40 protein-coding genes (2 of these 40 running past the window's edge) are annotated in these 57,671 nt (G+C 49.0%); 18 read left to right on the top strand and 22 right to left on the bottom strand.

The window, feature by feature from the left end:
- The 3 genes in view from METBU_RS0108045 to METBU_RS0108055 are tightly spaced (at most 44 nt apart) and all read right to left on the bottom strand, a layout consistent with a single transcriptional unit that may run on beyond the window.
- On the bottom strand, nt 1-295 hold the 5' portion of the coding sequence (locus tag METBU_RS0108045) for a sulfurtransferase (RefSeq protein WP_017840125.1). It extends 557 nt beyond the left edge of the window; 295 of the gene's 852 nt are visible here — the first part of the coding sequence; its start codon is at nt 293-295; the stop codon falls past the left edge of the window.
- A 6-nt stretch (nt 296-301) separates the two neighbouring features.
- On the bottom strand, nt 302-1,282 hold the full coding sequence (locus METBU_RS0108050) for an NAD(P)H-quinone oxidoreductase (protein ID WP_017840126.1): 981 nt from the start codon (nt 1,280-1,282) through the stop codon (nt 302-304).
- Nucleotides 1,283-1,326: 44 nt separating this feature from the next.
- Nucleotides 1,327-4,662, bottom strand: a complete 3,336-nt coding sequence (locus METBU_RS0108055) for an EAL domain-containing protein (RefSeq protein ID WP_235726393.1) — start codon at nt 4,660-4,662, stop codon at nt 1,327-1,329.
- 590 nt (nt 4,663-5,252) lie between these two features.
- On the opposite strand from METBU_RS0108055, the gene METBU_RS0108060 reads away from it, so the two are divergent.
- Nucleotides 5,253-6,074, top strand: a complete 822-nt coding sequence (locus METBU_RS0108060) for a hypothetical protein (protein WP_017840128.1) — start codon at nt 5,253-5,255, stop codon at nt 6,072-6,074.
- A gap of 1,015 nt (nt 6,075-7,089) precedes the next feature.
- Here the strand turns inward: METBU_RS0108060 and METBU_RS0108065 are convergent.
- Entirely contained in the window at nt 7,090-8,136 is a 1,047-nt protein-coding gene (locus METBU_RS0108065) for a sterol desaturase family protein (RefSeq protein WP_017840129.1), read from the bottom strand.
- A 1,323-nt stretch (nt 8,137-9,459) separates the two neighbouring features.
- Here METBU_RS0108065 and METBU_RS25225 point away from each other — a divergent pair.
- The 8 genes from METBU_RS25225 (at nt 9,460) to METBU_RS0108105 (ending at nt 25,513) form a co-directional block, all read left to right on the top strand.
- Nucleotides 9,460-12,618: a GAF domain-containing protein gene (locus METBU_RS25225; RefSeq protein ID WP_017840130.1), complete on the top strand. Its 3,159-nt coding sequence runs from the start codon at nt 9,460-9,462 to the stop codon at nt 12,616-12,618.
- Entirely contained in the window at nt 12,615-14,819 is a 2,205-nt protein-coding gene (locus METBU_RS25230; protein WP_017840131.1) for a PAS domain S-box protein, read from the top strand. Before METBU_RS25225 ends, METBU_RS25230 begins: the two co-directional genes overlap by 4 nt.
- A 15-nt stretch (nt 14,820-14,834) precedes the next feature.
- Entirely contained in the window at nt 14,835-15,308 is a 474-nt protein-coding gene (locus tag METBU_RS23695) for a response regulator (protein WP_017840132.1), read from the top strand.
- Complete coding sequence (locus METBU_RS0108085) at nt 15,301-17,409, top strand: EAL domain-containing response regulator (RefSeq protein WP_017840133.1); 2,109 nt, start codon at nt 15,301-15,303, stop codon at nt 17,407-17,409. Before METBU_RS23695 ends, METBU_RS0108085 begins: the two co-directional genes overlap by 8 nt.
- 607 nt (nt 17,410-18,016) lie before the next feature.
- Nucleotides 18,017-18,667, top strand: a complete 651-nt coding sequence (locus METBU_RS0108090) for a hypothetical protein (protein ID WP_017840134.1) — start codon at nt 18,017-18,019, stop codon at nt 18,665-18,667.
- Between the two features lie 117 nt (nt 18,668-18,784).
- Nucleotides 18,785-19,879: an efflux RND transporter periplasmic adaptor subunit gene (locus METBU_RS0108095; protein ID WP_017840135.1), complete on the top strand. Its 1,095-nt coding sequence runs from the start codon at nt 18,785-18,787 to the stop codon at nt 19,877-19,879.
- The gene (locus tag METBU_RS0108100) at nt 19,876-22,944 is read left to right on the top strand and encodes an efflux RND transporter permease subunit (protein ID WP_017840136.1); all 3,069 of its coding nucleotides are present in this window, start codon (nt 19,876-19,878) and stop codon (nt 22,942-22,944) included. Before METBU_RS0108095 ends, METBU_RS0108100 begins: the two co-directional genes overlap by 4 nt.
- A 664-nt stretch (nt 22,945-23,608) precedes the next feature.
- Nucleotides 23,609-25,513, top strand: a complete 1,905-nt coding sequence (locus METBU_RS0108105; protein ID WP_017840137.1) for a transketolase C-terminal domain-containing protein — start codon at nt 23,609-23,611, stop codon at nt 25,511-25,513.
- 127 nt (nt 25,514-25,640) lie between these two features.
- Here the strand turns inward: METBU_RS0108105 and ntrC are convergent, their stop codons facing one another.
- The 3 genes from ntrC to glnA form a co-directional block, all read right to left on the bottom strand.
- Nucleotides 25,641-27,050: a nitrogen regulation protein NR(I) gene (gene ntrC, locus METBU_RS0108110; RefSeq protein WP_017840138.1), complete on the bottom strand. Its 1,410-nt coding sequence runs from the start codon at nt 27,048-27,050 to the stop codon at nt 25,641-25,643.
- A complete protein-coding gene (glnL, locus tag METBU_RS0108115; RefSeq protein ID WP_017840139.1) occupies nt 27,043-28,092 on the bottom strand; it encodes a nitrogen regulation protein NR(II) in 1,050 nt (349 codons plus the stop codon). The genes ntrC and glnL overlap by 8 nt, the downstream gene beginning before the upstream one ends.
- A gap of 654 nt (nt 28,093-28,746) precedes the next feature.
- On the bottom strand, nt 28,747-30,156 hold the full coding sequence (glnA, locus tag METBU_RS0108125; RefSeq protein ID WP_017840141.1) for a glutamate--ammonia ligase: 1,410 nt from the start codon (nt 30,154-30,156) through the stop codon (nt 28,747-28,749).
- Between the two features lie 505 nt (nt 30,157-30,661).
- On the opposite strand from glnA, the gene glnK reads away from it, so the two are divergent.
- The 4 genes from glnK (at nt 30,662) to METBU_RS0108145 (ending at nt 34,370) form a co-directional block, all read left to right on the top strand.
- Nucleotides 30,662-31,000 carry a P-II family nitrogen regulator gene (glnK, locus tag METBU_RS0108130; RefSeq protein ID WP_014147354.1) on the top strand — a complete coding sequence of 113 codons (339 nt, stop codon included), beginning with the start codon at nt 30,662-30,664 and terminating at the stop codon, nt 30,998-31,000.
- Between the two features lie 23 nt (nt 31,001-31,023).
- Nucleotides 31,024-32,280 carry an ammonium transporter gene (locus METBU_RS0108135; protein WP_017840142.1) on the top strand — a complete coding sequence of 419 codons (1,257 nt, stop codon included), beginning with the start codon at nt 31,024-31,026 and terminating at the stop codon, nt 32,278-32,280.
- A 176-nt stretch (nt 32,281-32,456) separates the two neighbouring features.
- The gene (locus tag METBU_RS0108140; RefSeq protein WP_014147352.1) at nt 32,457-32,795 is read left to right on the top strand and encodes a P-II family nitrogen regulator; all 339 of its coding nucleotides are present in this window, start codon (nt 32,457-32,459) and stop codon (nt 32,793-32,795) included.
- A gap of 282 nt (nt 32,796-33,077) precedes the next feature.
- Entirely contained in the window at nt 33,078-34,370 is a 1,293-nt protein-coding gene (locus tag METBU_RS0108145) for an ammonium transporter (protein WP_017840143.1), read from the top strand.
- Between the two features lie 261 nt (nt 34,371-34,631).
- On the opposite strand, the gene METBU_RS0108150 is transcribed toward METBU_RS0108145, so the two are convergent.
- Together METBU_RS0108150 and METBU_RS0108155 are read right to left on the bottom strand one after the other, a co-directional pair.
- On the bottom strand, nt 34,632-35,225 hold the full coding sequence (locus METBU_RS0108150; protein WP_138767119.1) for a CDP-alcohol phosphatidyltransferase family protein: 594 nt from the start codon (nt 35,223-35,225) through the stop codon (nt 34,632-34,634).
- 5 nt (nt 35,226-35,230) lie between these two features.
- Nucleotides 35,231-35,989 (bottom strand): endonuclease/exonuclease/phosphatase family protein, encoded by a 759-nt coding sequence (locus METBU_RS0108155; RefSeq protein WP_017840145.1) that lies wholly within the window; start codon nt 35,987-35,989, stop codon nt 35,231-35,233.
- A gap of 357 nt (nt 35,990-36,346) precedes the next feature.
- Here METBU_RS0108155 and METBU_RS0108160 point away from each other — a divergent pair, with 357 nt between their 5' ends.
- The gene (locus METBU_RS0108160; RefSeq protein ID WP_017840146.1) at nt 36,347-36,784 is read left to right on the top strand and encodes an NUDIX domain-containing protein; all 438 of its coding nucleotides are present in this window, start codon (nt 36,347-36,349) and stop codon (nt 36,782-36,784) included.
- A 46-nt stretch (nt 36,785-36,830) separates the two neighbouring features.
- Here METBU_RS0108160 and efpL read toward each other — a convergent pair whose 3' ends face one another.
- The 3 genes from efpL to METBU_RS28720 all read right to left on the bottom strand — a co-directional run bounded on the left by efpL (nt 36,831) and on the right by METBU_RS28720 (nt 40,553).
- Nucleotides 36,831-37,397 (bottom strand): elongation factor P-like protein EfpL, encoded by a 567-nt coding sequence (gene efpL / locus METBU_RS0108165; protein ID WP_026130105.1) that lies wholly within the window; start codon nt 37,395-37,397, stop codon nt 36,831-36,833.
- A gap of 260 nt (nt 37,398-37,657) precedes the next feature.
- Nucleotides 37,658-39,793 (bottom strand): DNA helicase RecQ, encoded by a 2,136-nt coding sequence (recQ, locus tag METBU_RS0108170; RefSeq protein ID WP_017840148.1) that lies wholly within the window; start codon nt 39,791-39,793, stop codon nt 37,658-37,660.
- On the bottom strand, nt 39,783-40,553 hold the full coding sequence (locus METBU_RS28720) for a hypothetical protein (protein ID WP_235726394.1): 771 nt from the start codon (nt 40,551-40,553) through the stop codon (nt 39,783-39,785). The genes recQ and METBU_RS28720 overlap by 11 nt, the downstream gene beginning before the upstream one ends.
- Nucleotides 40,554-40,616: 63 nt before the next feature.
- Here METBU_RS28720 and gshA point away from each other — a divergent pair, with 63 nt between their 5' ends.
- Nucleotides 40,617-42,203 carry a glutamate--cysteine ligase gene (gshA, locus tag METBU_RS0108180; protein ID WP_017840150.1) on the top strand — a complete coding sequence of 529 codons (1,587 nt, stop codon included), beginning with the start codon at nt 40,617-40,619 and terminating at the stop codon, nt 42,201-42,203.
- Between the two features lie 26 nt (nt 42,204-42,229).
- The gene (locus METBU_RS0108185; protein ID WP_017840151.1) at nt 42,230-42,958 is read left to right on the top strand and encodes a phosphoadenylyl-sulfate reductase; all 729 of its coding nucleotides are present in this window, start codon (nt 42,230-42,232) and stop codon (nt 42,956-42,958) included.
- 337 nt (nt 42,959-43,295) lie between these two features.
- Here the strand turns inward: METBU_RS0108185 and METBU_RS0108190 are convergent, their stop codons facing one another.
- On the bottom strand, nt 43,296-44,072 hold the full coding sequence (locus tag METBU_RS0108190; protein ID WP_017840152.1) for a hypothetical protein: 777 nt from the start codon (nt 44,070-44,072) through the stop codon (nt 43,296-43,298).
- Nucleotides 44,072-44,941 (bottom strand): Hsp33 family molecular chaperone HslO, encoded by an 870-nt coding sequence (hslO, locus tag METBU_RS0108195; RefSeq protein ID WP_017840153.1) that lies wholly within the window; start codon nt 44,939-44,941, stop codon nt 44,072-44,074. Before hslO ends, METBU_RS0108190 begins: the two co-directional genes overlap by 1 nt.
- A gap of 89 nt (nt 44,942-45,030) precedes the next feature.
- On the opposite strand from hslO, the gene msrA reads away from it, so the two are divergent.
- Complete coding sequence (gene msrA / locus METBU_RS0108200; protein ID WP_017840154.1) at nt 45,031-45,663, top strand: peptide-methionine (S)-S-oxide reductase MsrA; 633 nt, start codon at nt 45,031-45,033, stop codon at nt 45,661-45,663.
- An 873-nt stretch (nt 45,664-46,536) separates the two neighbouring features.
- Here msrA and METBU_RS0108205 read toward each other — a convergent pair.
- The 5 genes from METBU_RS0108205 to METBU_RS0108230 all read right to left on the bottom strand — a co-directional run bounded on the left by METBU_RS0108205 (nt 46,537) and on the right by METBU_RS0108230 (nt 51,919).
- Nucleotides 46,537-47,205 (bottom strand): alpha-ketoglutarate-dependent dioxygenase AlkB family protein, encoded by a 669-nt coding sequence (locus METBU_RS0108205; protein WP_017840155.1) that lies wholly within the window; start codon nt 47,203-47,205, stop codon nt 46,537-46,539.
- 34 nt (nt 47,206-47,239) lie between these two features.
- Nucleotides 47,240-49,618, bottom strand: a complete 2,379-nt coding sequence (locus METBU_RS0108210; RefSeq protein ID WP_040575305.1) for an EAL domain-containing protein — start codon at nt 49,616-49,618, stop codon at nt 47,240-47,242.
- Between the two features lie 92 nt (nt 49,619-49,710).
- Complete coding sequence (locus METBU_RS0108220; RefSeq protein WP_017840158.1) at nt 49,711-51,012, bottom strand: M18 family aminopeptidase; 1,302 nt, start codon at nt 51,010-51,012, stop codon at nt 49,711-49,713.
- A complete protein-coding gene (msrB, locus tag METBU_RS0108225; protein ID WP_017840159.1) occupies nt 51,009-51,398 on the bottom strand; it encodes a peptide-methionine (R)-S-oxide reductase MsrB in 390 nt (129 codons plus the stop codon). The genes METBU_RS0108220 and msrB overlap by 4 nt, the downstream gene beginning before the upstream one ends.
- Nucleotides 51,395-51,919: an O-acetyl-ADP-ribose deacetylase gene (locus METBU_RS0108230; protein WP_017840160.1), complete on the bottom strand. Its 525-nt coding sequence runs from the start codon at nt 51,917-51,919 to the stop codon at nt 51,395-51,397. Before METBU_RS0108230 ends, msrB begins: the two co-directional genes overlap by 4 nt.
- 276 nt (nt 51,920-52,195) lie before the next feature.
- Here METBU_RS0108230 and METBU_RS0108235 point away from each other — a divergent pair, with 276 nt between their 5' ends.
- The gene (locus METBU_RS0108235; protein ID WP_026130107.1) at nt 52,196-52,459 is read left to right on the top strand and encodes an OadG family protein; all 264 of its coding nucleotides are present in this window, start codon (nt 52,196-52,198) and stop codon (nt 52,457-52,459) included.
- Between the two features lie 503 nt (nt 52,460-52,962).
- Here the strand turns inward: METBU_RS0108235 and METBU_RS0108240 are convergent.
- The 3 genes from METBU_RS0108240 to glnE form a co-directional block, all read right to left on the bottom strand.
- Nucleotides 52,963-54,234: an O-antigen ligase family protein gene (locus METBU_RS0108240; RefSeq protein WP_017840162.1), complete on the bottom strand. Its 1,272-nt coding sequence runs from the start codon at nt 54,232-54,234 to the stop codon at nt 52,963-52,965.
- A gap of 1,233 nt (nt 54,235-55,467) precedes the next feature.
- Nucleotides 55,468-56,388, bottom strand: a complete 921-nt coding sequence (locus METBU_RS0108245) for a branched-chain amino acid transaminase (protein ID WP_017840163.1) — start codon at nt 56,386-56,388, stop codon at nt 55,468-55,470.
- A 37-nt stretch (nt 56,389-56,425) separates the two neighbouring features.
- Nucleotides 56,426-57,671: the 3' end of a bifunctional [glutamate--ammonia ligase]-adenylyl-L-tyrosine phosphorylase/[glutamate--ammonia-ligase] adenylyltransferase gene (gene glnE, locus METBU_RS0108250; protein ID WP_017840164.1), read on the bottom strand. The gene runs 1,625 nt beyond the window's last position; the window shows 1,246 of its 2,871 coding nt (coding positions 1,626-2,871); the start codon falls outside the window, past its right edge; its stop codon occupies nt 56,426-56,428.

Below are 57,671 nucleotides of genomic sequence, written 5' to 3' on the forward strand. Positions count from 1 at the left end.
CGTCGGCATCATCGTAAACCACGACCTGACTGGCGTTTGATACGCCCCAGGCACCCAGCTTTTTACATAACGAGTTAAAGTCCGGCAATGGATGGCGGCCGGTTAAATCCGTGATTCCGGACGATAGATCCCGGTCGAGATGAACGTAGCGGGCGCCTGGAATATGGCCTTGCCGGTAAGCTTTACCGCCGGCTTCGGTATCGGCCAATGAAAACCGACAATCGAAAACGACCCAGCCGGGAGTCCCGATATCCTCGGCTAATTGATCGACGGGAATTAAATTTGTATAAGCCATTGTTGTTTATACCGTAAGAATAATTTTTCCAATATGTTGACTACTTTCCATTAATGCATGCGCCTCCGCCGCTTCGGCTAAAGGTAGCACCGTATCGATAACCGGATGAATGTCGCCCGACTCCAAGAGCGGCCAAACATGCTCGCGCAACTTTCCGGCGATCGCCGACTTAAAGGTATTGTCGCGGGATCTCAAGGTCGAACCAGTAATCGTCAATCTTTTCAAAAATACTTGCAATAGATTGATTTCGGCTTTCGGTCCGCCTTGAACCGCGATTTGCACCAACCTGGCATCGAATGCCATGCATTTGAGATTGCGCGGGAAATAATCGCCGCCGATCATATCCAGAATCACATCGACGCCTCTACCGGAGGTCAATGCCGATACTTCTTCGACGAAGTCCTGTTCGCGGTAATTGATTGCGGCATCGGCGCCTAATTCAAGGCAAAACGCGCTTTTACGCGCCGACCCTGCAGTCACGAACACACGAACGCCGAAGGCCTTGGCCATCTGTATCGCCGTGACGCCGATACCGCTGCTACCGCCATGCACCAACAAGGTTTCGCCGGGCTTGAGTCCGGCGCGGTCGAATAGATTACTCCAAACCGTAAAAAAAGTCTCCGGCAGTCCGGCCGCCTGAATTACCGTTATCCCTTTCGGAATCGGCAAACATAATTCGGCTGCGGCAGTGCAATACTGCGCATAACCGCCGCCGGTCACCAAGGCGCAGACACGGTCGCCTAATTGCAAATGCCGCACATCATCGCCCAAAACTGCAATGGTTCCGGCCACTTCCAGCCCGGGAATATCTGATGCGCCTGGCGGGGGCGGATATAAACCTTGGCGCTGCATAATATCGGGGCGATTAACGCCGGCCGCCTCGACGCGTATCAGCACTTCATCGGCTAATGGCATCGGCAGTGGCCGGTGCGTCGTGCCTAACTTCCCCGGTGCGACAATTTCTATCGCTTGCATGTCTTGCGGCATTTTCAATAATCCTCAAATTTAGCGCCTAACCATCAGGCCGAAGCCTAAACCGTGCGCGTTTTGAACGAGGTAATGAATTCGTAACAAATCTTGGCGTCCTCGGCGAGTTCTTCGAAACCGATTACCCGCTTGCGCCAGGGACTGAAGTCAAGCTCGTCAGGTAACTGACCTACTTCGCGATAGCCCATACTCCATTCAGGAAAAATACGTCTCCGCTCCGGCCCCTGAATAACCACCTGCATATCCTTGTGTCTCGGATCCAGTTTAATCTTTTCGACCAAAGCCAGCGCTTTTTCAGGAGAGCCTTCTAAGAGCTGCATGAACCAACCATCGCGATGCAGCAAGCAACCGGTAATACCGTTTATTTTGTTACATTGCCGGGTCTGCTCCAATAAAGCTTCGATTTCATTTTCCGGCATCGGTCGAATAGCTTGGCTGACATACAGCACAAAAAACAACGGCAACGGCGCATCGAGCGTTTGGGTTTCGATTTCGCGCTCGACGCTTTCGACAAAGGAATTCCAATCCAGCGGCCGATAAAAATAATAGCCTTGAATATAATCACAACCGAGTGCGCGCAGCTCTCTCAACTGCAATTCATTCTCAACACCTTCAGCAACCATTTTCAGACCCAAACCGCGCCCCAAGCTAATGATAGCCTGTGTCACTAAACGGTTTTCTTGATGATTCTCCAAGCCGTCGATGAAAGCCCTATCGATTTTAAGTACGCTAACCGGCAACTTAATTAATTGTGCCAACGAGGAATAACCGGTTCCGAAATCGTCGACCGCCACACGCAAGCCCTGATCGGCAAGACGACGTAACATGCGTAGATTCGTTTCGACATCGGCCATCAAAGACGTTTCGGTGATTTCGAGCAATATCCTCGAAGGATCGGCGCCGGTTTCACGAATGATTTCGGCAAATTGATCGCAAAGCGACTCCTCATCCAACTGCCTTGCCGAAACATTAACCGAAATATAAGAGGGCGCATAATCGCCCCATCGGCGACGCCATTCGGCTTCAGCCCGGCAAGCCTCCCGAAATACCCAGTTGCCGATCGCGAGGATCGAGCCGGTCATCTCGGCAATCGGTATAAAAATAGCCGGAGAAACTTCACCGGTCGATGGAAACCAGCGCAACAGTAATTCAGCCGCTATGATGCGCCCGGTTGCAGCACAAACAATCGGTTGAAATCGGGGGGAAAACTCATCGCGCTCGACCGCCAACCGCAACCCCTGCGTAATCGACAACCTCAAGCGCACTTTTTCCTGTAAGCTGTCGTTAAAAAAATACCAGCTATCCTTACCCAGCATTTTGACTTCAGACATCGCCGTATCAGCGGAACGCAACAAGTCATCGGCCGAATGCGTGCTGCCTTGGCCTACCGCAATACCGACACTGGCTGTTACCGATACCTGATTGCCATTGAGATCTATTGGCTGCCTCAAGGCTTCATTAATCCGTTCGGCGAGCGTTGAAATCATTGTCGGGTTCTCTAATTGCTCGCAAAGCACGACAAATTCATCGGCGGATAAATGCGCTACAGTATCGCCGGGCCTCACAATCTCCATTAGGCGCCTTGCTGCCGTTTTTAGCACCTGATCGCCAACCTTATGATCATGTATATCGTTGACAAACCTAAAATCATCAAGGTCTACAAATAACAAGGCAACGTTGGTGCCTTGCCTACGCGAACGTTGCAAAGCATCCGTCAGCCTTTCGCGAAGCAGTCTTCGGTTCGGCAATTCGGTTAGAGCGTCGTGTGTTGCAGACCATAAAATTTCGTCTTCGACTCGTTTGTTTTCGGTAATATCGCGCATCGTGACGACTAATAGCCAATGCCCGTCCTGACGAAATTTAGCGATCGAGGCTTCCAAAGGAAAAAAAGTACCGTCTTTACGATAGCCTGTTACCGGACTACGCCCGCTCATGCGCCTCTCGGTTTCTTCGCCTTCGACGAATAAGCGAAACATCTGGACATGCCGTTCGCGCAAATGCGGCGGCAACAACAGATGAACTGAAAGCCCTATTAATTCTTTGTTGGAATACCCGAATACCTGGCAAGCGTTCGTGTTGGCTTCGACGATGATACCGAATTCGTCGGTCGCCAAAATCGCCATATCGGCGATCGACAAAATATCCCAAGCGGTACTTAGTTTTTGCATTAATTGCTTGGCATCGTCGGTAATCAATCGCGAGACCGAATCGACCTTACCCGCCTCGGCCGATTGTCGTGCCTGCATTCGATAACGATCAGGGATCACTGGAGGTATGAGACCGAAGCTTTCGATAATTCTAAACGAACCCTCAGCGGTACACCGTGATAGATAAGTGTTGACAGAGGCATGATGAGTATTCGCATCCATTTGCACGCGTCCTTGCGGACCTTTGATAGACACGTTTTCGAGTGCCGAAACCAAGGCTTCGGGATGCACCGATCCGGCAGTCTCTACGGCACTGGCAAAAGCCTTCACACATAAATAGGTTGCCTCGCCGAAATTAGTCAGTATACCGTTACCGAAGGGCCAAAGGCCGTCGATACCCGGCAGTTGCTCAAGCCTCGCCAAATAATTACGGTTTTCCGGCGTATCCACGCTCATGAAATAGGAGTTCGAAGAATAAAAGCCATCGCGCACCGAGGCCGACAACCTTGAAGCCATGATCTCGTCGAAATGCCCCATAACGACCGTCATGCGGTTTTTTAAACCTAACTCCGAAAAACGGGTTAAGAGCTTGACTTGATCGATGCCCGCAAAAAATGGTGCAAAAACATCGGCCCCCGAGTGCGCAACTTGTTTTAACAAATTGTCGATTTCACGGTACGAAACGCCGATCGACAAATATTCCTCTCCGACCACCGCTCCGCCCAGCTCCGTCAAAGCGCGTTTCGCGGCATCGATAGAACCTCTAGGCCATTCGTAATTATTACCCGCGAAAAACATTTTCTGACCGTAATATTTGGCCATACAAGCAATCATTTTATCGATTTGCTGATTAGGCAAAGCCGCAAAATGAAAAAAATACCTACCGGATATACTGCCTTCGTAAAACGAAAAATTGAGATAAGGTATCCTTCTCGGTTCGGCGACTTGAGTCGCGACCAGAATCCGGGAGTTCGACAGCAGATTACCGATGATCGCCGAACAACGATGCTCGTCGACAAGCTTAATAGCTGCTTGTACCGCTGTTTCCGGCAAACTACCATCATCCTCGACGATCAATTGCAAAGGCTGCCCAAGCACTCCGCCCCGCTCGTTGATTTCGCCGCAAGCAATCGTTGCGGCACGAACGATTTCGTCACCGTAGATCCCGACTAATCCTGTCAACGGGGGCATGAGCCCTAGTCGTATCGGTTCATTACAATCGTTATTACTCACTGTGTTGCTCTAAAATTTAGTAACCATTCGGCACATATCTGCTGACTTAAACATAATTAATTTCCTGATTAGCAAGATGCTTCAGCTTGCCGAAGCCAACTGTCCGAGCAGTTGCCAGTCGTAGCCACTCCTGCGGGACGGGTTATTTAACCCGTCCCCAACGTTTCGGTTTGCCCTAAACATTTCGACTGACTTCGGCCAAAGTCAAAACGTTTAGAACGGGGTTGCAAACCCCGTCCTGCTAGGGATATGCTGGTTTTTGGGCTTTAGCTGAAGAAACTTGCTAATCAGGATTAATTTTATAAGGAATGATACAGCTAATACCTAAGTTTAATTCGAAATGCATTTACAAGTCGGATCATTAAATGCCGCACATCCCACACAACGAAAAAGGTTAACAAAAATATGCTGAATCCATCAATGCTGTCAAATAGCAGCGACTACTCACGTCCATGGAACGAATCGATTAACCCCGATAACGGCAGAAATCGATAATTGACTTTATATCATTTAACTGTTAATAAGTTCCGCTGGCCGAAAAAACCACTTAATTAATAAAAATAGGCCATCCATTCCAAGAGGGGAAAACAATGTCATTGAATCCGAATAACGAGCATAGCGAATTGCTCGGCCAGTTAGCACACCTTGAACAGCAAGTTTCAATTTTAACACAAGCTCTACAAACGAAATCCGAAACAGTGGAATCGCTGGAAAAATCCTTATCGGAAAGCCAAAGCCGCTTAGCCGAATTGGAAGCGGCTCTTAATATCGCTCAGCATTCCTTGCTCAGTTTAATATGGATGAAAATCGCCGAATACCGTCGCCTTCTACAAGGCGGCACGCTTGGCGCATCGACGGTAGCGAAACTCGCACAAATCAAAGACCTGATCGAAGTCGCCCGTTCATTGCCCGTAACCGCAAAAGACTTTTTCGCGATGAATATACTGGAAAACGGCACACGAAAGTTGAACGACGCCAAAGTCGATGTGTTGAATTATTATCAAAACATTTTAAACACACTGGCAAGCCGCCATCGCGATATGCTTGGCCAATTTAACGGCAATTATCGCCACTTGACCGACGAAATTCTTCATATGCTCGACCAAAAAGTACTGTGGACGATTAAAAACGCTCGCGACGACTTCAAGGAGATTTGGCAAGCAGCCCCTGGAGAGATCAAGTTTTTTTGGCGAGGCAAAATTGTCAGCCCAATCCAACAAAGAGCCGGATCCACTTTTATCGAGATTCACAAATTACAGATGGAGGCTCAAATTTTGCTCTCTCGGTTCGCACGCTACCTAAAACAATTATTCAACGACATGCAAACCTTGATTACCGACAAAATCAATGGCGTTAAAGAAAAAAGTAACGAAGGGAGTATCGGTCGGGACATGACCGGAAGCTATGCCTAATCATTGATTTAGGCTTGCTTTAATGACAAAGGATGGTAATGATTCCTGATCGGTATTCTCAAATTTCGGCATTAACGTATTGATACGCCGGGATGCCTGGGTTTCCCAAGCTCTTGCTTGAAAAACCACTGCGTGAAGTTCTGGCTTCGCGGTACAAGTGAAAACGAAGCAGGAGTATTTTCTGGTTCCTACGGTCCTGAGTCTGAGAAAGTATTAAATATTGCGAAATAACCATGAAGAACATAAAGCAACATGAAGAACAGCAATTCCCAGTTTGAGCAGTTTCGCCGATTTTAGGGTGTGGGGTATGCCTGTCGAGGAACGCCGTAAACCCATCCATGGGGGCTTGGCGGCAGCTCCCTGCTGCCGACATCCTCGCCAAGCATACCCCACACCCTTTTTGATCTCCAAATTGGGAATTGCTGACATGAAGAATTAGATTGTTAATTTTAAGTCTTTTTCTTCATTACCTTCATATTCTACATGGTGAATAAATTTTGCAATCTTAGCCAATGAGCCTTCGATACCATTTTTTGTTGCTTAACACTCTCGGCTCCGAAATCGCGATCAGGGGATCGCTCCCACAAAGGCTACCTGTGCTGTGGAAGCGACGCCTTAGTTGCGACTTTCGAAGACAATGACGTTCAATTTTCACAGTTTTATAAAAAATTACCGCTTCAAGTTATTCGATAAACTCTGTCAATCAAGTGTAGCGGTAGTTGTGAATAACGACGAGGGCAGGAGCATCGAAACGAGGAATTCTTCATGATCTTCATGGTGAAATGCTTTATCTAGGATATACCTTTCGCACTTCAAATTTCGGCAGTGCCTGAGGAGGCGCCGGGGTGCTCGGCAAGGCTTTGCCAGCATGGAGCTGGCATAGAGCCTACAGGGACGTATTCACGGCGTCCTTTGACGTGTACCCTGGTGCCGGATTTTGATCTACGATGGGTATAAATACAAATGATTATCTTAAAGAACGGGCATGAATCATGCCCGTTCTTTACCGATTAGATCAACTCTGCATGACTCCATTATTTTTGAGGCCTAGCTTCAACAAACTCCCCATATCGAACCGGAAGCGTTTTTTGATGGCATTGCCGGAATAAGCATTCCGAACGACTTCGCGTTCCGCCTCCAACCAATCAAGCATTTCATTACCCGGCTCAAAACCGCGCTTTTCGGCTCTGAAATAAGCCGCCTCGGCAATCATCGGCATGGCCTCGGGAATATCACCGACAGGATTCGCCTTTGGCTCCGACGTCACACCGAACTTTAATAATTTGAAAAAAGTCAGCGGCGGTTGGCTATTAAGTCCAATTTGTTTGGGCTCCAACTCGATCAAGGTTCCGAACAGACGGTCCCAAATCGAAAACACCGCGCCGTAATTCCTGTCATGCTCGGCTCGAACCGTCGAGTGATGAACCCGATGCAGATAGGGAGTAATGAATAAATACCCTAGGTCTTTTTCTCGAGAAAATGCAATATTTGCGTGATGAAACATAACAAACAGCATCATCAATAATTCATAAGCCAATACACTGGCCTTATCGAAACCGAAAATGACGATACTGAGCGCTTTAATCAATGTAGCAGCCAATATCTCCAAAATATGCACACGATATGCAGTCGAGGCATTCAGATATGGCTCACTGTGGTGGACTTTATGAAATAGCCATAAAACATCGAAGTCATGACAAGCCTTGTGCCAAAGGTAAAACACTAAATCCAGCACAATTAACGACAACGCAGCCTTGATCAATGAATCCGACATCCCGCTCAAAATACCCGCACCGGAAAAATGCTCTGCCACGACCAGCAACGATGAAACCGACAATAACGACAATACCAAACTGTTGAATAATAATAAGGCAATATTAACCCGATAAGAGTTTTTTAAATTACTTTTCGGCAATTTCTTTCGAGGACGATGCGCTTCGATGGCGGACAAAATGATAAAAAACATCAATAATGTAAACCCGGCCAAATCGAATGAAGTGATCATCGGCCAACTAGCTATCGCTTCAAAAAGATTCATGGAAGCATTCATTGTTTGAGTCATGGACTTATCCTCACAGAAGTAACAAAAAATCGGCTAAAAACAGTAATTCCTAGTTCGAACATGTTTCTTAACGTTATTTGGCTTCCCACTTAAGGCGGGACAAAAGCACTAAGGATTAACCTTAAACTGTCCCGTGTTAAGTGAGTAGCCCGTTATTTATCACGAAATTCATAGTCACTTTGTTCGATGCAAAGCACTTGCCAAAATCCATATATTTTGGTAAACGCTCACCCCATCCATTAACGACAACCTATTTAATCTTTAGATTTCATCATATTAAAAACGTTTCCCGGTTTTTTTATAAATCCCGCTGCCGCTAGGCAAACAACCATCACTGTTGCATTAAGACAACTATTTGTACCAACTAGGTGCAATTGTTTCTTATTTGCGCACCAAAGCCGCACTTTCAACAGCATTATTCACAGAAGCGATCAGATTTTCGAGCCGCGCCTACCCGCCAACGTCATTAAGTTACCTGATTAGCAAGATGCTTCAGCTTGCCGGAGCCAAGTGCCCGAGCGGGCTAGTCGTAACCGCAGCGACTTCTGCGGGACGGGTTATTTAACCCGTCCCCAACGTTTCGGTTTGCCCTAAACATTTCGGCTGACTTCGGCCAAAGTCAAAACGTTTAGGACGGGGTTGCAAACCCCGTCCTGCCAGGGTTTTCGCGCCGCGCCTACCCGCCAACGTCATTAAATTACCTGATTAGCAAGTTTCTTCAGCTAAAGCCCAAAAACCAGCATATCCCTAGCAGGACGGGGTTCGCAAGCCATGCGCGTCAAGCTAAAAACGGCCAACCCACATCACGCTCTTTCCCAAGCTCCAGCTTGGGAAAGACACCCCGGAAGCTCCAGCTTCCTGAGACCGACACAACCTCCACACATTCTGAATCAAACCCGACTCGCTCGTTCAATCTTTCTTGATTTTCGGGAAGCTAGAGCTTCCTGAACAGGTTACCCAAGCTAGAGCTTGGGTAACAGCATATTTTAGTTTTTGCGACTACGACTGGTCCTTGCTCGGACACTTGGCCTCGGCAAGCTGAAGCATCTTGCTAATCAGGTTAAATTAAGCAGTCATTTAAATTAAGTAATCCTGACATTCAGGCCCGAATGCGCTTCAAAAGCCTGCCATCCATGGCGGAATGAAGGGATTCTCTTAACTTAATGGCAGTGACTCCTAGGCCCTATAACCAAAATTTGTTTTTTTACGACTAACCTGTATCCTAAGCGCTAATTGATAAAAACAAACTCGCATAACCACCATCAGCGTCAATAACAACCCTAGTCAACGCCGATTTTATGAGCTCACTATAGGAACATGACAGTGCGCCAACGACTTTCAAAAGCAGCGATTATCACACTCCTGTATTTGGCTTTCGCAGGCTTTTGGATATTGACTTCGGATTGGCTGGTCGACTTACTCATCACCGATAGAACTCTATTAGTTCGCATCCAAGCTTGGAAAGGCTCGGCCTTCGTACTAATGACCGCGGTCATCCTTTATGCTTTGTTGCGATTAAAGCTTCCATCTCCGCATGAGACAAACTCCGGAGCCACCGGCTTCCGCGCCAGTTTACTGATCGCTGTTTACATTTTGATGTTAATCTTGATTGGCGGTATCGGCTACCTGGTGTATCGGCAGCAGGCCCTGGAGTTCACCGCGCGGCAATTTTCCGTACAGTCAACCATAGTCAAGCTCAAAGCCCGCCATATAGAAAACTGGTTAACCGAACGCCGCCAGGACATTAAACTCATACAATCCGATCCGATACTTTCAGCAATCGACGCACCCGTTTCCGGGCAACTAGATAAAACACTTGAAGCCAAACTACAAAGCTATTTCAACGCCCTGCTCGAAACCAAAGAATGGGTCGGCGTAACGCTCTATACCAAGCAAGGACATCCTTTATTCACTACCGGCGAAGCCATCGAAGCCACTGCAGCAGTGCGGCAAGCCATTATCGACTCGTCACGATCCCGGCAATTGGCGATCAACGACATACATCGCCTCAGATCCGAGCCCGACCAATATCGACTTGAATTTATCGCACCGATAATCATCAACGAGCCGCAAAAAATCTTTGTCATGGTGGTATTGAGCGCCGATCCGACTATAGAACTCTATAAATCCCTCAATGAATGGTCGGCCATTTCCGCCGATTCGGAATTATTTTTAGTGCGCCGAGAAGGCGATGAAGTGGCCTATCTCAACAGAACCGAATGGATAAGCAACTATCCGCTCACACACCGCAAACCGTTAAGCCGAGTAAACTTGTCCGCTACCCGAGCAGTACTCGACGGAGCCGGTTTTTGCAGATGCATCAATGACCGTGATATGGAAGTATGGGCCGCATTTCAACCGATCTCCGGCATGCCTTGGCATGTCTTATTAGAAAGTAATGCCGATGCAATGTTGAAACCGTTGAAACTACGGGCAAAATTGATTTTTCTGGTGGTAATATTCGCGGTTGGCGCCGGAGGTCTTGCCGTTTTGCTGCTCTGGCGCAGTCAACAAATGCGTTTTGCCTTATTCCGACAACGGCAACTGGAAGATCGAGCAGCAATTGTCGGGCATTATGACAGGTTGGTTAAACTGGCGCGCGATATCTTTTTACTAACCGATCTCGAAGGACGCATCGTCGAAGCCAACGAAGCCGCCTCATCGGCATACGGTTACGAGATCGACGAATTGTGCTCGATGACTATCCGCGACTTAACGCCGTCGCATCTTCAGTCCGCCATCCAAAACATCTGGCCGTCCGCCGACACGAAGGGCGGCGCGTTGTTCGAGATATTACAATTACGCAAAAACGGCGATATCTTTCCGGTCGAAATCAGTTGCAGTCCTTTAGAGATCGACGGCAATCTTTACTGGCAAAGCTTTATTCGTGACATTAGCGCTCGACAAGCCGCCGAAGAGCAAATACAGCGCCTCAACAAAGCCTATGCAACACTCAGCGAAACCAATCAGGCAATCGTAAGAACTCGCGATCCGGACAAGCTTTTTCAGCGCCTCTGCCGCATCGCGGTCGAATACGGAGGTTACCTTGGCGCTTGGATCGGCCGCATCGACGACATATCCGGCCGAATCGAACCGGCAGCCAGCTACGGCGCGCTCGATGAATACCTCCGTCAAACCGAAATCGAGATCGCCCCCGATTCACCGAAAGGCCGAGGACCGACCGCTAACGTCATGCGCAAAGGACGCCCTTATTATTGCGAGGACTTTCTTAACGACCCGGCAACCGCGCCATGGCACGACCTGGCCCGGCAATACGGCATCGGCGCATCGGTCGCGCTGCCCTTGCGGTGCAGCAACCGATTGGTCGCGGTATTCAACCTTTATGCCGCCGAAACGCATATTTTCGACCGGCAAATGCGCACTTTGTTGGAAGAAATGGCTCAGGATATTTCTTTCGCATTGGATAATTTCGAACGCGAAACCGCGCGTAAACAAGCCGAACATAGATTAAAAACACTCTTCGAGACGATACCCGATTTTGTATGGCTAAAAGATCATAGCGGTACCTTCCTGGCCTGCAATCCGGCTATCGTAAAATTATTCGGAGTCCCTGTATCCGAAATTATCGGCAAAACCGATTACGACTTTGTCGACTCGGAAACAGCGGATGCTTTCCGCGCGAACGACCTCGCCGCGGCAGCCGCTGGAAAGCCGGTCACGAACGAAGAAACACTGACTTTTTCGGGAGACGGGCGCAGCATTCGGGTGCAAACCACAAAAACGCCGATGTACGACGCCAAAGGAAAACTCATCGGCGTTCTCGGTATCGCCCGAGACATCAGCGAACTCAAACAACAGCAAGCTTTGCTCGCCGCAGCAAACAATACCTTGGAGCAAATCGCCGAAGGACGGCCGCTAACGACAATACTGAAACATATCGCCCGTAACATAGAACAGCTCAGCCCCGACATGCTGTGCTCGATCTTGTTAATGGATGCGGACGACTTACATCTTAGGCACGGATCGGCACCGAGCCTGCCCGATGGCTACAACCGATCTGTGGACGGTATTGAAATCGGGCCTTCCGTCGGTTCCTGCGGCACCGCGGCTTTTACTAAGCAACCGGTATTCGTCGACGATATCGCCGAAAGCCCGCTATGGAAAAATTTTAATCGCCTCGCTCTCGATCATGGTTTACGCGCCTGCTGGTCCACACCGATTTTTTCCGGGACCGGCAAGGTACTCGGCACTTTTGCGGCTTATTACCGAACGCCGCGCCACGCAACCGAAAGCGAGCGACAGTTAATCAATACCTTTGCGCATTTAGCCGCGATTACGATCGAAAGAGAACAGGATACTCAAAAACTTAACCGGCAATTAGACGAACTGCGCCGCTGGCACACGGTCACCTTAGACAGAGAGTCGAGGATCATCGACTTGAAACAAGAAGTCAACGCCCTACTAACCCGGCTCGGCGAACCGACGCGCTACTCCGTTTCAGTACAGGAACTCAAGCCATGATTGTTTCCGGAGCGCTAGCAATACTCCAAAATGCCGCATTACTGCTGACGATCGCGCTAGCCTTCGACATGACGGCCGGGCGTTTCTTATTCAAGCCTAAGTTAGCCGGACAAATTGTAATCGGCCTGGGTATTGCCTTGATCGGCATGGTCATCATGCTGACGCCTTGGTATTATCAACCCGGCATCATCTTCGATACTCGGTCGGTACTGTTAAGTATTACCGGTCTGTTTTTCGGCACCATCCCGACAGCCGTTGCCATGGCCGGCACAGCGGCACTACGACTCTATCAAGGCGGAATTGCGACATGGACCGGAGTTTCGGTCATTATCGTATCGGGACTCGCCGGCATACTCTGGCGGCATTTTCGGCCATCGCCGCTCGTCGAAATATCGTGGCGCGAACTTTGGCTATTCGGGCTTTTCGTTCATGTTTTGATGCTAGCCTTGATGCTGATCCTTCCTTATTCCACCGCAGTTCGGGTTCTGTCTGATATCGCCTTACCGGTTTTGACGATCTACCCTTTAGCGGTTGTCATGCTCGGATCGCTAATGATAATAAGGCTTCGCCGCGACCGCGACACTGAGATGCTTCGCGAAAGCGAGACGCGATTTCGCACCTTATTCGAGCAAGCCGCGGCAGGCGTTGCTCAGATCGACATACGCACCGGCCGCTTCATGCGAATCAATCGACGATTTTGCGATATCGTCGGATATACCCGCAATGAAATGGAACAATTGACCTATCAAAGCATCACGCATCCCGAAGATCTAGCAGCCGACAACGCAAAAACGCAGCGACTCCTGGCCGGAGAAATTCGCGAATTTTCAATGGAAAAACGTTATATCCATAAAAATGGGCGCTGCGTTTGGGTCAATTTAACGGTTTCGCCGTTATGGGAACAAGGCCAGTCGCCGAACGGGACGGTCGCGATCGTGATCGATATCACCAAACGAAAACAAGCCGAACAAGCCACTCATGCGGCACGAACCGAAACCGAACAATTGTTAAAGGAATCGGACCGACAGCGCTTGGTATTATTAAGCTTGATCGAAGATCAAAAATCGGCCGAAATAGCATTGAAAGAAAGCGAAACGCGTTACCGTTCACTTGCTAATAACGGGCGCATGCTGATTTGGTCGGCGCGCCTCGATAAGTTATGCGACTATTTCAACGAACCCTGGCTTGAATTCACCGGCCGGACGCTGGAGCAAGAATGGGGGTTCGGCTGGGCTGAAGGCGTGCATCCCGATGATTACGATCGTTGCGTGCAAGTCTATAATGAGGCTTTCGACAAGCGCGAGAAATTCTCTATCGTTTACCGCTTGCGTCGTCACGACGGGGAATACCGTTGGCTTATCGACGACGGCGTGCCTCGTTACGATCACAAGAGCGATTTTGTCGGCTATCTGGGCTACTGCTTGGACATCACCGAACGAATCGAAGCGGAACAGGAAGTGCTCAGGCTGAATGCCTATCTGGAACGACGAGTTAGCGAGCGCACGGCCGAGTTGGAACAAGCCAATAAAGAACTCGAATCGTTTTCCTATTCGGTTTCGCACGATCTACGCGCACCGCTTCGCGCCATTAACGGTTTTGCGCAAATTCTGGCACGCAGACATAGCGATACGCTCAATGACGAGGGCCGCCATTATCTCGATAATGTCATCGAAGCCGGAAACCGTATGAGCCAATTGATTGAGGACCTACTGGAATATTCTCGCACCGGGCGGCGCGCCGTACAAATGAGCCCGATAGCCCTATCGCCGTTGCTGAAACAGCTATCGGCAACATTTGCCGAACGCATAACGGCCACTCAAGCCACGCTTGAAATCATCGAACCGCTGGCGTCACCGATCGGCGACGCCACTTTAGTTGGGCAAATATTATCCAACTTACTCGATAATGCGTTAATTTACCGTAAACCGGATATACCGCCCATAATCGCAATCTCGTCGCGCATTAATAAAGGTCAAATCATTATTCAAGTGACCGATAACGGCATAGGTATCGAGCCCGAGTATTATGATAAAATTTTTCAGGTTTTTCAGCGCCTGCACAATGAAGACGAATACCCGGGAACGGGGATAGGTCTCGCCATCGTCGCCAAATCGGCACGCATGATGGGCGGTTCGGTAGAAGTCGAATCCACCCCCGGAAACGGCAGCACGTTTAGTATTCGGCTTCCCGCCGCCAATTAAAGCATGAGAATCGTTATGAATAATGAGGCCTTTATATTGTTAGTGGACGATAATCGCATGGATATCGAATTAGCACTGGACGCCTTCCATGAAGCCCGGCTGATCAACCGAATCGAAACGGCTTCAAGCGGCCGCGAAGCGCTCGATTATTTATTCGGACGCGGCGACTACGGCGACCGGAAGCGTTATCCGTTACCAGATCTGATACTGCTTGATCTAAAAATGCCGGGTATCGACGGCTTCGATGTACTCAAGCAAATCAAAACCGCACCATTGATCAAACGCATACCGGTCGTTATTTTGACTTCATCGCGCGAAGAAGGCGACCGGGCTTTATCTTACGATATCGGCGCTAATTCCTATCTGGTCAAACCCGTGTCGTTTTCCGGCTTTATCGAAGTCATCAAGCAAATCGAAAACTATTGGTTAAGTCTAAATATCGGGCCGCCGCTCGGAGTTACCTCTAAACCTGAGGCTGAAAATGACTAAATCATTTATGGAACGTAACGAAGTATTGCGTATTCTGATCGTCGAGGACGTCCCGGTCGATGCCGAGCTGATGGTATTACAATTGAAGGATGACGGATTAATTTTCGATTGGCAACGGGTTCAAAACGAAGAGGACTTTCTGCAAGCGCTCGATACCCGACCCGATTTGATTTTAACCGACTGGTGTCTGCCGCAATTTAGCGGCCTCAAAGTCTTGGAACTGCTTCATAACCGCGATAACGACATTCCTGTCGTCGTTGTTTCCGGCAGTATCGGCGAGGAAATCGCGATCGATGCCTTGCAAAAAGGCGCTTTCGATTATGTGTTGAAAGACCGCCCTGCTCGCTTGGGCGCCGCGATCCGGCATGCGCTGGAGGAAAAAGAACTACGCGACGAACGCAAACGCTATCTCGAAAAGCTGCGTCTCGCCGACCAGGTCTTTGAATCGACCGGCGAAGGCATCATCGTTACCGACATCGACGCCAATATCGTAGCCGTTAATCCGGCCTTCGAGCAAATCACCGGCTATACCAAGATCGAGGTGTTAGGCAAAAACCCCAGCATCCTGAAGTCCAACCACCAAGACAGGTCTTTTTTTTTCGAGTTGTGGAATACTTTATTAGGCACAGGCCATTGGCGCGGCGAAGTCTGGAATCGGCGTAAAAACGGCGAAGTTTATCCGGAATGGTTGACTATCAGTGCGGTCAAAAACAGCGAAGGCACCACCACGCATTTTGTCGGCGTGTTCAACGATATCAGCTCGGTCAAGGAAGCCCAAGCGCAACTCGACTTTCTGGCTCATCACGATGCATTAACACGCCTACCTAATCGCACCTTATTCAGAGACCGTCTCGGGCATGCCTTGATCCATGCGCAACGGGAAAACAAGAATCTAGCCGTATTATTTCTTGATCTGGACCGGTTCAAAACAATTAACGACACTCTGGGTCACCCGGTAGGCGACGACTTATTGAAACAAGCCGCCGATCGTATGCAACAAGCGATTCGAGCTGACGATACGCTGGCCCGACTAGGCGGCGACGAATTCGTTCTGCTGTTGGAAGACGATTCCACCGCGCATCACGCGGTCATCGTCGCACATAAATTATTGCAAATTTTTAACCGGCCGATGTTCATCGAGGACCACACGTTAACCGTGACCGCCAGCATCGGCATCGCACTGTTTCCGCAAGACGGCAAAGACGTCGACACGCTATTGAAACATGCCGACCTGGCCATGTATCAAGCCAAACAACAAGGCCGTAATACGTATCAGTTCTTTTCATCAGGCCTAACTACCGGCGCTTTCGAGCGCTTGATCATGGAAAACGCTCTGCGCGGCGCAGTCGCCCGAAACGAGCTTTTACTTTACTATCAACCTCAAATTAATTTGATCGACCGTACGCTTGCGGGAGTCGAGGCATTAGTGCGTTGGCAACACGCAGAATTAGGCATAGTATCGCCGGGGCAATTCATTCCGTTAGCCGAGGATATGGGTATCATCGCCGAAATCGGCGAATGGGTTTTAAATGAAGCCGTCAGACAAATGGCCGAGTGGCAAGCGGAAGACCTTGAAGTTCCTCGCGTTTCGGTCAACTTATCGATGCAGCAAATCGACCGGGAGGATCTCGCCGGACAAGTATCCGCAGCATTGGAGAGAATGAGTATCCCTGCCAAGCATTTGGAATTGGAAGTGACTGAATCGATGATCATGCGCCAACCGGATCAAGCCATGCGCATTTTGGATAATTTGCGTCAACAAGGTATCTTGCTATCGATTGACGATTTCGGCACCGGTTATTCCAGTCTGGCTTATTTAAAAAACCTCCCGCTGGATCGGTTAAAAATCGATCAATCTTTCGTGCAGGACATCGGCCGCGATGAACACGGCGAAGCCATCGTTCGGGTTATCATCGCGCTGGCTCGAAACCTAGGGCTGGAAGCCGTCGCGGAAGGCGTCGAGTCCGAAGAGCAAGCTCAATTTCTTGAACGCGAAGGTTGTAATATCGCTCAAGGTTATTTATTCGCGCGCCCCATGCCGGCGGATGAATTGATCCGACAAAGCGATCGATATCGATGCTCCGGCGAGAAAGCGAATTAGCCGACAATACACTGCATTAATCCTGAAAAGAGCAGTTGGCATTTGTTGTAGACCGTTCGTGCTGAGCAAAGTCGAAGCATGAAGGGTCTACAACACTTTCACCGGCCTGGTGAAGCCTCAAACTACCGTTCACCCTTCGACAGGGCTCTCCTGCGAAAGGACGCCGTAAACCCAGAACCTTAACTCACGAACTTTCACAGTAACGTTCATGAAGGCCTGGCCATCGCCCCGGCAAATGAAAGTTCTCTGGTGGGGAGGGTACGGTCACTAGCCCGACAGGACGCCGTGAATACGTCCCTGTAGGCTCGACGGCGGCTGTCCCTGCCGCCAACGCCTGTCGGTCGAGCAACCGCACCCTCTCCGGAACCGGCATTTGCTCTGTCGAGCGCCGTATATCGAAAAATTAGATAAAGGGTCTATATCTACGAACTTTCACAGTAAATATTTCAGCTTGCTTTGGTCATGTTCTAAATGTTTAGAACGGGGTTTCACGGGGTTTCAACTGCCGTCCTGCCAAGCATTGAATTGGCTTTACTCGGTTTAACTTTCGATTCGTGTTTTAGTGTATCCTAAGGTTCTTTATCAAAGCTTTACGGCCTATTGCTCAATGAAACTTAAAACTCGATTATTTAAGCATTTTTTACAGATTCTTTGCATTGTCGCCTTGTCTTTACAAACCGCAGTAGCTCAGGACTTCCACACATGGAGTTACCATCGTAACCGGGACCACTTAGCTAACCTCGAATACACCCTAGCGCGATCGCCGCTACCGAAACGGGGGAAATATGATTTAATCAGACTTGAAATCGTTTGCAAGGCGAATCAATTGCAACTAGTTGTCGATTCCAACAGTCTGATTACTTCTCAAAATCAGCCGTTCGACTTCGATTATCGAATCGATAAACAAGCGCTCGTTACGATTGAAATGCGCACCTTTTCGGATACGAGACGAAGAGCCTATAACGACGAGCATGCTCTAGCATTTGCCGAGGCATTACTAAACGGAAAATCGGTTTTCGTACGAATACATACCATGCTCAAAAACATATTGTCGGGGGCGATGCCGCTAGATGACGCACGCGAACCCATCACTCGTGTTCTCGCCGACTGCGGTATACAACGATCCGATTTGAGCAATGAAACAGCAGATTATGGCCTCACTGAATTCGAACGTGATCTAAAGCGATTGCCAACGACGCAACAACGACAATTGCTAAATCGGATCCGACAAATGATAAAAGAACTTGATGCCCGCTAGCCATAGTGGCTTTCCGGCTACCACGACCTCCGTCAATGCCATTAAGTTAAGCCGTTCGTGGTGAGCTTGTCGAACCATGGACGGCTTAACTTATCGACTCGGTATTTTAAACCTCACATGCTCAAACGTTTTCTTATTCTAATACTATTCTCCGTGCTGATTTTTGGCGGCATTTTCGGACTGAAGTTTTACCAACTTCATCAAGAAGCCGGCCGATTTCAACCACCGCCTCCTGCCGTCGTTGCGGGTACCGAAGTCACCCAGGAAATCTGGCCTTCCACATTGTCCGCGGTGGGAAGCTTAACCGCCATTGCCGGCGTCGACGTCAGCAACGAAGTGGCCGGCAAAGTCGAAGCGATTCATTTCGACTCCGGTCAATCGGTTAAAAAGGGACAATTGCTGTTGGAACTGGATGCGTCGACCGATCGCGCGGAATTACAAGGACTCCAGGCCGAAATGCGGCTCGCCAAGGTCCGCTTCGAGCGGAGCGAAAAACTAATAGGTAAAAACTTCATTTCCCAATCCGATTACGATCAGAACCATGCCCTACTCGACGAAACCGCCGCGGCCGTTCATGCTAAACGTACACTGATCGACAGAAAACGAATTCGCGCGCCTTTCACCGGCGAACTCGGCATTCGTCTAGTCAACCTCGGCCAATACTTAACGGAAGGTTCGGCAATCGTGTCGCTGCAACAGCTGGACCCGATTTATTTGGACTTTACCGTTCCTGAACGCTATTTGAATCGACTCGTTAAAGGCCGCCAAGTCATTGCGACCGTGCAAGCTTACCCGGACCGAGAATTCAACGGCGAAATCAGCGCCGTGAGTCCGCTGATCGACCAAGGCACGCGATCCGTAAAAGTTCGCGCCAAGCTAAGCAACAGCGAAAAACTGCTGCATCCGGGCATGTTCGCACAAACCGGCATTTTATCGGACCAAGAACTCAAGGTACTGACACTACCCGATACCGCGATCACCTATAATCCTTACGGCAATTCGGTATTCGTGATCGAAGCAAACGAACACGGCCTGATCGTTCAAAGCCGGCAAGTCGAAACCGGGCAAACACGCGCCGGCCGCGTGGAAATCATTAGCGGTTTGAAACTTGGAGAACGTGTCGTCAGCGCAGGCCAAGTCAAACTACGTAACGGCATGCCGGTTAAGTTGGATGATAAACCCGCCCCTGGCGAACGGGAGATTTCACAGTGAAATTTACCGACCTTTTCATCGAACGGCCGGTCCTCGCCAGTGTTGTCAGCTTATTGATTTTAGTACTCGGCTTGAGAGCCATCACGGCGCTGGAACTCAGGCAATACCCCGAAACCGAAAATACCGTCGTCACGGTAAGGACGTCCTATCCCGGAGCCAGCAGCGATTTGGTGCAAGGCTTCATTACCACGCCCCTACAGCAGGCCATCGCCGAGGCCGACGGCATCGATTATCTGTCCTCGAACAGCCGCCAAGGCGTTTCGACGATTGAAGCGCACATGCGTCTTAACTACGACCCCAATGCCGCGGTCGCCGAAATTCAAGCGAAAGTAGCAAGTCAACGCAATATCTTACCTGCCGAATCGGAAGACCCGGTCATTACATCGCAAGTCGGCGATACGACTGCGTTGATGTATGTTGCGCTTTATAGCGATACGATGAAGCCTTCGCAAATCAGCGATTACATGCTTCGCGTCGTTAAACCGAAAATTCAATCGATACCGGGCGTCGGCAAAGCCACTGTGCTCGGTAATAAAACCTTTGCGATGCGCATCTGGCTCGACCCCAAGCGCATGTCGTCGCTCGGCGTAACTGCCGAGGATGTCGCGAATGTGTTGCGCTCAAATAATTACCTGTCGGGCGCCGGCCAAACCAAAGGAAATTTCGTTACGGTCGATTTGAGCGCGACAACCGATGTCGTCAGCGAACAGGAATTTCGTAATCTAGTCGTCGGCAATCGCGGCGGTACGCTAATCAGGTTATCCGATGTTGCCGATACCGAATTGGGCAGCGAAGATTACGACATGGTCAACTGGTATAAAGGCAAGACCGCGATTTTCATGGGTATCGAACAGGCACCCGGCGCCAACCCGCTGACGGTTGCCTATGCCGTCCGCGATATGTTGGACGAAATTGAAAAAGACTTGCCCGAAGCCATGCATATCCTGCTGCCTTATGATGCGAGCCGTTTTATCCAGGATTCGATCAACGAAGTCTTTCGTACGCTGGCCGAAGCATTGATCATCGTCTTATTGATCATTTATTTATCGTTGGGCTCGATTCGCGCCGCACTGGTTCCATCGATCACAGTCCCCCTTTCGTTGATCGGCGGCACTTTTTTGATGCTACTCATGGGGTTTTCGGTAAACCTGCTCACAATGCTGGCAATGGTGCTAGGCATCGGTCTAGTCGTCGACGACGCGATCATTGTCGTCGAAAACGTGCATCGCCATATAGAATTGGGAAAATCCAAATTCGAAGCGGCGATCGAAGGCACGCGTGAGTTAGTATTACCGGTGATCGCGACTACGGTGGCGCTGGTTGCGGTCTATTTGCCGGTCGGTTTCATGGGCGGACTGGTAGGCACCTTGTTTACCGAATTCGCCTTTACCCTAGCCGGCGCGGTCGTCATTTCGAGCATTATCGCACTCACCCTCGCACCGATGCTGAGCTCCAAAATCCTGAAAGACCAAGGCAAGGCCGGTCGTTTCGAACATGCGGTCGAAGCAATCTTTAACGATTGGTCCGAACGTTACCGAAAATTGCTGCACCCGCTTCTGGAAACGCCATCTCTGGTACTGGCATTTGCGCTGATGGTCTTGATCAGCATTTATTTCATGTTCAGCCTGTCGCAAAAAGAATTGGCCCCAACCGAGGACCAAAGCATACTGTTTGTCATGGCGAGCGGTCCGCAAACTGCAACTTTGAATTATAATGAAGCCTATGCCGAAGAGTTGATCAAACAATTCGAATCGATACCGGAATACAACGAAAGCTTTATGCTGCTTGGCTTCGGCGGCAGCAACAATACCGTGTTCGGGGGCTTTAAAATGCCTTCGACGGCATTACGCAACCGTTCGCAAATGGCGATACAACCGGAATTGCAGGCCAAGGTCAACACCATTGCCGGCTTCCAAACCGCGGTCATTCCACGGCCAAGCTTACCCGGCTCGGGAGGCGGCCTACCGCTACAATTCGTAATCGTCACCGATGCCGATTACGCATCGCTTGACCAAGTAGCGGACCTTCTGGTCGATCGTGCGACACAAAGCGGACGCTTCAATTTTTTGATGAAGGAAGTTAATTTCGACCGACCGAAAGCGACCCTTGTCATCGACCGGGATAGAGCGGCGGATTTGGGATTGACGATGCAAGACATCGGCAGCAACCTGGCATCTTTACTCGGCGGACAATATGTCAACCACTTTAGCCTGCAGGGGCGAAGTTATAAAGTGATACCGCAAGTCGACGATTTATCGCGCCTCGATACCAGTAAGTTCGATCATTATTATTTGCGAACCGCATCGGGCGGACAAGTACCGCTGTCATCGCTGGTGCATCTCGAACAATCGGTCGAGCCCAGCAAACGAACTCAATTTCAACAGCTCAACAGCCTGACCGTATCGGGCATGATGGCACCAGGCATCACACTGGGCAATGCAATGGATTATTTGGAACAGGAAGCCGATGAGTTATTTCCGCGCGGTTATAGTTACGACTATACAGGCAGCTCCCGGCAATACGCACAACAAGGCAGCGCTCTGGTCGCGACGTTTTTCATGTCGTTGTTGATCATTTATTTAATGCTGGCCGCACAATTCGAAAGCTGGCGCGATCCGTTGATTATTCTGATTTCGGTACCGCTCTCGATCGCCAGCGCCCTAGCTTTCATCATGCTCGGCTTCGCCTCGATCAATATTTATACGCAAGTCGGCTTGATCACGTTGATCGGTTTAATTGCAAAGAACGGTATTTTGATCGTCGAGTTCGCCAATCAATTGCAGATCCGCGAAGGCTTGACCAAACGCGAAGCGGTAGAGCAAGCGGCAAAAATCCGGCTCCGGCCGATTCTAATGACGACCGTATCGATGATCGTCGCGATGGTCCCTTTACTGATCGCTTCGGGCCCGGGCGCTGCCAGCCGTTTCGATATCGGCTTGGTAATCACTAGCGGTCTCGGCGTTGGAACGCTATTTACGCTGTTCGTTGTCCCTTCGTTTTATCTATTACTGGCAAGAGACCGCTACACCGAGCGTGAAGATCAATCTTGGATTCGAAACGATTGAGCCGACATTTTTTGCGAAAATGTTTTGTTGATCTTGCCTACGGGTTATACTTCCGAAAGTGATTTTTCGACAGTTAAAAATCAGGCTCAGAATAGCCCGGATTGAAGACTGCCGAAGACACGGACGGAGGTATGTCAAAACTCAAAGCTAGATTAATGAAACTGAATACGGTAAGACACTAACATTCATTGAGACAGGCCAAAACATATAAAAACTAAATTCTTATCTAGAAGCCGTCAAAAGAAAATGGATGCCGTTATGGAAACGTTTAGAATATGGCCGAAAATAACTTCCCGACTTCCATCGTTCCCACGCTCTGCGTCACTGCCATTAAGTTAAGGGAAACCCGTCATTCCGCCATGGATTCACTCCGGGCTATCCTGCCCGGAGCCCTTCGAGTAAATGCAAATTCGTTCCATACGGATTTGTGGCGGAATCCAGTGCCATGGATGGCAGGCTTTTGAGGCACATTTGAGCATGAATGCCGGAATTACTTACTCTGTGACGGCTAACTTATACCAGTGACGCACTGCGTGGGAACCATTTGGGAAAATATTTTTTTACCTTATCTTTTAGATAGTACCTCGACCATCCGATTAATTGTCTTTGTAAAGAGAGAGCTTTCAAAGCACGTTTATTAACCAAACCGAAAAGAAGAATAACTATGTCTAAATTTCCAATCGATCTCGGCGCTTATCAGCGCATTTCACTCGATCCAAGCAGCAATGAACTGACCGCCGAACAAAAATCGGCGCTGCAGGCCAACATTCAATTATGCCGCGATGCGATCGTATTTTTCACGGCAACCGGCGCCGCCAGAGGCGTTGGCGGACACACCGGCGGCCCGTTCGATACGGTTCCGGAAGTCATGATTCTGGACGCACTGTTTCGCGGCAACGACGACAAATTCGTTCCTGTCTTTTTTGATGAAGCGGGACACCGTGTTGCCACCCAATACTTGATGTCCACGCTAAACGGCGATTTACCGGCCGAAAAGCTGATGCATTACCGCGAAGCGCATTCTCATCTTCCGGGCCATCCTGAATTAGGCTTTACGCCCGGCGTCAAATTCAGTTCCGGTCGCTTAGGTCACATGTGGCCTTACGTCAACGGCGTGGCGATGGCAAACCCTAGCAAGACATTATTCTGCCTGGGCTCCGACGGCTCGCAACAAGAAGGTAACGATGCCGAGGCCGCGCGCCTTGCCGTTGCTCAACAACTAAACGTGAAACTTATCATCGACGATAACGATGTCACGATCGCCGGTCACCCTTCCCATTACTTGGGCGGATGCAGCACCGCAAAAACACTGGAAGGCCATGGCGTTAAAGTGTTGGAAGGCGACGGCGAAGACCTCGACGACTTGTACCGCCGCATCGTCACCGCGATCAACACGCAAGGTCCTGTCGCGGTCATCAACCACCGCCCGATGTGCCCTGGCATCAAAGGCCTGGAAGGCTCGACCCACGGTCACGATGTCATCTCGGTTAAACTGGCGCTCGAATACTTGGAAGCCAACGGTCAGCAAGCGGCGGTCGAACATCTGAAGTCCATCCAAGCACCGAAACAAGACTACACCTTCCTCGGCTCCAGCGATAAATGGGATGCCAACCGCAACGTCTTCGGCGATGCGTCTGTCGCGATTTTGGGCCGATTGTCCGAAGCGGAACGTTTGGAAAAAGTCCGCGTGATCGACAGCGACCTCGAGGGCTCTTGCGGCTTAAAGAAAATTCATGATGCATACCCTGAAATCTTTATTTCTTCCGGCATCATGGAACGCGGTAACTTTTCTGCGGCGGCCGGTTTCGGGATGGAAGCCGGTAAACAAGGTATTTTCGGCACATTCAGCGCTTTCCTGGAAATGTGTATTTCCGAAATCACGATGGCGCGTTTGAACAATTCCAACGTGTTGTGTCATTTCTCGCATTCCGGTATCGACGACATGGCCGACAACACTTGCCATTTCGGTTTAAACAACATGTTTGCCGACAACGGTTTGAGCGACGGTTACGACACCAATCTGTACTTCCCGGCCGACCCGAATCAAATGAAAGCCTGCTTGGAAACTATTTTCTTCAACCGGGGTCTGCGTTTCGTTTTCTCTACCCGCTCCAAGGTGCCCATGATCCTGGATAGCGACGGGAACGATTTCTTCGGCGGCAATTATAAATTCGTTTCCGGCAAAGACGAAGTCATCCGCGAAGGGACGCAAGGCTATGTCGTCAGCTTCGGCGAATCGTTATACCGCGCGCTGGATGCGGTTGAACGTTTGAAACAAGAAGGCATCGATGTCGGCTTGATCAACAAACCGACATTGAACGTCATCGACGAAGATATGCTGACTAAAGTCGGAAAATCCCCGATGGTGTTGGTCGTCGAATCGTTCAACCGCAAAACCGGTCTGGGCAGTCGCTATGGCTCATGGTTGCTGGAACGCGGATACGCGCCTAAATTCGCTCATATTGCCACGCACAAAGAAGGTTGCGGCGGCTTGTGGGAGCAATTCCCGCACCAAGGCATTGATCCGGCCGGAATCATGGCTAAAGTCAAGGATTTGCTCAAAGGCTAAAACCTTATAGGCAATCACACTGAATAGAGGGCTTTCTTCGTTGAAAGCCCTCTTCTCGAGCCATAAGGAATTCGTGATGGCCATGTGTATACCCAACGCAGATCAAAATTCGGTGCCGGGCTAACGATCATTCCTCGATATCCAGTTCCTTAATCTTACGAGTTAGCGTATTCCTACCGTAACCCAAAAGCTTAGCCGCTTCGTGACGTTTTCCGCCGGTATAGTCTAACGCGGACTTAATCAAAATGGCTTCGACTACCGGTATCGTATGCTTGGCAATCTCCTGATCGCCCTTATGCAATTGGTACTCGATATTTTTCTTCAACACCCCTTGCCAATTCTCATCCGCCCCGCCCGACTCCTCCCGACTATGCAGCAATTCCGGCGGCAATTCGTTCTTATGAATTTCACGACCCGAAGCCATTACGGTCAACCAACGACACAGATTCTCGAGCTGACGTACATTGCCCGGCCATTCCAGAGCCTTCAAGAATTGTTCGGCATCAGGCTTAAGCACCTTTAATTCGGTATTCAATTCGGCCGCGGCTTTACTTAAAAAATACTGCATTAGCAACGGAATATCTTCCCGGCGATCGCGAAGCGGCGGAATATGAATACGAATAACATTTAAGCGGTGAAATAAATCCTCGCGGAACCGGCCTTGAGCGACTAAGGCTTCAAGATTTTGGTGTGTCGCGGCAATGATCCGAACATCGACTTTGACCGATGAATGCGCACCGACAGGATAAAATTCTCCGTCCGCCAGCACTCTCAGCAAGCGTGTTTGCAGTTCGGCGGGCATATCGCCGATTTCGTCGAGGAACAGCGTTCCGTGATTGGCTTGCTCGAATCGCCCCGACCGTCGCGCTTGAGCACCGGTAAACGCACCTTTTTCATGCCCAAATAATTCGGATTCCATCAAATCCTTAGGGATCGCGGCCATGTTCAGCGCAATAAACGGATTACTCGCTCTTGGACTATGGCGATGTAAAGCCTTTGCCACCAATTCCTTACCGGTTCCGGACTCGCCATTGATCATCACAGTAATGTGGGAGCGGGCCAATCGGCCTATCGCCCTAAATACCTCTTGCATCGCCGGTGCGGCACCGATAATTTCGGGTGTTGCTTCCGCGACATGGTTATTATGTATCGACTCCTGCCTTTGCTTGGAATGCTCACAGGCGCGACGAACGACCTCAACGACTTCTTTTATATCGAACGGCTTGGGCAAATATTCGAAGGCTCCGCCGTGAAATGCCGATACCGCGCTTTCCAAATCGGAATGCGCGGTCATCACAATGACCGGTAAATCCGGATGACTGCTTTGCACGCTCTTCAACAACTGCAAGCCATCGATGCCGGGCATGCGAATATCGGTGATCAACGCGTCCGGTTCCTCGGACTTCAACGCTTCGAGCAACACGTTACCGTTAGCGAACGAACGGGTTTCGATCTCGGCTTTTTGCAGGGCTTTCTCTAATACCCAGCGGATGGATTTATCGTCGTCGACGATCCAAACCATGCCCGAATTACTCATGGTGATTCTCCAGGGGTAAATAAATAGAAAAAACGGTACGACCAGGCTGACTATCGCATTCGATCATGCCGTCATGTTGATTGATCAAAGACTGTGCGATGGACAAACCAAGCCCCGTACCGCTGGCCCGTCCGGTAATCATCGGATAAAAAACCTTGCTCATCATCTCTTTATCGATTCCGGGACCGGTATCGATAATATCGATTTTCGCGGTCAATTTATTTCTCTTGCGACCGATCGTCATTTGCCGGCAAACTCTGGTTTTTAAAGTCAGTATTCCGCTGCCTTCCATCGCCTGAACGGCATTTCTGACAATATTCAATACCGCCTGAATCAATTGATTCTTGTCGGCAAACACTTCCGGAATACTAGGATCGTAATCCTGAATAACGCTCAGTTTTCCGTTCGCTTCGATAAGCACCAATTGCCTAACCCGTTCGACAACTTCATGAATATTTAATAGCGCTTTATTCGGTAGCTTATTAGGGCCGAGCATTTTATCCATTAAACCTTGAAGTCGGTCGGACTCGGCAATAATGATTTGAGTGTATTCCTTCAGTTCAGGATCATCCAATTCAAGATCCAGTAACTGTGCCGCGCCTCTTAGCCCTCCAAGGGGATTTTTGATTTCATGAGCCAGGCCTCTAACCAACATTCGAACGGTTGATTGCTGAGATAATAATTGCTCTTCCTTAGAAATGCGTAAATGCCTATCCAGTTGTTGCAACTCGACAATGATCTCAGTAACCTGATCATCATTGATAACGGGCGTCGCACTAAAATTGACAGTAATGCTCTGATTCATGATGTCCAGGGTTAATTCACGATCGACTAAGGGCTCATCCATTTGCAGGCATTGTTCCAGATCCAACCGCTGCTCCGAATCGACCGTCTTGAATAACTCCATGGCACTACTGCCCAACAAATGTCGAGCGCTATCGGCAAACAGCACCTCGCCGGCGGTATTGATATAAGTCAGTTTAAGCTGCCGATCGAATAGCAAAACCGCTTCATTTAAATGTTCGAGAATCTTTTTATACACGGTTTTTTAAAGTCATGAGCTTATCGATTAATCAAGGAAGACACATATAGGCAAGGAAAACGATCGCTTTACTAATATTAAGCAAATACTAGACCATAATAATTAGACATCTAATCGACAACCTCCGGCGATCATGGTTGGCAATAGGCATTCAGGTCCTTGAGACCCGAATCTCGGCAATTCCTGCCGTAATAACGATTTCCCTCGCTTCCACGCTCGTCGTTATACATAAATTGTAGGGTACGCTACGCATACCCTCATGCCGTTAAGCACCGAATCCACCGGACCAAACCATAAGAGCTTGCCTTAGCATTGGCGGGGTTACCATGGTAATCATAGCGTACCCCAAGGGGCTAATCGCCAACCTACGGCAACCATGGTTGGCGATGGGCACTCAGGCTCTAATGCGCCTCAAAAGCTTGCCATCCATGGCCCTGAATTCCGCCAATCCATGGCGGAATGACGGGTTTCTCATAACTTAGTGGCGCCCCCCCCACCTTTCATCTTTCATCTTTCATCTTTCATCTTGCCCCTTTCACCATCATTTCCGATGCAAAGCGAGTTTAGCAGAAACTATTGAACAACATTTATGGTGCGCCCAAATAAAAAACGCCCCATTATGGGGCGCTTCTTTGTTGTTATTTCGATTCGTAATTACAAACTGTAATACATATCGAATTCAACCGGGTGCGTACTCATACGCAGACGAGTCACTTCTTCCATTTTCAACGCAATATAACCGTCGATAGCATCATCGGTAAACACGCCGCCTTGCTTCAAGAATTCGCGGTCGCTATCCAACGCCTGCAAAGCTTGATCGAAAGCATGGCAGACTTGCGGAATCGCTTTTTCTTCTTCCGGCGGTAAATCGTACAAATCTTTATCCATCGCATCGCCAGGATGAATTTTGTTTTGAATACCGTCCAGACCTGCCATTAGCATTGCCGAGAACGCTAAATAAGGGTTAGCGGTCGAGTCGGGGAAGCGCACCTCGATACGGCGTCCTTTCGGATTGGTAATAAAAGGGATACGAATCGATGCCGAACGGTTTCGCGCAGAGTACGCCAACATTACCGGCGCTTCAAAACCCGGCACCAAACGTTTATAGCTGTTCGTCGAGGCATTGGTAAATGCGTTCAATGCTTTGGCGTGCTTGATAATACCGCCGATGTAATACAACGCGGTTTCCGATAAGCCGCCGTATAAGTCGCCGGAAAATAGATTGACGCCATTTTTAGCTAAGGACTGATGAACATGCATACCGCTACCGTTGTCGCCTACAAGAGGTTTCGGCATAAATGTCGCCGTTTTACCGTAAGCATGCGCAATATTGGTCACGACATATTTCAAATCCAACACTTCGTCGGCTTTTTTGACCAAAGTACCGAATTTAACACCGATCTCGCATTGGCCTGCTGTTGCGACCTCGTGATGATGCACCTCGGTAACCATGCCCATTTCTTCGAGAATCAAACACATCGCAGAACGCATATCCTGCAAAGAATCGACCGGGGGAACAGGGAAATAACCGCCTTTCACGCTTGGACGATGCCCCATGTTTCCGTCTTCATAGGCTTTTTCAGAGTTCCAACCGGCCTCGGAAGAATCGATCTTGTATGAAGCGCCTGAAATATTGGCTGACCAACGCACATCGTCAAACACGAAAAACTCGTTTTCGGGACCGAAGAAAGCCGCATCGGCAATACCCGTGCTAGCCAAATAAGCTTCGGCGCGTTTCGCGATAGACCGTGGATCGCGTTCGTAGCCTTGCATGTCGTTCGGCTCGATGATATCGCAACGCAGAATCAGCGTGTTATCGTCATAAAACGGATCCATCACTGCCGTACTTGGATCCGGCATCAGAATCATATCCGACTCGTTAATACCTTTCCAGCCCGCAACCGAGGAGCCATCGAACATCTTGCCTTCTTCAAAAAGGTCTTCATCCACATCATGAGCAGGAAAAGTCACATGCTGTTCTTTGCCGCGCGTATCGCAGAAGCGAAAATCGACAAATTTAACATCGTGCTCCTGAATCATTTTAAGTACATTTTCTACAGACATGTATGTTGTCTCCTAGGTTGATTGTCATTTGTAAATTGCTAAGAATATTTCGCGATAACGATATCATTTTTTTAATGCGCAATATAGACGTCCGGAAAAGTTTTAGAGCCCTGCCCCAATAACCGGCTACTAACCCGTTAGGAATATGCACAAAATAACTTCTACAAGTAGCTGGTTCTGCGGCGGTTGCCAGACCCCAAAACGATTGCTGCAAATAAATGAAAACGACTTTCGAAATCGCCACATACTACTTATAAGCACTTCATATGCCATATAAGCAACTAATTGATCTCAATTACAAAAATAACGTCATTCACTGACCGCTCGGCTTGATTTGCATCTTTATGGTGCGCAGTTTAAAGCATGTTGCACCATATTGATACAAAACATTATCTCCTGTTAAGGCAACTGCCCAAATCTTGGGTTAATAACATCCTTGGCTTGTATGGCACGCTCTGTGCTTTAAACAAATTCGAGTTCGTAACTTAACAAGAGGCATAGAGATATGAAATTAATAACAGCAATTGTTAAGCCCTTTAAGCTGGACGATGTACGCGAAGCGTTATCCGAAATAGGGGTTTCAGGAGTCACCGTAACGGAAGTCAAAGGTTTTGGCCGCCAAAAAGGCCATACGGAACTGTATCGCGGCGCGGAATATGTCGTGGACTTTCTACCGAAGGCCAAGGTCGAGGTAGCCATCGGCGACGACCAGCTCGAAGCGGCTGTAGAAGCCATTTCCAAAGCAGCCAATACCGGCAAGATTGGCGACGGCAAAATTTTTGTCAGCAATCTCGAGCAAGTCGTCCGCATCCGAACCGGTGAAACCGGCGAAGAAGCTCTATAATATCGTTAACGAGGAGATCGAAAGTGGATAAATTAGTTGAATTAAGTTACGCGCTCGATACATTTTATTTTTTGATGAGCGGCGCACTGGTCATGTGGATGGCGGCCGGGTTTGCGATGCTCGAAGCCGGTTTGGTCAGGGCCAAAAACACCACCGAAATTCTAACCAAAAACGTCGCCTTGTTTGCAATCGCTTGCATCATGTACATGCTGGTCGGTTACAACATCATGTATCCGGACGAAGCCGTCAACAGCGTATGGCCCGGCATCAGCTTCTTGCTCGGCGATGACAATACGGTCGAGGAAGTCATGGGTAGCGAGGGAGAAACTTACTACTCCAACATGGCCGACTTTTTCTTTCAAGTCGTGTTTGTAGCTACGGCAATGTCGATCGTCTCCGGGGCCGTTGCCGAACGAATGAAACTCTGGTCGTTTCTGGTATTTTCGGTCGTAATGACCGGCTTTATTTACCCAATTCAAGGCTATTGGAAATGGGGCGAAGGATTTCTCGATGAACTGGGCTTTCTCGATTTCGCAGGTTCCGGCGTGGTTCACATGTGCGGTGCTAGCGCAGCATTGGCGGGAGTCCTATTACTCGGTGCACGCCAAGGCAAATACGGCGCGGACGGCTCCATCAATCCGATTCCCGGCTGTAATATGCCGCTGGCAACTCTAGGTACTTTCATACTCTGGTTGGGTTGGTTCGGTTTCAACGGCGGTTCGGAATTGAAAATTTCCGATATCGGCGAAGCCAATTCGGTCGCGATGATATTCGTCAACACCAACACGGCGGCTGCAGGAGGCCTTGTTGCTGCCTTATTAACCGCGCACTTCATGTTCGGCAAGGCCGATCTTTCTATGACGTTGAACGGCGCTTTGGCAGGATTAGTCGCAATCACCGCAGAACCTTTAACGCCATCGCCATTATTGGCCACTGTCATCGGCGCAGTCGGCGGCGTCATCGTAGTATTCTCGATCTTAACTTGGGACAAGCTCAAAATCGACGACCCAGTCGGCGCGATTTCGGTCCATGGCGTCGTCGGCATGTGGGGATTGATCGCAGTCTGTTTCTCCAATGAGGAAGCCAGCTTTACAGCACAATTGATCGGCATCGTAACGATCTTCGGTTTCGTTTTCTTGAGCAGCCTGTTAACTTGGTACTTAATCAAGCTGGCGATGGGCATCCGCGTCAGCGAAGAGGAGGAATACAAAGGCGTCGATTTCTCCGAGTGCGGTATGGAAGCTTACCCCGAGTTTACGACTGAAGGCAGCAAACGCTAACGGTTGACCTACTAACAACGGGCGCGTCGTGCGCCCGTTTTTTTCGGAAAAAGTAACGCACCGCATCGGATTAAGCCTTATGAAATTGTAACTAGAAGGATATTTAACTATGATTGCGGCTTAAACCGAACCCCGAAAGGGATACGATAGCAACTCAACAACTCTGGAAAATCAATATGAAATTAATTACAGCGATTATCAAACCATTCAAAATGGATGACGTCAGAGAAGCCTTATCGGAGATCGGCGTTGCGGGAGTTACTGCCACCGAAGTCAAAGGATTCGGACGCCAAAAAGGGCATACCGAACTTTATCGCGGCGCGGAATATGTCGTAGACTTTTTGCCCAAAGTGAAATTGGAAATTGCCGTTTCCGATGAAATTCTGGATCAGGCCATTGAAACCATTGTCAAGGCCGCTAATACCGGGAAGATAGGCGACGGCAAGATTTTTGTGACAAGTCTGGAGCAAGTGATTCGCATCCGAACCGGTGAAACCGGTAGCGACGCCATTTAACCCTGCCTTAACAGATGCCTATCATAACACATTGATTATTAAGTAATAATAAACACTATGCACGACAATAACGACCCAGCCTTATTTGTAAAAGCCGGGTAAAAATTGGCATGACTTTTTGATTTATATAATTCAATGTTTTATACCATAGGCACATTGGTTAAGGCTGGGCTAAGCTCACGAACAAGCCTCATCCCAATCGGTACCTGGATATGATTTATTCCCGGTACCGACAATTCCGCGCGCGTCCACTAAAAACTTATAATAATTAACGAGGACAGCATGACCCTTAACAAACTGAGCAGTTTTATCTTACTGTTCGGCCTGCCACAACTTGCCGCGGCCGGTGAACTCAATCAAAGCAATACCGCATGGGTATTAACCTCCACTGCATTAGTGCTCTTCATGACTCTGCCCGGGCTTTCCCTGTTCTATGGCGGACTCGTCAGAAGCAAAAACGTGCTATCGGTGCTAACGCAATGTTTCGCAATCACCTGCATCGTTTCGCTGCTATGGCTTGCAGGCGTCTATAGCCTAATTTTCGACGACGGAGGAGATTTGCAACAAGTCCTGGGTGGCACCCATAAATTTTTCGTACCCAGCCTGGTCACGGATTCTCTAATCGGCGACATACCGGAGACCGTCTTTTTCATGTTTCAAATGACTTTTGCAATCATTACGCCGGCACTGATCGTCGGCGGTTTTGCAGAGCGCATGAAATTTTCCGCCATTCTCTGGTTTAGCTCCTTGTGGTTGCTGCTGGTATATGTGCCGATATGTCATTGGATCTGGGGCGGCGGCTGGCTCGCCGACTTGGGCGTCATGGATTTCGCCGGCGGCATTGTGATTCATGTCAATGCAGGCGTTGCAGCTCTAGTATCGGCCTTGGTTCTCGGCAATCGAAGAGGTTTCCCGACTACTGCAATGCCGCCACATAACATGACAATGGTGTTAACCGGCGCAGGCATGCTGTGGGTTGGCTGGTTCGGCTTCAATGGCGGCAGTGCGTTGACCGCCGACGGTTCAGCCGGCATGGCGATTCTGGTAACGCACACAGGTGCGGCAGCAGGCTCTTTAACATGGATGTTCATTGAATGGGTCAAATTCGGCAAACCCAGCGCATTGGGCATCGTGACCGGCATGGTTGCAGGATTAGGCACCATAACGCCGGCTTCCGGCTTCGTCGGCCCCGCAGGCGCATTGGTGATCGGCGTTACTGCAGGCGCCTTCTGCTTTGTAGCCACTCAATTCATGAAGCGAAAACTGAAAATCGACGACTCGCTCGACGTATTTCCTGTTCATGGCGTCGGCGGCATCGTCGGATCGCTTTTGACCGGCGTTTTCGCTGCCACCAGCTTAGGCGGATTGGGTTTGGATGAAGGGGTTTCGATCATGGATCAAGTCGGCGTGCAAGCACTGGCGGTCGGCGTCACGATTCTCTGGAGCGCTTTTTTTAGTTATTTGATCTTGAAAGCCCTGGATCTACTTATCGGTTTGAGAGTCACCAAAGACCAGGAACAACAAGGCCTGGATATCGCAACACACGAAGAAACCGGTTACCATAATCTAACCTAATCTCCCCTACCGGAAAGGATGGACGGTTTCGTCCATCCGCACCATGACGTAAATATACCCATCGCAGATCAAAATTCGGCGCCGGGGTGTCCGTTCCGTCAAAGGACGCCGTGAATACATCCCTGTATGCCAGCTCCATGCTGGCAAAGCCTTTGCCGCACACCCCGGCGCCTGCTCAGGCACTGCCGAAATTTGAAGCGCGAAAGGTATAGTGAATAGTGAATAGTGAATAGTGAAATAATTTAGCATTTCACTCACTTGTCAAGCTCTGGCTTCCCCTTTCCCCTTCCGAATCACATGCCAAAGCGAACGAACATTGGAGCGAGGGTTTTTCAACAAAACAGTAATTGCGATCTCTTCAAATGCCGCAACTATACAAATGACCGCCGCAACGCGAAACGGCCAAACAGGCCCACCTAGAAACATCAAATATAAACCTCCCCCCATTGAAGCGGCGGCTAATTTAACGCCCCAGGTGTGATAACTGGTAAACCGGCCGAATTTCAAGAGCCCTGCCGCCGACGGCAGCAAGCAACTAGCGACAATCAAGACGACATAAAGCCATTCGCGAGCAACGATTTCGGGCCACAACCACCAACAACTCAACGCGATCGTCAAATAGTTAATCACATCGGCCCAACTGTCGAGTACCGCGCCGAACTCTGAAACCTGTCCCGTCAAACGAGCCGTCCAACCGTCCAGCAAATCGGTTAAAAAAGCGACGGCCAACAAAACCATAAACGCCACGGCATATCCGTTCCAGGCCAGCCACAATAAAATAGGCGCGGCAACAAAACGGAAGCCGGTCAATAGATTCGGTAAAGTCCATTTAGTAGTTTCACTAGGATCGAGCATTTGCTTCATATTTCGAATGTAGCTGCCAGCGGCGAATGATCGGATAATACATGCCAAGGCGCATGAGCCAAACGCTCGCAAGATACCGGCACTAACCCTCGAAAATAGATTCTATCCATCGGCAAGATAGGCAACCAAGCCGGAAAAGTTCGGGCATAGCGGCCATGCGTGGTTCTGAACACCTCCCTCAGTTCCAAGTGCTCGTAAAAATAACGCTCGGCCTGCCCCAACCAATCGTTGAAATCCCCTGCCACGATCAACGGTGCATCGTGCGGAACATGCTCATCGATCCTTTCGCAAAGTTTGGCGACTTGCAGGCGACGCTCCTTGCCGGTCAACCCGAAATGGATACAAACGATGTGCAATGGTTGAATATCTGCTTTCAATCGAACTACGCCATGCAACAAACTTCGACTAGCCCACGGAAACGGCGACACATTGATATTTTCGTAACTCTCGAAAGGATATTTGCTCAAGATGGCATTGCCATGATGACCGGCACTGTAGATCGCATTTTTGCCGTAAGCGTAATAAGGCCAAACACCTTCGGCGATGAATTCGAACTGCGTACGGTCTGGCCAATCCGGGATATTCTTTTCGCGGTGCACATGCTCGCCCTGCATTTCTTGCAAAAACAATAAATCGGCATCGGCGGCAATCAATGCCTCGCGAATTTGATGCAGAACGAAGCGCCGATTACCGACATTAAAGCCTTTGTGAATGTTATATGTCAAAACCCGCAAGTGATTGTCTTTTAAGCTCATAAGGATTCAATAAGGGCGATTACGGATATGCAGGCGATATAAAAAGGAGTAGTACACTGGCAGCAATTCCCAGTTTGAGCAGTTTCGCCGATTTTAGGGTGTGGGGTATGCCTGTCGAGGAACGCCGTAAACCCATCCATGGGGGCTTGGCGGCAGCTCGAACGCCAAGGATGGCGTGAATGCAGATTTTGCATGGAGCAAAAATCTGCCCTGCTGCCGACATCCTCGCCAAGCATACCCCACACCCTTTTTGATCTCCAAATAGGGAATTGCTGAGTACACTGGCCTTAGACTCGATTATTGAGAAAAATTCAGGTAACGTAGATCGCGAGCTTTAGACTTATGAGAGAACCCATTATGCCGAAACCGATTACCCCTCTATTGGCCGCCGATGCCTTGATCGAATTAATCGACCGTCCGGGGCGCCCTTTCGTTCTGATCGAACGCGCCAACCCGCCGTTCGGCTGGGCCATCCCGGGCGGCTTTGTCGATATCGGCGAAACCGTTGAACATGCCGCCATACGTGAAGCCCGCGAGGAAACCAGCCTCGATGTTCGTCTGACCGCTCTGCTTGGTATTTATTCGAACCCGCAACGCGACCCTCGCAATCATACCGTCACTGCGGTCTATATCGCCGAAGCATCAGGCACGCCGAAAGCCGATGATGACGCGAAAAACCTCGATACTTTCACCTTCGACACGCTACCGGCAGAGTTGGCGTTCGATCATGCACAGGTGTTGGCCGATTATAAACGCTATCTCGAAACCGGCAATCCGGCGCCGCTTCGTATTTGATTCCGCCTCGCTCGCTATACAGGTAAAACGCCCACCTAGCTAATTATCAAGCCCTAGACATAAATTTTCCGGTAACCGTATTGATCTTGATTATTTCGCCGGTCTTAAGATATTCCGGAACCTGCACTTCCAAACCGGTCGTCAATCGCGCCGGCTTGGTTCTGCCGGTGGCCGTAGCGCCTTTGATTTCCGGTGCGGTCTCGACGATTTCCAACGCCACAGAACTCGGCAGCTCGATACCCAGCACGGTATCGTCAAACAGCAACGCAACGATATCCTCGAGCCCTTCGGTCAAATAGCCTTTCTGTTCTTCCAAATCGTCCGCGCCGACCGTGTATTGACTGTAGTCCTCCATGTTCATAAATACGTAATTTTCGCCATCCATATAAGAAAACTGAACTTTCACGCGAACGCAATCCGCATCCTTGAAAAAATCGTCTCCTTTCAGGGTTTCATCGAGTTTTTGACCGGTCTTGAGATTATTGAACCGGACTTTATACAAGGTAGTCGCACCGCGCGAGGACGGACTTCTGACCTCGATTTGCTTAATCACATGCGGTACACCGTTAATCTCGACAACCATTCCACGCTTAAAATCACTGGCCTTTGCCACGCATTGCTCCTAACAATTATTAATAATAAGAGTAATTATTCAGCATAAGTCATATATGAGAAGGTGTCAGGTATTGATTTATAAGGCTGTCTGCAACAGGACGTTGCAGTCAGAGCTTACAGGGATGTATTCACGCGTCCTTAGAAATCAATTCCTGACACCAACCTACCGCATGCGCTGAATAGTTACTAATAAGAGAGCATATTAAACTGGCAATCGATCGATTTGACAATCTTCTGAAGCTCACTATTCGCCACAAATCACTCATCGTCCAATTGCATTGCCGCTCGAACGCAACGCAACACGCCATAACTATATTGCCCATTAAATGCTTCGAAAATCGGCTTCAAAGCATTTCTTTGCTCATCCGGCATGCCTAATATGGCATCCTGAATCGCATGGATTTCGGCTTCGGACAAAGCGACCACCTCGGCCAATTCGACTATGCCTTGCTCCAGTGCTTGGGCCAAATGATTATAAATCGTATCCATGGTAAAGCCGCGTTGCTTGGCAATTTTTTCGGCGTCATAACCCAGTCGAAACAGATCGACGGTCTCCAAGACCGAATCCGACAAAGAAACCAAGGCTTCCGAAACTGTTCCGAACTCTTGAATCACGGCTAGAAAATCGTCGCCGTACAGCTCCAATTTACGTTCGCCAACCCCTGAAATTGAACGGAATTGCTGATGATTCATCGGCCTGCTTTCAACCATCTCCATTAAAGTGGCATCATGGAAAATCTGATACGGCGGAATATCCTGCTCATCGGCAAGCTCGCGGCGTTTAGTACGTAGCGCGTTCCACAGCAAGGTATCCTGCTCTTTTTGAAATTGCCGAACCGCGCCTTTCGAGCGCTTGCCGGATTCGACGGACAGATCTCGGCGAAGCATCAATTGCTGCTCGCCGCGCAGGACCGTGCGGCAAGATTCATCAAGGCGCAACGAACCGTGGCCTTCGATATCGACCGTCACCAAACCTTTGGCGACCAATTGCCGAAACACCGAACGCCATTGTTTTTCGTCGATGTCCTTGCCGATGCCGAAGGTCGACTGCCGATCGTGACCGAAATGCTTAAGCCGTTCGGTTTCTTTGCCGCGCAATACATCGATCAAATAATTGACACCGAAACGCTGTCCGGTCCGATATATGCAGGATAAGGCCTGCTGAGCGGCGACCGTGCCGTCCCAAGTATTGACCGGTTCCAAACAGGTATCGCAATTACCGCAATCGTCAGCCAATGGATCGCCGAAATAGCTCAACAAAGCTCTACGACGGCAGCCGACTTCCTCACAAAGCGCCAACATGGCATCGAGTTTATGATATTCGAGGCGTTTATGGCTTTCGTCGGCATTGGAATTGGCCAACATTTGCTGCAGCGTGATCACATCCTGAAGACCGTACGCCATCCACGCGTCGGCCGGCAGACCGTCGCGCCCGGCGCGTCCGGTTTCCTGATAATAAGCTTCGATACTTTTCGGTAAATCGAGATGCGCGACAAAACGCACATTGGGTTTATCGATGCCCATGCCGAATGCGATCGTCGCCACGATAACCAGACCCTCTTCCATCAAGAACCGGTGTTGATGTTGCTGCCTCGCCGCGTTATCCATCCCGGCATGATAAGGCAGCGCTCGGATGCCTTTACTTTGCAGCCATTCGGCCGTCGATTCGACTTTCTTGCGCGACAAGCAATAAACGATGCCGGCATCGCCAAAATGTTCGCTTTGGATAAACTGCAGCAATTGCTGTCGGGCATTTTGTTTTTGCACGATACGATAACGAATATTCGGCCTATCGAAACTGCTGACAAACAGCTTCGCTTGGTCGAGTGCAAGCCGACTGATGATTTCCTGACGGGTTCGTTCGTCGGCGGTCGCGGTCAACGCAATACGCGGAATACTCGGATATCGCTCATGCAACATCGACAATTGCAGATAGTCGGCGCGGAAATCGTGTCCCCATTGCGACACGCAATGCGCCTCATCGATCGCGAACAGCGCGATATTCAGATTATCCAATAACGACAGCGTGCGCGCCGAATTCAAGCGCTCCGGCGCAATATAAAGTAAATCCAATTGATCGTCACGTAGCCTGTTTTCGATAGAACGCGCCTCTTCGGCGGTCAGAGTCGAATTCAAAAAGGCCGCATTGACGCCCAATTGATGCAATGCGCTGACCTGATCTTGCATCAACGCGATCAGCGGCGAAATCACTATACCGACGCCCGGCCGCAACAATGACGGAATCTGATAACACAACGACTTGCCGCCGCCGGTCGGCATCAACACCAAAGCATCGCGTCCGGCCAACAACTCATCGATCACGGCCTGTTGCTGACCCCTGAAACGGTCGTAGCCGAAAACCGTATTCAGCACATCGAGCGGCTTACCCGGCATGCAACACCCCCTGTCCACCGCGAATCCCAGTTTGCGCAGTTTCGCCAATCTTACTGTGAAAGTTCGCAGATTTGGACTCTTTATCTGATTTTTCGATAGATAACACAATGCCGGTTCCGGAGAAGGGGCGGTTGCTCGACCGACAGGCGTCGGCGGCAGGGAAAGCCGCCGTCGAGCCTACACGGACGTATTCACGGCGTCCTGTCGGGCGAGTGACCGCGCCCTCCGCCACCAGAGAACTTTCATTTGCCGGGGCGATGGCTAGGCCTTCATGAACGTTACTGTGAAAGTTCGCAGATTTGGACTCTTTATCTGATTTTTCGATAGATAACACAATGCCGGTTCCGGAGAGGGGGCGGTTGCTCGACTGACAGGCGTCGGCGGCAGGGAAAGCCGCCGTCGAGCCTACATGGACGTATTCACGGCGTCCTGTCGGGCGAGTGACCGCCCCCTCCCCACGCCACGAACGTTCATTTGCCGGGACAATGGCGAGGTCTTCATGATCGTTAGGGTATGGGGTATGCCTGTCGATGAACGCCGTAAACCCATCCATGGGGGCTTGACGGCAGCTAAGCGCCAAGGATGGCGTGAATGCAGACTTTGCATTACGCCACGGATGGCGTGTATTAGGGTAATGCAGGAGCAATTGCCGAGGAGCAAAAATCTGTCCCGCTGCCGACATCCTCGCCCAGCACACCCCACACCCTTTTTGATCTACAAATTGAGAGTAGCTGACCTGTCCACGATAATATTTATTCAATTCTGTTAAACCTTTATAATGATCAGATTTTCTTCGGACTCACGGGCGATAAACGCCCCTAATATGACTCAATTGCACCATCATTTACCGGCGCGTTTTAATTTATTAGTCGACAACGGCTTTGAAAATTTATTAAAAAACGGCCTCAAAGGCATTGAAAAAGAAAGCCTCAGAATCGCCAAGAACGGCGTCATCGCGCACACGCCTCATCCGTCATTTTTAGGATCGGCTCTCACGCATCCGTATATTACGACGGACTATTCCGAAGCCTTGCTCGAGTTCATCACGCCACCGTTTAAGGATATCAAAGAAACGCTGAATTATTTAAACACGATTCATCAATTCGTTTACGATCATCTCGACGGCGAAATCCTGTTGGCCGCGAGCATGCCGTGCGGCATCGACGGAGACGAAAGCGTACCGATCGCCGAATACGGCAGCTCCAATATCGGCCGCATGAAACACATTTACCGCCGAGGACTTTGGTACCGCTACGGCCGGACCATGCAGGCCATTGCCGGTATTCATTTTAACTATTCGGTGCCGGAAGTTTTGTGGAGCAAACTACACGACTTGGAAAAATCATCGTCGAGCCTCGATCAATATATCGCGGACGGCTATTTCGGCATGATCAGAAACCTGCACCGCCAGGGCTGGCTAGTCTTGTATCTGTTCGGCGCGTCGCCAGCGATATGTAAAAAGTTTTTCAAAAGCCGCCCGCACATGATGGCACAATTCGACGAGTTCGACCGCCATACCTTATACCATCCTTACGCCACTTCGCTCAGAATGAGCGACATCGGCTATAAGAGCAAAAATCAGGCTTCGCTGCAAATCGACTATAACTCGTTGACCGGTTATGTCGACAGCCTAAGCCAAGCCATCAACACGCCCTACCCGGACTATGAAAAAATAGGTGTCAAGGTCGACGGCGAATACCGGCAGTTAAACAGCAACATTTTACAAATCGAAAACGAATTTTACAGTACCGTCAGACCCAAGCAAATCGCTAACTCCTGCGAAAAGCCGACTCTAGCGCTCAAAAGACGTGGGGTTCGCTATATCGAATTACGATCGTTGGATCTGGACTTGTTTAGCCCCCTTGGCATACAAGATGAAACCGCACATTTCATCGAGGCATTTATGCTGACTTGTCTGCTGCAAGACAGCCCGCCCAACGATTCGCGGCAGTTCATTCTCAATAACGCCAATCAACTTGCGGTTGCCCATCTCGGACGCCAACCCGGCCTCGTACTCGATAAACTCGACCGGAGAATTCCGCTCAAAGACTGGACCGAAGAAATCCTTGCCGACATGGAACCGGTTTGCGCGCTTTTAGACGGCGACAATTCCAAAAAACCTTATAGCGCTGCCTTAGCAGCCCAAAGAAAAGCCATAGAAAATCCAGACTTGACACCGTCCGCAAGAATTTTACGCGGTATGGGCGAAACGCAAATGCCGTTCGCAACCTACGCCCTGAAAACCTCGGTCGAACATGCCAAAAACTTTCGCAGCCAAAAGCTGGATGAGCAAAATACCCGTACCTTCCAGGAAATGGCAAAAGAGTCTATCGCCAAACAGCTCGAAAAGGAACAAAGCGACGACTTATCTTTCGACGATTTTCTAGCGCATTATTTTTCACAACAATAACCGGAATTCAACCCAAAAAATCTATCATGACCTCATTCGATATTGCCGCCCTGCAGGCCGAACTGCAGGGACAAAAACCCCGAAAAATTCTTAAGGCCGCGCTGGAACAATTCGATAATATCGCGATTTCGTTCAGCGGCGCCGAAGATGTGGTTCTGATCGACATGGCCGTCAAAATACGCCCCGATATTCAAGTCTTCAGCCTGGATACCGGGCGCCTGCATCCCGAGACTTATCGTTTTATTGAAAAAGTGCGCGAACATTACGGCATTCCAATCGAATTGTTGACGCCGGATCATGCCATCTTGGACGAGATGGTTAAGGCCAAGGGCCTGTTCAGCTTTTATCGCGACGGTCATCAAGAATGCTGCGGCATCCGCAAAGTAGACTCACTAAAACGCAAACTCGCGGGTCTCGATGCTTGGATCACCGGCCAGCGCAAGGATCAAAGCGTCGGTACGCGCCAAGACCTGCCCGAAATACAAATCGACACGGCTTTCTCGACTCCCGAACATCAATTGATCAAATTCAATCCGTTGGCTAACTGGAGCTCTGCGCAGGTTTGGGATCATATCGAAGCCTATCAAGTCCCCTACAACGAACTGCACGAAAAAGGCTTCATCAGCATCGGCTGCGAACCCTGCACAAGACCGGTACTGCCGAATCAACACGAACGCGCCGGACGCTGGTGGTGGGAAGACGCCACGAAGAAAGAATGCGGCTTGCACGCCGCGAACTTGGACCGGCAAGAATAACACTGGGTTCAGCGCGCCCCTTGAATACGCCCGTGTAGACTTGGCGGCGGCGACTGATTGCCATGGATGACATGAATGCAGATTTTGCAGGAGCAAAAATCTGCCCTGCCGCCGACACCTGCCAAGCGAGTAACCGACCCTCCTAAAATAGGAAAGTTATTTGCGTCCAAACCTTTATACTCATCGCAGATCAAAATTCGACGCCGGGATGCCCGTCAAAGGACACCGTGAATACGTCCATGTAGGCTCTATGCCAGCTCCATGCTGGCAAAGCCTTTGTCGAGCCCCCCGGTGCCTCCTTAGTCACCTGCCGAATTTTGAAGTACGAAAGGTATAATTACAATGACGCTTGAGTTTCTTCTAAATACTTCCGGTATTTGATTGAAAGCTTAACACCGGCAAAACGGCCGGCCATTCTGATTAATTCGTCCGTTTTTTTATCGAAAGTCAATTTCACGACGCTCAAGGCACGATCTTCATAACCTTTTTTTATGCCCATCGTCTCGAGTAAAAAATGATAAAGATAGATTTCTTGTTCATCGCTCTCGTCGATGATTTCTATCGGTTCGCCAAGCTCGGCTATGACCGATTTTTTTTTCGGTAAAGACGCAGAAATTTTTTCGATATGGTCGGCACTCGCCCGCATTTGTTTAGCGCCTTCATTAATTTCTGCACCAGCCAGCGATCTCAAGGAAACTTCTAAAAATTCCGCCGGAGCGATACGCAAAAACAACTCTGAAAACGTCCACGCTATCAAGCGATTTTCTTTGTTGAAGTCGAGATTGAAAAAGAATTTGACTTCAGGAAGTATTGGTTTTTGATTCCGATCGACTTTATGAAACCAATAACTCCAACGCCTTCCCTCGCCTAATGGATTGGAATAAGTCGGTCTCAAACCGGACAACGAAACGAAATCCTGACTAAACATAATCGGATTTTTAAACTCTAATGTGAAATTATCTGTATTGGCCACCGCGAAATTTTTATCGAATTGATCCAATTGGCGATAGGTTTGAAACGCCCGCCACCAGTACATACAGCCGGTTAAAGTAAAGCACAAAATCAGCACAAGTGTCCGGCTGAACCATAATTTGAACGTTTTATTATTTATCATCAATGCCTCGTATCTGTTGCGTTAGTCACTGCGAGATCGGCAAACAAACCTTCGACATCTATCCGGTCGAATGAATAATTTTTTCCGCAGAATTCGCAATTGACCTCTATGTCGCCTCGAGTCTGCAAAATATCCTCGAGATCGTCCCTTCCCAGGGAACGTAATGTGTTTTCAATTTTGGTTCGTGAACAAGCGCAACGAAACTGAACCGGTTCGGCGTCGAATACTCTGACTTTTTCTTGGTTGAACAAACGATATAAAAGCGGCTCGCAATCCAGTTCCAATAATTCGTGATCCGTTACGGTTTGAGCCAACATTTCGATACGCGCCCAATCTTCCCTGTCACCCTTCCGGCTCGGCAATTCCTGCAACAATAAGCCTGCTGCTTGATGTTGATCCGCAACCAACCAAACTCGAGTATTTAATTGTTCGGATTGACTGAAATAAGTCTCCAACGCTTCACCGAGATTTCGTCCCGCTAATGGAACCACCCCTTGATAGGGCGAACTATTTTCACTCTCGATCGTTAATATTAATTGTCCTTGTCCATACATTTGCTCAAACGAAGCGTTATCGACATCCTCGTTACAGCGAACCAAACCGCGAATATTTCTTTCATCCGAGGATTGAGCCACCAACGTTCTGATAACACCGGCTCCTTGAGCCTGCAAAATCATCGAACCTTTAAATTTTACAATGGCGGACAACATGGTTACGGCTGCCAATGCTTGACCCAACTGCTCAATGATAACCGGCGAGGCCTGCTGGTGTTCTATCGATTGACGCCAGCTTTCATTTAGCTTAACCCATTCGCCTCTAACACCCAGGTCTTCGAATATAAAACGACGTAATTGATCTTGTTCTTTCATGTTTTAATCATTTCATTAAATAAAGGTTATTATAAGGCATAGTTTTACTTAACCTGATTTAAACAGCCACTGAACCAACGGTATTCATAATGATCTTTAGCCATAAAAAAACCGTCATGGTCCCCCCGTCACAAGCCCTACCCGGCCGAGAAACTCCCATTAACGTGACTCCGAATCATTTTGTCACCGGCAACACCATCGTTCCGCCTTTTCCCGATCACTTGACTCTTGCACTATTCGGCATGGGTTGCTTTTGGGGAGCCGAACGAAAATTCTGGCAATGCCATGGAGTTTACAGTACTGCGGTCGGCTACAGCGGCGGCTATACACCTAACCCTAGCTACGAGGAAGTCTGCACCGGCCAAACCGGTCACAGCGAAGTCGTTCGAGTAGTCTTCGATCCGAAACTCATTACTTATGATCAACTATTGAAATTATTTTGGGAATCTCATAATCCGACTCAAGGCATGCGTCAAGGCAACGATATCGGAACACAATATCGCTCCGGTATTTATTTCTACTCAACGGAACAGGCAGACGCCGCACGCTGGTCGCAAAGACACTATCAACAGCAATTATCACAAAACGGTCACGGCCTGATTAGCACCGAAATATTACCGGCCGGCATTTTTTATTATGCCGAGGACTATCATCAACAATACTTGGCCAAAAACCCGGGCGGTTATTGCGGATTAGGCGGTTTAGGAGTTAGCTGCGATTAGAGTGAAATAGCATGGAAAGCAGCCAACGGAACTACAATCGCTTTCCAGCAGGCAAAAAAAAGCGGTTTAAAAAAACCGCTTAAGAAGATATTTAGGAAGGATATATAACGCAACTTTCAGCTTTGAGATTTAAAGTAAAACCTCAAAAGTTAGATATATACTAGCAATATGAAATGCAAATAAAAATGTGGCATATTGTCGCAGCCTAATATACCTATCGCACTTCAAATTTCGGCAGTGCTAGAGGAAGCGCCTGGGGGTCCGACAAAGGCTTTGGCAGTATGGATGCTGGCATAGAGCCTACATGGACGTATTCATGGCGTCCTTTGGCGGACGCCCAGGCGCCGAATTTTGATCTACGACGGGGATACTCAAAAAATGGTTGTAAGTATTCAGTCCCCCTCTTTGAAAAAGAGGGGCTAGGGGAGATTTTTTAAATAAATCCCCCTCAATCCCCCTTTTTCAAAGGGGGAGGCCAACAATTACGCCTGAATTGGGGTAATTTGCCAACGGGGTCTGAATACTTACAAATGGTTAACTTTATGAAGATATAGGGGGCTAGCGAGTATGTCGGGCAACAGGGTGGTGGTTTTTTGCCCCTGCAAAATCTGCATTCACTCCTTACTTGGCGCGTAGCTGTCGTCAAGCCCCCATGTAAGACCATATATGGGTTCACGGCGGTCCTTGATAAACACATCCCATACCTTTTATTCTTAGACCCTTTTTCGATAAAAAGGGAGTAGGGTATCGAAATTTACCAATTTTCATGTCAGAAAAAATGACTGGCGCTTTATAACCTAATGATCATCAACAATTTCCAAGACTCTTTAAGCGAGTTATCGAATCCTCGACAAAGCTCATAGCTTCAGCAAGTTATTTATCGCGAAAGCCCCCTACGTCCTTGCACCTCATTGCCATTAAGTTAAGATCCAGGTGTTTTAATCCCTTGATTTTCCTAAACGTCAAATTGATCCGAGGCGATTTCAACAGCCTGGTTTTTGGGATGGCATGACGCCAATGATGCTGAAGCGAGCCTACCATGATCAATAAATCCCCATGCCCCAACACCAAGTCTAGCTTCTCCTTGGATTTGTTATGAACCAGCCTGAACAACCGTTCATCCCCCAAACTCAACGAAGCAATCGCAGGATTCATACCCAGTTCTTTTTCGTTATCGGCATGGTAACCCATCGAGTCCTGTCCGCTTCGATACAGATTTGCCAGTACGCTATTGAAAGTAAATGCAAAGTCCGATTGGATTCGTTGCCGTATCGCATTCAGTTCGGCCGTCCAAGACAATGGCTCATGCTTGACGCCGGAATAGAAATAAACCGCTTCAGGATCGCCGTACCAGCATGTCAAACGCGGCACGTTAACCGGCTTACCAAACATCCATATCGACTCTTCCTGCCAAGACAGCCTATCGAGCAATATAGCAAACAGTTTGTTCGCTTCATCTGACGAGTAATATTGCTTGAGCAAAAAAACCTCGCCATCCCGAGGCGCTAAATTGTTGAGGGCGGATGAATCGAATGACGGCATTTGTTTGACGGAATGAAAAGCCAGTGATCGTTTTCTATTGAGCCTTAGCGGCCAAATCGATCAACTGAAGATCTTGTAACAACACCGGCTTGCCGATTCCGTAACCTTGCGCATAATCGACACCCAACTCACTCAGTAGCTGTAAAATACGCTCGTTTTCGACGAACTCGGCAATGGTTTTCTTACCCATCACATGACCGACCTCATTGATAGATCGGACCATCGCCAAATCCACCTCATCGTCGATAATATCTTTGACGAACAAACCGTCGATCTTGAGAAAATCCACCGGTAAATTTTTCAAGTAGGCGAATGAAGACAAACCGCTACCGAAGTCATCCAACGAAAATAAACTGCCCCGCTCTCTCAGCATATGTATCGCACGCGTAGCATTCGATAAATTGGCAATCGCGGCAGTTTCGGTGATTTCGAAACAAATTTTATCGGTTGGAATTTCCCATTGCTTAAATTGATTGGAAATATATTCCAGCATCGTTTCATCGGATAACGATAACCCCGACAGATTAATCGAACATAACGACATTTTATCGATAAACCTGGGACGCATCGCCAGCCATTCGAATAACGAAGCAATCACCCATTTATCTAAGGCGGCCGCCAAATTATAACGTTCCGCGGCCGGTAAAAAAGCGCCCGGCGGTACGATATGCCCGCTGTCGTCTTGGTATCGAATTAAGGTTTCAAAATGCAAACCTTCATTGTTATGACCGATAGGCACGATCGGCTGTCCGTACAGGCGAAATTGATGATTAGCGATACCTCGTTGAATTTTCTCGACCCACTGCATTTCTCCTTGCCTGGAAGCCAATTCCTGATCATTGGGCCGAAAAAGGTGTACCCGATTGCGGCCTTTTTCCTTGGCCGCATAACAAGCCGCATCGGCATCCTTAAGCGATTCGGTGCTATTGCCGCTGATGCTATTGATACCGGCAATGCCTATACTAACGCCGATTGAAAAAGTTCTATCTTCCCAAGCAAAACGAAACGCTTGTATCGCAAGACGGATTTTTTCACAGGTAATCGCGGCCTGCGTCAACAAACACCCTTTCATCAAAATACCGAACTCGTCTCCGCCCAGGCGCGCTAATAAATCATCCTGACGAATTTGACTTTTGATCAATACGCTCAATTGCCTCAATAACTCGTCTCCGGCCACATGACCGCATGTATCGTTAACGACCTTAAATTGATCTAAATCGAGATAGCATAAGGCATATTCGGTTCTCGAGTTACGCGCGGAACGCAAAGCCTGCTGTATTTGTTTGTCGAATTCGGTTCGATTAAGCAGACCGGTCAAACTATCGTGTTGCGCTTGATAGGTTATTTGCTCGGATAATTTACGCGCCTCGGTTATATCTTCGCACACCAATAAAATATTCATTTTATTTTGAGCTCGAATCACCCTCGCCGCACCTCTGACCCAGATAATACTATTGTCCTGACAAATCATACGAACTTCGATTTTATTGACCCGGAGCGGGTCTTTCACACAAAGTCCAAACATCTCCTCCATCAACGTACGATCATCGAAATGAATGAAATTAAAAATCAACTCGCCTTGCAAGCGCCGGTCGCTATGAATTAATTGTCTCGCTCCGAATTTATTGACGGAAATAATGCGTCCGTCCGGTTCGACATTAAAAATTATCGTCGGATTATCGTCATAAAGCAGTAAATAGCGATTCTTCGCTTCTATCAGCGCTGTATTCTGCGTTTGAACGGTCTCGATCATTGCATTGAAGGTATCGGCTAACACCCCCAACTCGTCGTCCGCAAACTTTGTTGCCCGCAACGAATAATTCCTTCCGACATCGATTTTCTTTACGGTATCTAGCAAATGATTGATCGGTGCGACGATGAATCGAGACAGTTGGATTTTCAATAGTAGCGTCAACAAGATGCTTGCCAACACTGAGATCGAGAACCAACGGAATAAATGAATCCGCTCCCAAAACAAGGCCGATAAATCACCTACGAGATATACCAAACCGACAGTCTCCTTATTGACTTTGATCGGAATACGGGCAATCGTTTGAAACCAATGATGTTCTTCTATCTTATAAAAGTCCGGGCATGGTTTCGAACCGTTTAAACTCGAAAAAACATTCCCCTGACTATCATAAACACACGCCAATTTAATGGCATTCAGTCGACTAGCCGTTTTCAATTCCTGCTCGATAGGCCCATGCCGATTCATTGATATGGCTATTGCGCTGCGTTCGCTAATCGTCTCGGCTGCTGAGACCAGTGCAGTGGAAGTCGTCTGCTTTATTGCGAGTAGTTCAAAAAATGCCCACAACAGAAAAACCCATACGCCGATACAAAGAGCGGCGAAAAATGTCGCCATCGAAATTTTATGCTCAAGCGACAAGCTACGTATCGAGCGCATCATAATGGCCTATATTGTTTGGCAGCGCTGATGTCATGACATTTCCAGCACATCCTCAGAGCAAATCTCAATCGACAACTTCGATCATAACCGAATCAATATTGAAAAAAACATTTGAACGCATCGATCATATAACCGTGATCCAAAACACCGGCGCTTTCGCGAATACTGTGCATCGCCCACATCGGATTACCGACATCGACCGTACGGAGACCCAACTTGGCTGACGTCATCGGGCCGATGGTACTACCACAGGGCAAATCACTTCGATGAGAATATTTTTGATACGGTACGCCGGCTCGCTCGCACCAGCCCGCGAACATCGCCTCGGAAAGGCTATCCGAGGCGTAGCGTCGATTGGCATTGACTTTAATAACGGGCCCCTTGTTGACCAATACCTTATGATCGGGTTCGTAGAACATCGGAAAATTGGGTTGATAGGCATGCGCCATATCCGCGCTGATCATGAAACTCTGCGTCAATGCGCGTTGATAATCTTCGCCTTGCAATCCGGAAATCGTTGCAATCCGGCCCAACATATCCGGTAGAAAACTACCATCGGCGCCTTTGCAAGTCGTGCTGCCGATTTCTTCATGATCGAAAAACGCGCATACCAAAGTTTTACCCGATGTCAGCACCGTTTCGTCCAAAAAAGCCGTTAACGCGGCATGACAAGAGGCTAAATTATCCAGCTGACTGTCCGCATAGAATTCATCGTCCGCTCCCCAAAACGCACCTTTCTGCGTATCGTAGACGTTTAATTCGAAAGCCAGCAATTGCTCCGCCCTGATATCGGAGACTTGTTCGAGTAATTCCGAAAAATAGGTCGGCGGCAACTGCTGTTCGGCGAACAACGAGAGTATTAACGGTAGTTCGAGTTGCTTGTTTAATTTCAAGCCGTCTTCATTGACGCCTCGATTCATATGAATCGCCAAATTAGGCAAGCGCAGCAACGGCCGCTTGAAATCGATCAATTCAGTATGTATGCCATCGCCGGACTTGTAACTAATTCGGCCCGCCAAACTTAAATCCCGATCGGTAAACGTAGCCAGAATCGGTCCGCCATACACTTCGACGCCGACTCTGATATAGCCATCCAATAAATTCGCGGCATTCGGCTTGACTCGAAGCCCTGGGGAATCGGTATGCGCACCGATAATCTTGAAACCGGTAGCATCAAGCGGTTGATGCCCTTGGACAAACACGACGACCGAGGAATCGTCGCGAACAACATAGTAGCGCCCGCCGGGTTCCAGGGACCATTTAGCAGCCTCGTCCAGCTTGACGAATCCGTAAGGCAGCAAGGCTTGTTCAACCGTGCTTACGGCATGCCACGGGCTCGGGCTCGAATCGATAAAATCCAGTAATTGTTGAACCTGTAGACGTGAATCGATCATTTCTTTTTCAACTCCAATGCTGCCGAATTGATGCAATAACGAAGGCCGGTCGGTTCGGGACCGTCCTCGAAAACGTGCCCTAAATGCGCATGACATGATTTACACGTCACTTCGACACGGCGCATGCCATGACTGCTATCCTCCGATTGAATTAAGCTGTCGGCGGAAAAGACATCCCAAAAACTGGGCCAACCCGAACCTGAATTGTATTTAGTATCGGAATCGAAAAGCGGGTTTCCGCAGCAAACGCAATGATAAACCCCCTCCTCCTTACAATCGGTATATTTTCCGGTGAACGGCGGCTCGGTCCCTTTATTCCAACAGATGTTGTACTGTTCCGGCGTCAGTTTTTCTCGTAATTTTCGATCTTGTTTAGGCTCCGTCATAGCACACCTTTAATGCAGTTAAATTGCTCATGATAAGCCTTAAGTACCGGTTCGGCAAAACAGACCAAGTAAACCGTTTCCAAGTCGACACAATTTTGCAAATTATCGGCTATCGAATTAATCGCGATTGCTGCAGCCTGGTCCACTGGATAGCCGTATACGCCGCATGAAATCGCAGGAAAAGCAATCGACTTGAATCCGTGCACGGCTGCGATATCCAAACAAGAGCGATAGCAAGAAGCCAACAGCTGCGCCTCATCGCTGGCGCCTCCCGACCATATCGGCCCGACGGTATGAATCACGAAACGGGCCGGCAAACGGAAGCCGGGCGTTATTTTTGCCTGACCGACTCGACAGCCATTCAGTTTTTTACAGGCATCGAGTAACTCCGGCCCCGCGGCACTATGAATCGCGCCGTCGACGCCGCCTCCGCCCAATAACGAAACATTGGCCGCATTGACGATCGCGTCGACTTTAAGCTGGGTAATATCATCCTGGAGGATTGTTATAGTCGCCGTCATTTTGCTCTCCGAATAATTTAACCTAAAAAGAGCAGTTGAGAGCCTCAAACTACCGTTCGCCCTGAGCCCTGTCGAAGGGTGTACGGTAGTTTGAGGCTTCACCAATCCGGTGTAAGTGTTGTAGACCCTTCATGCTTCGACTTTACTCAGCACGAACGGTCTACAACACATGCCAACTGCTCTTTTTAGGTTTAACGCTAAAACTTTGTCCGCGCCGTGTCGCTTGGCCTTATGATACAATTTCGCCATCGTAACTTTATAGATAAATCACAGACTATGACTGAAATGTTAATCAGGGGCGGTGAATTAATGGTGATAGGCATGGGAATTGTATTTCTGTTCCTTGCGATGTTGATTTTTGCCGTCAATTCGATGTCGACATTAATCGCGCGCTTTATCGATGGACCGACAATTATTGCAGAAAATACTAAACCCGCTCCCGCACCTTCTCAAGGGGACATCGATCCCAGTCTAATCGCCGCTATCTCATCCGCTGTTCATCAATATCGCAATAAAGCCCCCCAATCCACTCTTTCTTGATCGAAAAGCGTCTCACTATTTAAAGGTACGAGATATGCCTGGCGATCTCGCCTCGGCAATTGCTACTGCATTGCCCTGCACCCTTATATATACCCATCGTAGATCAAAATTCGGCACTGGGGTGTCCGTCAAAGGACGCCGTGAATACGTCCATGTAGGCTCTATGCCAGCTCCATGCTGGCAAAGCCTTTGTCGGACACCCCGGCGCCTCCTCGGGCACTGCCGAAATTTGAAGTGCGAAAGGTATAACAAAAAATATATGCTGTTACCCAAGCTCCAGCTCTCATCGTTAAACATAAATTGTAGGGTACGCTGCGCGTACCAAAGCCGTGCCCTGGCGGTTCAATTGGCACATGAATATCGCGGGATTACCATGGTACGCACAGCGTACCCTACGCGGTTCGTCTAGCGTTAGGTGATCCGCTGATGTTAAGTGACAATAAATGGTATCGAGGTCTCATTGGTTAAGATTGCAAAAGGGTGATTTTTGACTTATGTATACTTTAATGACCTATCGTTTTCGTTTTGGTCGATGTTTTGTTTTGGTAACGGTATTCCACTGCAAATGCGATAAAAAGCAGCATCCATAACCAGGCAATGGACCGAACACCATAGAATTCCCAATGCATATTGAAAGGCAGCATCATCGCGCCAGCCGCCAACCAAAACGGAAAAGCCTTGGTTTCATACCAAACCGAAACCGCAGCTTTCCAAAAAACCAAGCCAAAAGCGACTAGATAAGCAATCAAACCGATAATACCGGTCACCATCAACACATCCAGTCCGTAAAGATGAGCATGCCCGAAAGAAATAGACGTATAGCCTCTCTGAAAACCTAAATCGCCCAATGCTTTAACTCCGACACCGGTAACCGGGTAGTCGAGAAATAATTGCCAGGCGCCCTGCCATGCCTCGATTCTCAATGAAGTCGCCGTATTAATGGCTTCCGGATCGGTCGATAAGCCGCTCAAGGTTTGTTCAAGCCGGTTTTTCAGCTTATCTGAAATCAACATACTTGTGCCGATTGATACGGCCAATATCAGCAAAATTTGCCCAATGGTTTTAATGTCGCGACGCCGTAGGAGAATCACGGCATATACAAACCACACGACCAACAATGTCAACCAAGCGGAACGGCTACCCGATAACAAGACGACCGCAAAATAAGGCGCTAATAATAGCCAATGCCAATTTTGCCCAGAACGCAATGATAAGCGACGGCCCGCTTCGATCAAAAACGGCGACAAATGAGCAAATACAATGCCGATTCTTATCTTAGGATGAAAAATCCCGGTCAAACGATAGCCGTTATAGGGCCACCCGAAAAGATTATGGCCAACGAAATATTGTATCAACGCATCGAATGTCCAAAACATCAAGATCGCGGCAATTCCATAAAACAAAAAATCGGCGCTGAAGCTTTTCGCAAACCGGCGAATCACATAGACCCCGGCTACTGTATACAACATAAAATACAATGTAGTAATGAGCGTTTTATCAACTTTATAGGCACTAACACTAGCAATCAGTAACGGTACCGTAAGCAACAAGGCGACACTCATATATAGCGATAAATTCGGTAGACTCCGAATACCTTCCCGATAAAAGCCGTTCAGGCTAAGCAACAGTAAAATAATAACCGGCAAATAAAAGCTTTCGCCAAACGGCTGCACAACCACGAAAAGAATGACCAGCAATTCGACATGACGGCGCACAAGCCAATCCCGCCAAAATGAAGTTGACGGTGAATCCGTAAAACGGTTTTCTGGTTTCATAAGAATATGAATAGATCAAGATAACAAGATTAAATGGCCGCAAAATAGACTTATCTGACTTTTCTGGTTCCCACGGTCCTTCGTAGGATTCCATACCTTCGCTGCCGAGGCAAGATCGGTATGCATTCCCTCGCAGAGTCTGGGAACGAGTGACACCCGCCATTCCGGCATGGGCTGGCGGAATCCGGTGCTATGGAAGACATGCTTTTCTGGTTCCCACGGTCCTTCGCTCATCGTTATACATAAGTCAAAAATTACCCTTCCTATCGTTCCCACGCTCCGGCGTGGGAATGAAGACCGAGACGCTCTAGCGTCTCGCACCGCTGGAGAGGTACTCAGGCGTTCCCTCGCAGAGCCTCACTGCCATTAAGTTAAGGATTTTTCCGTTCGCCCTGAGCCTGTCGAAGGGTGAATGGAAAAATCCTGGGTCGATAAGTTAAGCCGTCCATGGTTCGACAGGCTCACCACGAACGGCTTAACTTAATGGAAGTGACGCAGAGCGTGGGAACGATAATTGCCGGGGGACTGAATATTTGCCTCGTCGTTATATACCTTTCGCACTTCAAATTTCGGCAGTGCCTAAGGAGGTGCCGGGGTGTTCGGCAAAGGCTTTGCCGGCATGGAGCCGGCATAGAGCCTACATGGACGTATTCACCCCGGTGCCGAATTTTGATCTGCGATGGGTATACATAAGTCGTAAATACCCCATCTTAGGAATATGCACAAAATAACTTATACAAGTAGTAGGCTTTGTGGCGGTTTGGTGACTCGCTTGACAGGACGCAGTGAATACGTCCATGTAGGCTTGACGGCGGCTACCCCTACCGCCGACACCTGTCAATCGAGCCACCAACCCCCCTTCCGACAGTTGTCTAAGTTATTTCATGCTCGTTCCTTAGCTAATGTGACTTCGGTACCATTTATTGTTACCTAACGTACCCGACTTCGAAATCGCGATCTGGGGATCGCTCCCACAGAGCACCCTACCCCCTTGTGGGAGCGACGCCTTCGTCGCGATTTCGAAGCCACTGATGTTCAATATCCGCAGATTTATCAAACAGCACCGCTTCCAAGTATACGGCGACCTCTGTTTAGCAAGTTTACCGATATTTGGGTATAACGGCGAGCGGTCCTCCATGGGAACCCATACCTTCGCTGCCGAGGCAAGATCGGTATGCATTCCCTCGCTGAGCGTGGGAACAGTAGCGAATAGGGAAGTTATACAGCCATATCCTAAACGTAACTCAACCATTCTTGATGGTCGGCGCGTCTGCCATGCACGTAGTCGAAATACAGCGTTTGCAGTTTTTCGGTTATAGGTCCTCTAGTACCGTTTCCGATGGACCGACCGTCCAATTCGCGGATCGGCGTCACTTCGGCTGCGGAACCCGTAAAGAAGGCTTCGTCGGCGACATAGATTTCGTCGCGCGTGATACGTTTTTCAGACACTTCAAAGCCCTGCTCTCTCGCAATCGTTATTACCGTATCGCGGGTAATGCCTTCAAGCGCCGAAGTAGTTTCCGGAGTATAAATTTTACCGTTACGAACGATAAATAAATTTTCGCCGCTGCCTTCCGCCGCAAAACCTTCATGATCGAGCAATAAAGCTTCGTCATAACCGGTCGCCAAAGCTTCCTGGAGAGCCAAGATCGAGTTGATATAATTGCCGTTCGCCTTGGCCTTGCACATCGTACTATTGACATGATTGCGCGTATAAGAGGATGTCCTGACGCGAATGCCTCGCTCCATGTTTTCGGCGCCGAGATAAGCGCCCCATTGCCAGGCCGCGATCATGATATGCACTTTCAGGTTATCGGCTCGAAGCCCCATTCCTTCGGAACCGTAAAAACACATGCTTCTGATATAGGCGGTTTCCAGATTATTTTTGGAAACAGCTTCGCAATGCGCTTGATTGAGCTCTTCCTTACCGTAAGGCATGGTCATATTGAGAATCTTTGCGGAACGAAACAATCGGTCGGTATGTTCGGCCAACCTGAAAATCGCCGTGCCTTGCTCGGTCTTATAAGCCCGTAAACCTTCGAAAACGCCGGCACCGTAATGCAGCGTGTGCGTCAACACATGGACTTTGGCCTCCCGCCACTCCACCCATTTGCCGTCCAACCAAATCAGCCCGTCTCTATCGTCCATCGTCATTATCGTGTCTCCACTTCAACTTGAAAAATGCTTGTCATTATTCCATCACCTGTTGCCATATGCGTTCCACATGAGCTCTCAATACTGCAAAATCCTCTTCCGAAGCCACGGCCTTATCACCTTGCAGTGCTTGTTTGTGCCCGTAGTCGCGATAGCAACAATAAGCCCGTTTGAGCTGCTCGGTCACCGGCTCCGATAAAGTCCCGATTTGAGCCAACCCATCCAACAATCGAACATTATCGGTATAGGTTACCAAGGACCCGTTAGCTGCCGCCTGATCTAAAATGCAGAATTGTACTATAAACTCAATATCGGCAATACCACCTTTGCTTTGTTTTAAGTCGAACTCGCCGGCTTTGGTCGTATCGAGATTTTCACGCATTTTTTCGCGCATCTCACGCACTTCCTTTTTCAAGGAATAATGATCCCGGGGCATGCACAGAATTCTGTTGCGAATCGCCTCGAACTCGGTTTTTATCGCAGGGTCGCCGGCAATAAAGCGCCCTCTCACCAAGGCTTGATGTTCCCAAGTCCAAGCATTATCGCGCAGATAGTCCTCGTAAACATCGACATGATTGACCAATAAGCCGGCATTGCCGCTTGGCCGCAAACGCATGTCGACTTCATACAAAATCCCGGACAACAGACGCGTATTGAGCATCTGCATGACTTTTTGCCCGAGCCGCCCGTAAAAATGCGAACAACTGATCGGTTTAGCGCCGTCGGTCAGCGCATGAGTATCCTTGCTGTCGTACAAAAAGACCATATCAAGGTCGGAACCATAGCCTAGCTCGATACCGCCCAATTTACCGAAACCCAAAACACCAAAGCCGATCGAAACATTATCGGTATTCGGCGGAGCGCCGTGTTTGTCGGTCATGATCCGCCAACATAGCGAGACGGTGCGCTCGACAATTGTTTCGGCGATATAGGTCAAATAATCGCTGACCACCATGATAGGGATAATACCCATGATATCGGCGGCGGCTACCCTAAGCAGATTGATATGCTTAAACTTACGGAGCACCATCATCAATTGCTCTGTATCTTGAATGTTGATATCGGCCAACATCTCGGCAAGTTCGGCTTGCAAGGCTTGCTTTTTCAGAGGTTCGTACAACGAACGGGTATCGAGCAATTCATCGAACAACACCGGATAGTGAGCCAAATAATCGCAAATCCAAGGACTTGCCGCGGACAATTTGACCAATTGCGTCAGCGCTTCGGGATTTTCGTAGAGCAATGATAAGTAGACATTGCGCCCGGCTACCGCTTCGAATAAA

Origin of the sequence: Methylotuvimicrobium buryatense 5G, from assembly GCF_000341735.1 — a bacterium.
Taxonomy (GTDB): Bacteria; Pseudomonadota; Gammaproteobacteria; order Methylococcales; family Methylomonadaceae; genus Methylotuvimicrobium; species Methylotuvimicrobium buryatense.

Bases quoted from the DNA above. Each gene is read 5' to 3' on its own strand.
- METBU_RS0108235 (WP_026130107.1), top strand. From the start codon at position 52,196: ATGACTGAAATGTTAATCAGGGGCGGTGAATTAATGGTGATAGGCATG.
- ntrC (WP_017840138.1), bottom strand. From the start codon at position 27,050: ATGAGTAATTCGGGCATGGTTTGGATCGTCGACGACGATAAATCCATC.
- glnK (WP_014147354.1), top strand. From the start codon at position 30,662: ATGAAATTAATAACAGCAATTGTTAAGCCCTTTAAGCTGGACGATGTA.
- METBU_RS0108145 (WP_017840143.1), top strand. From the start codon at position 33,078: ATGACCCTTAACAAACTGAGCAGTTTTATCTTACTGTTCGGCCTGCCA.
- msrA (WP_017840154.1), top strand. From the start codon at position 45,031: ATGATCTTTAGCCATAAAAAAACCGTCATGGTCCCCCCGTCACAAGCC.
- METBU_RS0108220 (WP_017840158.1), bottom strand. From the start codon at position 51,012: ATGATCGATTCACGTCTACAGGTTCAACAATTACTGGATTTTATCGAT.
- METBU_RS0108150 (WP_138767119.1), bottom strand. From the start codon at position 35,225: ATGCTCGATCCTAGTGAAACTACTAAATGGACTTTACCGAATCTATTG.
- METBU_RS25230 (WP_017840131.1), top strand. From the start codon at position 12,615: ATGATTGTTTCCGGAGCGCTAGCAATACTCCAAAATGCCGCATTACTG.
- hslO (WP_017840153.1), bottom strand. From the start codon at position 44,941: ATGAAAGAACAAGATCAATTACGTCGTTTTATATTCGAAGACCTGGGT.
- METBU_RS0108155 (WP_017840145.1), bottom strand. From the start codon at position 35,989: ATGAGCTTAAAAGACAATCACTTGCGGGTTTTGACATATAACATTCAC.
- METBU_RS0108205 (WP_017840155.1), bottom strand. From the start codon at position 47,205: ATGCCGTCATTCGATTCATCCGCCCTCAACAATTTAGCGCCTCGGGAT.
- METBU_RS0108240 (WP_017840162.1), bottom strand. From the start codon at position 54,234: ATGAAACCAGAAAACCGTTTTACGGATTCACCGTCAACTTCATTTTGG.
- METBU_RS0108140 (WP_014147352.1), top strand. From the start codon at position 32,457: ATGAAATTAATTACAGCGATTATCAAACCATTCAAAATGGATGACGTC.
- recQ (WP_017840148.1), bottom strand. From the start codon at position 39,793: ATGCCGGGTAAGCCGCTCGATGTGCTGAATACGGTTTTCGGCTACGAC.
- METBU_RS23695 (WP_017840132.1), top strand. From the start codon at position 14,835: ATGAATAATGAGGCCTTTATATTGTTAGTGGACGATAATCGCATGGAT.
- METBU_RS0108105 (WP_017840137.1), top strand. From the start codon at position 23,609: ATGTCTAAATTTCCAATCGATCTCGGCGCTTATCAGCGCATTTCACTC.
- glnA (WP_017840141.1), bottom strand. From the start codon at position 30,156: ATGTCTGTAGAAAATGTACTTAAAATGATTCAGGAGCACGATGTTAAA.
- METBU_RS0108095 (WP_017840135.1), top strand. From the start codon at position 18,785: ATGCTCAAACGTTTTCTTATTCTAATACTATTCTCCGTGCTGATTTTT.
- METBU_RS0108230 (WP_017840160.1), bottom strand. From the start codon at position 51,919: ATGACGGCGACTATAACAATCCTCCAGGATGATATTACCCAGCTTAAA.
- METBU_RS0108060 (WP_017840128.1), top strand. From the start codon at position 5,253: ATGTCATTGAATCCGAATAACGAGCATAGCGAATTGCTCGGCCAGTTA.
- METBU_RS0108210 (WP_040575305.1), bottom strand. From the start codon at position 49,618: ATGATGCGCTCGATACGTAGCTTGTCGCTTGAGCATAAAATTTCGATG.
- METBU_RS0108050 (WP_017840126.1), bottom strand. From the start codon at position 1,282: ATGCCGCAAGACATGCAAGCGATAGAAATTGTCGCACCGGGGAAGTTA.
- METBU_RS0108085 (WP_017840133.1), top strand. From the start codon at position 15,301: ATGACTAAATCATTTATGGAACGTAACGAAGTATTGCGTATTCTGATC.
- METBU_RS0108090 (WP_017840134.1), top strand. From the start codon at position 18,017: ATGAAACTTAAAACTCGATTATTTAAGCATTTTTTACAGATTCTTTGC.
- METBU_RS0108185 (WP_017840151.1), top strand. From the start codon at position 42,230: ATGACCTCATTCGATATTGCCGCCCTGCAGGCCGAACTGCAGGGACAA.
- METBU_RS0108065 (WP_017840129.1), bottom strand. From the start codon at position 8,136: ATGACTCAAACAATGAATGCTTCCATGAATCTTTTTGAAGCGATAGCT.
- gshA (WP_017840150.1), top strand. From the start codon at position 40,617: ATGACTCAATTGCACCATCATTTACCGGCGCGTTTTAATTTATTAGTC.
- METBU_RS0108160 (WP_017840146.1), top strand. From the start codon at position 36,347: ATGCCGAAACCGATTACCCCTCTATTGGCCGCCGATGCCTTGATCGAA.
- msrB (WP_017840159.1), bottom strand. From the start codon at position 51,398: ATGACGGAGCCTAAACAAGATCGAAAATTACGAGAAAAACTGACGCCG.
- METBU_RS0108190 (WP_017840152.1), bottom strand. From the start codon at position 44,072: ATGATAAATAATAAAACGTTCAAATTATGGTTCAGCCGGACACTTGTG.
- METBU_RS0108245 (WP_017840163.1), bottom strand. From the start codon at position 56,388: ATGACGATGGACGATAGAGACGGGCTGATTTGGTTGGACGGCAAATGG.